This is a genomic window from Mesorhizobium sp., from assembly GCF_005063415.1.
GTDB lineage: Bacteria > Pseudomonadota > Alphaproteobacteria > Rhizobiales > Rhizobiaceae > Mesorhizobium.
The window spans coordinates 57,672-115,342 of the sequence record NZ_SUEG01000003.1 but is presented as its reverse complement, the minus strand read 5'-3'; the positions used below and the strand labels follow the sequence as shown (position 1 = coordinate 115,342).

General features: G+C 61.6%; 48 protein-coding genes (2 of these 48 cut by a window edge). 20 read left to right on the top strand and 28 right to left on the bottom strand.

All coding sequences use genetic code 11. The features are described 5' to 3' along the window. Together E5W70_RS02155 and E5W70_RS02150 are read left to right on the top strand one after the other, a co-directional pair. Nucleotides 1-101, top strand: partial view of an aspartate aminotransferase family protein gene (locus E5W70_RS02155; protein WP_292653813.1) — the 3' portion only. It extends 1,279 nt beyond the left edge of the window; the window shows 101 of its 1,380 coding nt (coding positions 1,280-1,380); the start codon falls outside the window, past its left edge; it ends in the stop codon at nucleotides 99-101. 8 nt (nucleotides 102-109) lie between these two features. Next, nucleotides 110-1,210, top strand: coding sequence for an alcohol dehydrogenase family protein (locus tag E5W70_RS02150; protein ID WP_292653812.1), 1,101 nt, complete (start codon nucleotides 110-112; stop codon nucleotides 1,208-1,210). A 5-nt stretch (nucleotides 1,211-1,215) separates the two neighbouring features. On the opposite strand, the gene E5W70_RS02145 is transcribed toward E5W70_RS02150, so the two are convergent. Then, nucleotides 1,216-2,592, bottom strand: a complete 1,377-nt coding sequence (locus E5W70_RS02145; RefSeq protein ID WP_292653811.1) for an aspartate aminotransferase family protein — start codon at nucleotides 2,590-2,592, stop codon at nucleotides 1,216-1,218. Nucleotides 2,593-2,760: 168 nt separating this feature from the next. Between E5W70_RS02145 and E5W70_RS02140 the strand changes: the two genes are divergently transcribed. Continuing rightward, a complete protein-coding gene (locus tag E5W70_RS02140) occupies nucleotides 2,761-3,879 on the top strand; it encodes an NAD(P)/FAD-dependent oxidoreductase (RefSeq protein ID WP_292653810.1) in 1,119 nt (372 codons plus the stop codon). A 222-nt stretch (nucleotides 3,880-4,101) separates the two neighbouring features. After that, nucleotides 4,102-5,109, top strand: coding sequence for a cell division protein FtsZ (ftsZ, locus tag E5W70_RS02135; protein ID WP_292653809.1), 1,008 nt, complete (start codon nucleotides 4,102-4,104; stop codon nucleotides 5,107-5,109). 44 nt (nucleotides 5,110-5,153) lie between these two features. Here ftsZ and E5W70_RS02130 read toward each other — a convergent pair whose 3' ends face one another. The 7 genes from E5W70_RS02130 to E5W70_RS02100 all read right to left on the bottom strand — a co-directional run bounded on the left by E5W70_RS02130 (nucleotide 5,154) and on the right by E5W70_RS02100 (nucleotide 14,075). Continuing rightward, on the bottom strand, nucleotides 5,154-6,164 hold the full coding sequence (locus E5W70_RS02130) for a phosphotransferase family protein (RefSeq protein ID WP_292653808.1): 1,011 nt from the start codon (nucleotides 6,162-6,164) through the stop codon (nucleotides 5,154-5,156). Nucleotides 6,165-6,177: 13 nt separating this feature from the next. Continuing rightward, a complete protein-coding gene (locus E5W70_RS02125) occupies nucleotides 6,178-7,419 on the bottom strand; it encodes an acyl-CoA dehydrogenase family protein (RefSeq protein ID WP_292653818.1) in 1,242 nt (413 codons plus the stop codon). 222 nt (nucleotides 7,420-7,641) lie between these two features. Next, nucleotides 7,642-9,783 carry a beta-galactosidase gene (locus E5W70_RS02120; protein WP_292653807.1) on the bottom strand — a complete coding sequence of 714 codons (2,142 nt, stop codon included), beginning with the start codon at nucleotides 9,781-9,783 and terminating at the stop codon, nucleotides 7,642-7,644. 18 nt (nucleotides 9,784-9,801) lie between these two features. Further along, entirely contained in the window at nucleotides 9,802-10,941 is a 1,140-nt protein-coding gene (locus E5W70_RS02115) for an ABC transporter ATP-binding protein (protein ID WP_292653806.1), read from the bottom strand. Between the two features lie 61 nt (nucleotides 10,942-11,002). Further along, entirely contained in the window at nucleotides 11,003-11,854 is an 852-nt protein-coding gene (locus E5W70_RS02110; protein ID WP_292653805.1) for a carbohydrate ABC transporter permease, read from the bottom strand. Next, nucleotides 11,854-12,738 (bottom strand): sugar ABC transporter permease, encoded by an 885-nt coding sequence (locus tag E5W70_RS02105; protein WP_023677182.1) that lies wholly within the window; start codon nucleotides 12,736-12,738, stop codon nucleotides 11,854-11,856. The genes E5W70_RS02110 and E5W70_RS02105 overlap by 1 nt, the downstream gene beginning before the upstream one ends. A gap of 65 nt (nucleotides 12,739-12,803) precedes the next feature. After that, a complete protein-coding gene (locus E5W70_RS02100) occupies nucleotides 12,804-14,075 on the bottom strand; it encodes an ABC transporter substrate-binding protein (RefSeq protein ID WP_292653804.1) in 1,272 nt (423 codons plus the stop codon). Between the two features lie 266 nt (nucleotides 14,076-14,341). On the opposite strand from E5W70_RS02100, the gene E5W70_RS02095 reads away from it, so the two are divergent. Then, a complete protein-coding gene (locus E5W70_RS02095; RefSeq protein ID WP_292653803.1) occupies nucleotides 14,342-15,544 on the top strand; it encodes an ROK family transcriptional regulator in 1,203 nt (400 codons plus the stop codon). A gap of 26 nt (nucleotides 15,545-15,570) precedes the next feature. On the opposite strand, the gene E5W70_RS02090 is transcribed toward E5W70_RS02095, so the two are convergent. The 6 genes from E5W70_RS02090 to E5W70_RS02065 all read right to left on the bottom strand — a co-directional run bounded on the left by E5W70_RS02090 (nucleotide 15,571) and on the right by E5W70_RS02065 (nucleotide 24,555). After that, nucleotides 15,571-16,941, bottom strand: a complete 1,371-nt coding sequence (locus E5W70_RS02090; RefSeq protein WP_292653802.1) for an alpha-glucosidase/alpha-galactosidase — start codon at nucleotides 16,939-16,941, stop codon at nucleotides 15,571-15,573. A gap of 21 nt (nucleotides 16,942-16,962) precedes the next feature. After that, a complete protein-coding gene (locus E5W70_RS02085; RefSeq protein ID WP_292653817.1) occupies nucleotides 16,963-18,630 on the bottom strand; it encodes an ABC transporter ATP-binding protein in 1,668 nt (555 codons plus the stop codon). Nucleotides 18,631-18,639: 9 nt separating this feature from the next. Continuing rightward, nucleotides 18,640-19,773 (bottom strand): ABC transporter permease, encoded by a 1,134-nt coding sequence (locus E5W70_RS02080; RefSeq protein ID WP_292653801.1) that lies wholly within the window; start codon nucleotides 19,771-19,773, stop codon nucleotides 18,640-18,642. A gap of 1 nt (nucleotide 19,774) precedes the next feature. After that, nucleotides 19,775-20,782 (bottom strand): ABC transporter permease, encoded by a 1,008-nt coding sequence (locus tag E5W70_RS02075; RefSeq protein WP_292653800.1) that lies wholly within the window; start codon nucleotides 20,780-20,782, stop codon nucleotides 19,775-19,777. A 103-nt stretch (nucleotides 20,783-20,885) separates the two neighbouring features. Continuing rightward, the gene (locus tag E5W70_RS02070; RefSeq protein WP_292653799.1) at nucleotides 20,886-22,970 is read right to left on the bottom strand and encodes an ABC transporter substrate-binding protein; all 2,085 of its coding nucleotides are present in this window, start codon (nucleotides 22,968-22,970) and stop codon (nucleotides 20,886-20,888) included. 118 nt (nucleotides 22,971-23,088) lie between these two features. Next, entirely contained in the window at nucleotides 23,089-24,555 is a 1,467-nt protein-coding gene (locus E5W70_RS02065) for an alpha-glucosidase/alpha-galactosidase (protein WP_292653798.1), read from the bottom strand. Between the two features lie 277 nt (nucleotides 24,556-24,832). On the opposite strand from E5W70_RS02065, the gene E5W70_RS02060 reads away from it, so the two are divergent. From E5W70_RS02060 to E5W70_RS02035, 6 genes are all read left to right on the top strand, one after another. Continuing rightward, a complete protein-coding gene (locus E5W70_RS02060) occupies nucleotides 24,833-25,630 on the top strand; it encodes an AraC family transcriptional regulator (RefSeq protein ID WP_366509647.1) in 798 nt (265 codons plus the stop codon). Between the two features lie 368 nt (nucleotides 25,631-25,998). After that, on the top strand, nucleotides 25,999-26,133 hold the full coding sequence (locus E5W70_RS02055) for a hypothetical protein (RefSeq protein WP_292653796.1): 135 nt from the start codon (nucleotides 25,999-26,001) through the stop codon (nucleotides 26,131-26,133). Continuing rightward, a complete protein-coding gene (locus E5W70_RS02050) occupies nucleotides 26,130-26,567 on the top strand; it encodes a CBS domain-containing protein (RefSeq protein WP_292653795.1) in 438 nt (145 codons plus the stop codon). The genes E5W70_RS02055 and E5W70_RS02050 overlap by 4 nt, the downstream gene beginning before the upstream one ends. 114 nt (nucleotides 26,568-26,681) lie before the next feature. Then, nucleotides 26,682-27,608, top strand: coding sequence for an NADP-dependent oxidoreductase (locus tag E5W70_RS02045; RefSeq protein WP_292653794.1), 927 nt, complete (start codon nucleotides 26,682-26,684; stop codon nucleotides 27,606-27,608). A gap of 361 nt (nucleotides 27,609-27,969) precedes the next feature. Then, nucleotides 27,970-29,661: an FAD-dependent oxidoreductase gene (locus E5W70_RS02040; RefSeq protein ID WP_292653793.1), complete on the top strand. Its 1,692-nt coding sequence runs from the start codon at nucleotides 27,970-27,972 to the stop codon at nucleotides 29,659-29,661. Continuing rightward, entirely contained in the window at nucleotides 29,658-29,969 is a 312-nt protein-coding gene (locus tag E5W70_RS02035) for a UBP-type zinc finger domain-containing protein (protein WP_292653792.1), read from the top strand. Before E5W70_RS02040 ends, E5W70_RS02035 begins: the two co-directional genes overlap by 4 nt. Before the next feature lie 224 nt (nucleotides 29,970-30,193). Here E5W70_RS02035 and E5W70_RS02030 read toward each other — a convergent pair whose 3' ends face one another. From E5W70_RS02030 to E5W70_RS02020, 3 genes are all read right to left on the bottom strand, one after another. Continuing rightward, nucleotides 30,194-31,363, bottom strand: coding sequence for a GNAT family N-acetyltransferase (locus E5W70_RS02030; protein WP_292653791.1), 1,170 nt, complete (start codon nucleotides 31,361-31,363; stop codon nucleotides 30,194-30,196). Further along, entirely contained in the window at nucleotides 31,360-32,355 is a 996-nt protein-coding gene (locus E5W70_RS02025) for a sterol desaturase family protein (protein ID WP_292653790.1), read from the bottom strand. Before E5W70_RS02025 ends, E5W70_RS02030 begins: the two co-directional genes overlap by 4 nt. 261 nt (nucleotides 32,356-32,616) lie before the next feature. Beyond that, nucleotides 32,617-34,521, bottom strand: a complete 1,905-nt coding sequence (locus tag E5W70_RS02020; RefSeq protein WP_292653789.1) for a heparinase II/III-family protein — start codon at nucleotides 34,519-34,521, stop codon at nucleotides 32,617-32,619. Between the two features lie 116 nt (nucleotides 34,522-34,637). Here E5W70_RS02020 and E5W70_RS02015 point away from each other — a divergent pair, with 116 nt between their 5' ends. Then, nucleotides 34,638-35,879, top strand: coding sequence for a cellulase family glycosylhydrolase (locus E5W70_RS02015; RefSeq protein ID WP_292653788.1), 1,242 nt, complete (start codon nucleotides 34,638-34,640; stop codon nucleotides 35,877-35,879). Nucleotides 35,880-36,048: 169 nt separating this feature from the next. After that, on the top strand, nucleotides 36,049-37,974 hold the full coding sequence (gene asnB, locus E5W70_RS02010; protein ID WP_292653787.1) for an asparagine synthase (glutamine-hydrolyzing): 1,926 nt from the start codon (nucleotides 36,049-36,051) through the stop codon (nucleotides 37,972-37,974). Here the strand turns inward: asnB and E5W70_RS02005 are convergent. Then, complete coding sequence (locus tag E5W70_RS02005; RefSeq protein WP_292653786.1) at nucleotides 37,948-39,066, bottom strand: glycosyltransferase family 4 protein; 1,119 nt, start codon at nucleotides 39,064-39,066, stop codon at nucleotides 37,948-37,950. The two genes, asnB and E5W70_RS02005, sit on opposite strands and share 27 nt — an antisense overlap. Before the next feature lie 169 nt (nucleotides 39,067-39,235). On the opposite strand from E5W70_RS02005, the gene E5W70_RS02000 reads away from it, so the two are divergent. Continuing rightward, complete coding sequence (locus E5W70_RS02000; protein ID WP_292653785.1) at nucleotides 39,236-40,675, top strand: oligosaccharide flippase family protein; 1,440 nt, start codon at nucleotides 39,236-39,238, stop codon at nucleotides 40,673-40,675. Nucleotides 40,676-40,719: 44 nt separating this feature from the next. Here the strand turns inward: E5W70_RS02000 and E5W70_RS01995 are convergent, their stop codons facing one another. From E5W70_RS01995 to wecB, 3 genes are read right to left on the bottom strand one after another with little or no spacing between them, the layout of a single operon-like run. Then, complete coding sequence (locus E5W70_RS01995) at nucleotides 40,720-41,523, bottom strand: WecB/TagA/CpsF family glycosyltransferase (RefSeq protein WP_292653784.1); 804 nt, start codon at nucleotides 41,521-41,523, stop codon at nucleotides 40,720-40,722. Then, nucleotides 41,520-42,851, bottom strand: coding sequence for a UDP-N-acetyl-D-mannosamine dehydrogenase (wecC, locus tag E5W70_RS01990; protein WP_292653783.1), 1,332 nt, complete (start codon nucleotides 42,849-42,851; stop codon nucleotides 41,520-41,522). Before wecC ends, E5W70_RS01995 begins: the two co-directional genes overlap by 4 nt. Then, nucleotides 42,844-43,998, bottom strand: coding sequence for a UDP-N-acetylglucosamine 2-epimerase (non-hydrolyzing) (gene wecB, locus E5W70_RS01985; RefSeq protein WP_292653782.1), 1,155 nt, complete (start codon nucleotides 43,996-43,998; stop codon nucleotides 42,844-42,846). The genes wecC and wecB overlap by 8 nt, the downstream gene beginning before the upstream one ends. Before the next feature lie 336 nt (nucleotides 43,999-44,334). On the opposite strand from wecB, the gene E5W70_RS01980 reads away from it, so the two are divergent. Continuing rightward, complete coding sequence (locus tag E5W70_RS01980; protein ID WP_292653781.1) at nucleotides 44,335-45,642, top strand: hypothetical protein; 1,308 nt, start codon at nucleotides 44,335-44,337, stop codon at nucleotides 45,640-45,642. 29 nt (nucleotides 45,643-45,671) lie between these two features. Here E5W70_RS01980 and E5W70_RS01975 read toward each other — a convergent pair whose 3' ends face one another. Continuing rightward, complete coding sequence (locus tag E5W70_RS01975) at nucleotides 45,672-46,973, bottom strand: VpsF family polysaccharide biosynthesis protein (protein WP_292653780.1); 1,302 nt, start codon at nucleotides 46,971-46,973, stop codon at nucleotides 45,672-45,674. A gap of 171 nt (nucleotides 46,974-47,144) precedes the next feature. Between E5W70_RS01975 and E5W70_RS01970 the strand changes: the two genes are divergently transcribed. Beyond that, a complete protein-coding gene (locus E5W70_RS01970) occupies nucleotides 47,145-48,695 on the top strand; it encodes a GumC family protein (protein ID WP_292653779.1) in 1,551 nt (516 codons plus the stop codon). Nucleotides 48,696-48,703: 8 nt separating this feature from the next. Then, nucleotides 48,704-49,810 (top strand): glycosyltransferase, encoded by a 1,107-nt coding sequence (locus tag E5W70_RS01965; protein WP_292653778.1) that lies wholly within the window; start codon nucleotides 48,704-48,706, stop codon nucleotides 49,808-49,810. Between the two features lie 93 nt (nucleotides 49,811-49,903). On the opposite strand, the gene E5W70_RS01960 is transcribed toward E5W70_RS01965, so the two are convergent. After that, nucleotides 49,904-50,764 (bottom strand): alpha/beta hydrolase, encoded by an 861-nt coding sequence (locus E5W70_RS01960; RefSeq protein WP_292653777.1) that lies wholly within the window; start codon nucleotides 50,762-50,764, stop codon nucleotides 49,904-49,906. Between the two features lie 239 nt (nucleotides 50,765-51,003). On the opposite strand from E5W70_RS01960, the gene minC reads away from it, so the two are divergent. From minC to minE, 3 genes are read left to right on the top strand one after another with little or no spacing between them, the layout of a single operon-like run. Then, a complete protein-coding gene (minC, locus tag E5W70_RS01955) occupies nucleotides 51,004-51,723 on the top strand; it encodes a septum site-determining protein MinC (protein WP_292653776.1) in 720 nt (239 codons plus the stop codon). Nucleotides 51,724-51,742: 19 nt separating this feature from the next. Then, the gene (minD, locus tag E5W70_RS01950) at nucleotides 51,743-52,558 is read left to right on the top strand and encodes a septum site-determining protein MinD (protein ID WP_254819515.1); all 816 of its coding nucleotides are present in this window, start codon (nucleotides 51,743-51,745) and stop codon (nucleotides 52,556-52,558) included. Next, the gene (gene minE, locus E5W70_RS01945) at nucleotides 52,555-52,827 is read left to right on the top strand and encodes a cell division topological specificity factor MinE (RefSeq protein WP_023677151.1); all 273 of its coding nucleotides are present in this window, start codon (nucleotides 52,555-52,557) and stop codon (nucleotides 52,825-52,827) included. Before minD ends, minE begins: the two co-directional genes overlap by 4 nt. A gap of 181 nt (nucleotides 52,828-53,008) precedes the next feature. Here minE and E5W70_RS01940 read toward each other — a convergent pair whose 3' ends face one another. The 5 genes from E5W70_RS01940 to E5W70_RS01920 all read right to left on the bottom strand — a co-directional run. Then, the gene (locus tag E5W70_RS01940; protein WP_292653775.1) at nucleotides 53,009-54,328 is read right to left on the bottom strand and encodes an extracellular solute-binding protein; all 1,320 of its coding nucleotides are present in this window, start codon (nucleotides 54,326-54,328) and stop codon (nucleotides 53,009-53,011) included. 95 nt (nucleotides 54,329-54,423) lie between these two features. After that, a complete protein-coding gene (locus E5W70_RS01935; protein WP_292653774.1) occupies nucleotides 54,424-55,272 on the bottom strand; it encodes a carbohydrate ABC transporter permease in 849 nt (282 codons plus the stop codon). Further along, nucleotides 55,269-56,204, bottom strand: coding sequence for a sugar ABC transporter permease (locus E5W70_RS01930; RefSeq protein ID WP_292653773.1), 936 nt, complete (start codon nucleotides 56,202-56,204; stop codon nucleotides 55,269-55,271). The genes E5W70_RS01935 and E5W70_RS01930 overlap by 4 nt, the downstream gene beginning before the upstream one ends. 1 nt (nucleotide 56,205) lies before the next feature. Beyond that, nucleotides 56,206-57,297, bottom strand: coding sequence for a sn-glycerol-3-phosphate ABC transporter ATP-binding protein UgpC (gene ugpC, locus E5W70_RS01925; RefSeq protein ID WP_292653772.1), 1,092 nt, complete (start codon nucleotides 57,295-57,297; stop codon nucleotides 56,206-56,208). A 49-nt stretch (nucleotides 57,298-57,346) separates the two neighbouring features. Further along, a protein-coding gene (locus E5W70_RS01920; RefSeq protein ID WP_292653771.1) for an alpha-N-arabinofuranosidase crosses the window boundary here: on the bottom strand, nucleotides 57,347-57,671 show its 3' end. Its footprint extends 1,187 nt past the window's final position; 325 of the gene's 1,512 nt are visible here — the last part of the coding sequence; its start codon lies off the right edge, out of view; the stop codon is at nucleotides 57,347-57,349.

Genomic DNA, 57,671 nt, shown 5'->3' with positions numbered 1-57,671 from the left:
TTCTCGGTTTCGCGCCGCCGCTCTGCCTGACGCGGGAAGAGGCCGACATCGTCGTCTCCAAGACGGCCGACGCGGTGAAGAGCGTGTTTGCCAACATCTGAAAACCGACATGAATGCCATGACCAAGACCATCCCCGCCACCATGGCCGCCGTGCAGCTGATCGGGCACGGCGGACCGGAAAAGCTCGTCTACCGCACCGACGTCAAAGTACCCTCGCCCGCCCCGGGCGAGGTGCTGGTCAAGGTCACCGCTTGCGGTATGAACAACACCGACGTCTGGGTGCGCCAGGGCGCCTATGGCACTGAGGAAGATGCCGCGGCGGTATCGACATGGCGGCGGCAAGGCAACACACTGACCTTCCCGCGTATCCAGGGAACCGACACGGTCGGCAACATCGTTGCCATCGGCGACGGCGTGTCGCCGGCCCGCATCGGCGAGCGGGTGATGGTCGATTTCTCCATCTACAATCGCGACGACGATTCATTGGCCGACATCGACTATATGGGCCATGGCCGCGACGGCGGCTATGCCGAATACCAGACAGTGCCTGCCGAGAACGCCCATATCGTCGACACCGATCTGAGCGATGTCGAACTCGCCACGTTCTGCTGCGCCTATCTCACCGGCGAGCAGATGCTGGAACGCGCCGCATTGAAAGCCGGCGAGCGTGTGCTGGTCACCGGCGCCTCGGGCGGCGTCGGCTCCGGCATCGTGCAGCTGGCGCGGGCGCGCGGCGCCATTCCCTATGCCATTGCCGGCAAGGGCAAGGAACAGGCGGTGCGCGATATCGGCGCCGAGGCGGTGATTACCCGTGGCGTTGCCGATCTGCCGGCCGCCGTCGCCGCGGCGACCGGCGGGCAGCCGATCGACGTGGTGGCCGATCTGGTCGGCGGCGCGATCTTCAACGACCTCCTGCGCATCTTGAGGCCGGAAGGCCGCTACACCACGGCTGGTGCAATTGCCGGCCCGGTCGTGCAGCTCGATCTGCGCACCATGTATCTGAAACAGCTGCAACTGCATGGCTCGAGCCAGGGCACGCGGGCGGATTTCCGCCGCATCGTGCGCTACATCGAGGAGAAGAAGATCCGGCCGCTGGTCGGCGGCGTCTACAAGCTGTCCGATTTCCATCGCGCCCAGGCCGATTTCATCGCCAAGGACTTCGTCGGCAAGCTGGTGGTCGTTCCGGACGCGGTCGGCGTCGCTAAATAGCGCGATCAGCTTGGCGATCGGACCTGCTTGGCGGCAGCCTCGAGCGACCGTTCAAACGCGTCGATCACCTGGTCGACCTGCGGCTCGGTGATGATCAGCGGCGGGCAGAAAGCCAGCGCATCGCCCATATTGCGCGAGATGACGCCATTCTGCTGCATGAAGCCGTTGACGAGCGCGCCCAAGGCACCGACCGTGCCCCACGGCGCCTTGTTCGCCTTGTCGCCGACCAGTTCGACCGCTGCGATCAGGCCGATGCCGCGCACCTCGCCGACGAGCGGGTGCGAAGCGAGATCGCGCAGCCGCTTCTGCATGTGCGCACCAACGGTGCGCGCATTGCCGACAAGGTCGCGCTCCTCGATCAGCTTCAGGTTCTCGAGCGCAACCGCAGCCGCAACAGGATGGCCGCCGCCGGTGAAGCCGTGGCCGAACGTGCCGATACGATTGCTTTCGTTGGCGATCGGCTCGAAGACCTTCTCGTTGATCAGCAGGGCCGAGATCGGCAAATAGGAGGAAGAAATCTGCTTCGACAGCACCATGATGTCGGGCCTGATGCCGAAGGTCTGCGACCCGAACATCTCACCTGTTCTGCCAAAGCCGCAGATCACCTCGTCGGCGACGAGCAGGATGTCGTATCTCGACAGCACCACCTGTATCTTCTCCCAGTAGCCGGCCGGTGGAACGATGACGCCGCCGGCACCCATGATCGGTTCGCCGAAGAAGGCGGCGATCGTTTCCGGTCCTTCGGCGAGGATCAGCTTTTCCAGCTCGTCGGCAAGCCGCGTCGAAAACTGCTCTTCGTTTTCACCCGGCAGCGCCTCGCGCCAATGGTGCGGCGTCGAGGTATGGAGCACATTGGCGATCGGCAGATCGAACGAAATGTGGTTGTTGGGCAGTCCGGTCAGGCTCGCCGAGGCGATGGTGACGCCGTGATAACCCTTCTTGCGGCTGATGATCTTCTTGCGCGCCGGCTCGCCGAGCGCATTCGACCGGTACCAGATCATCTTCATGGCCGTATCGTTGGCCTCTGAGCCGGAATTGGTGAAATACGCCTTGCTCATCGGCACCGGCGCCATTTGCACCAGTCTCTCGGCGAGATCGATCAGCGGCGAATGCGATTTGGAGCCGAAATCATGATAGTAGGGCAGCTTCGACATTTGCCGTACTGCCGCATCGATCAGCCGCTTCTCCGAAAAACCGACCGCGACGCTCCAAAGCCCGGCCATCGCCTCGATATAACGGTTGCCGGCGAGGTCCTCGACATAGATGCCGTCGCCCTTCTCGATGACGAGCGGTCCCGACTCCTGATGCTTGCGGGCATTCGTATAGCCATGCATGTGAAAGCTTATGTCGCGGGCTTCGGGAGAATTCGGTCGTGCGTCCATGACGGCTCCTGTACTGCACGCGGAAACAGTCCTGCCGCCGGTCCGGCTCGGCAGGGTCCCCGTGCATTATGCCGTTTGATGCATCTTTCTCGAACGGTATAGTGTCAAGCGCTTTCGACAGGGCCAGCGGATGGATGGACGCATGCAGAACTTCGGCTTGACCTGACCGTGGACCATGTCGACTGCATTGTCGCCGGCGCCGGCGTTGTTGGCCTGGCGATCGCGCGAGAGATGGCGCAGCGCGGCATCGACACGCTGGTCCTGGAAGCCGAGAGCGCCATCGGCACCGGGACGAGTTCGCGCAATTCCGAGGTCATCCATGCCGGCCTCCACTATCCGGCTGGATCGCTGAAGGCCCGGTTCTGCGTGGCCGGCCGGGAAAGACTCTATCGCTATTGCGAGGAGCGTGCGATCCCGCATTCGCGCTGCGGCAAGCTCATCGTTGCCACAAATGCCGAACAGGAGCCGGTGCTCGCCTCAATCCGGGCCAATGCACGCGCTTGCGGCGCCGGCGACCTGATGCCGTTGCGCGAAGCCGAGGCGCATGCGCTGGAGCCCAGCCTTAAGTGTACGGCGGCGTTGCTGTCGCCCGCCACCGGGATCATCGACAGCCATGCCCTGATGCTTGCCTTGCTGGCTGATGCCGAGGCGCACGGGGCGGCACTCAGCCTCAACACCCGCATCGCCTCCGGCCGCATCGAAGCGGGCCGCGTCGTGCTCGAGACGGTGGACGCTGCTGGCGGCGAGCGCTTCGATATCGCCACTCCGCGCTTCGTCAATGCCGCCGGGCTTGGCGCCGCAGCACTTGCCGGTTCGCTTGAAGGGCTCGATCAGCAATTCGTGCCAAGGCTCCATTATGCCAAGGGCAATTATTTTTCGGTTGTCGGCCGGGCGCCGTTCTCGCGATTGGTCTATCCGGTGCCCGAACCCGGCGGGCTCGGTGTTCATCTGACGCTCGATCTCGACGGCGTCACCCGCTTCGGGCCGGACGTCGAATGGACCGATCAACTCGACTATCGCGTCGATCCAGCTCGTGGCGAGCGCTTCTACAGCGAGATCCGCAAATATTGGCCGGACCTGGCCGATGGCAGCCTGCAGCCCGCTTACAGCGGCATCCGGCCAAAACTGACCGGTCCCGGTGAGGCCAATGCCGACTTCGTCATCCAGGACGTGGCGGTGCACGGCGTGGACAGCCTGGTCAACCTGTTCGGCATCGAAAGCCCCGGCCTGACCTCCTGCCTGACGATTGCCGACCATGTCGCGCAGTGCCTCGCGCCGAAGTTGTAGCGCGCGGCGCCCCGCGCCACGATCCGCACAGTATCAGGGGCGCATTGCGTGAACTTTCAGACGCAAGTCGCCTATGAGGCACATCGCGCACTTGCAGCCCGCTCCGCGCTCTGATTCCCTGCATTCTGGGCTGTCCTGATTCGCACTGCCCGGTTCAGAGTTTTCGCAGTGCGCCCGGGACAAGCTTCCAGCGACCACTCGGCGTATCCAGGGAGAACGGCAATGAACACCGCGACGAGGCCGGTAATCTCGGAGATGAGGCCCAAGATCACCGTCGTCGGGGTCGGCGGCGGCGGCGGCAACGCCGTCAACAACATGATCGTCGAAGGCCTGCAGGGCGCGGAATTCATCGTCGCCAACACCGATGCCCAGGCCCTTGCCATGTCGAAGGCAACGAGGCTGATCCAGTTGGGCGCTCATATCACCGAAGGTCTCGGCGCCGGGTCCCTGCCCGAGGTCGGCCGTGCCGCGGCCGTGGAATCCATCGACGAGATCATGGATCACCTTGCTGGAACGCATATGTGCTTCGTGACCGCCGGCATGGGAGGCGGAACCGGCACCGGTGCCGCGCCTGTCATAGCGCAGGCAGCGCGGGCAGCCGGAATACTGACCGTCGCCGTCGTTACCAAGCCATTCGTCTTCGAAGGCAGGCGCCGCATGTACGCTGCCGATGAGGGCATCGAGCGTCTGCGCGAAAGCGCCGATACCGTCATCGTCATCCCCAACCAGAACCTGTTCAGGATCGCCGACGCCAGAACCACGTTCGCCGACGCCTTCGCCATGGCCGATCGGGTTCTCTATGCGGGTGTCGGCTGCATTACCGATCTGATCGTTAAGGAAGGCCTGATCAATCTCGACTTCGCCGATGTAAAGTCGGTGATGCGCGACATGGGCCGCGCCATGATGGGTACAGGCGAGGCTGCCGGAGAAGGCCGCGCCAAGAAGGCGGCGGAAGCGGCAATCGCCAACCCGCTGCTCGACGAAGCTTCGATGATGGGCGCCAAGGGTGTCCTTGTCTCGATATCGGGCGGCATGGACATGACGCTGTTCGAGGTCGACGAAGCCGCTACCCGCATCCGCGAGGAGGTCGACAACGATGCCGACATCATCGTCGGCGCCATCTTCGACAAGGCACTCGCCGGAAAATTCAGGGTGTCGGTCGTGGCGACCGGCCTGCGGCGTGGCCTGGAGATTCCGCTGCTGGCCGAACCGGAAGTTCGCATGAACTGAACGCGTATCGCGTGCGGTTCGCTTAGCTGATTGCCAGCCTCGCGTCACCAGGGCCGCGCGCCGTCGATGACCTCCATGGCGCGTGCAGCAAAACGGCCGGCCAGCGGTGCCACATCCGCCGCATCGGCCGCAACCGCGCTGCCGGCAAGCACGCGGTCGGCGATGCCGACGAAGATCACCGCAAAGCGGAACATGGCAAACACCAGATGGAACCGCTGCAGCGGCGCCGTCGGCACGGCGTGGGCGAAGTAATGATCGAGGAATTCGCGTTGTGTCGGAATCCCGAGCGCTGCCTGATCGAGGCCGAGGATGCCGCCATATTCGTCTGATGACGAGTGCCAGGGCATCGAGCAGAAGCCGAGATCGGCAAGCGGATGGCCGAGCGTCGACAATTCCCAGTCGAGTATGCGCATCACTTCGGGCCGCTCGGAATGAAAGATGAGATTGCCGAGACGGAAATCGCCATGCGCGATCGAGACGCGGCCGTCGTCTGGCGGAAGATTTCGCGGCAGCCATTCGGCGACGGCTTCGAGCGCGGCGATGCGATCGCTCGGCGATTCCCGCAACTGTCTGGTCCAGCGCGCAATCTGTCGTTCGAAATAGTTCCCGGGACGGCCGTAGTCGCCGAGCCCGATCTCTTCCGGCCGGACGGCGTGCAGCTTCGCCAGCGCCTCGGCCATGCCAAAATAGACGCCGCGCCGCTCGTCCCGCGCCAGTCCCAGCAACGCGCCATCGTGGAACACCCGGCCGTCGAGCCGCTGCATCAGATAGAACGGCGTGCCGAGCGGCTCGTCGCCGTCGTGAAAGAGCAGCGGCCGCGGCACCGGCACCTTTGTCGACGCTAGCGCCTCGATCACACTGTATTCGCGCTCGACGGCATGAGCGCCGCGCAGGATCGGTCCCGGGGGTTTCTTGCGCAGCACCATGCGGCGGCTGCAATAGTCGACGAAATAGGTCGGATTGGATTGGCCGCCGACGATCCGCTCAAGCGACATCTGGCCATCGCCAAAACGCGCTCTCAGAAAATCCTCCAGGCGTGCTGGATCGAAATCCATCCTCATTGCCGGCTCAGCGGTTCCCGCCGCGACGTGTTTCGTCTTGCATGCCGGTTTCGACATGCCAGTGCCAGAAGCCTGTACCTTCCTCGTTGAGGAAGCGATTGAGCACCATCTTGTGAACCTCGTCGGCGCCGTCGACCAGGCGAGCCTGGCGGGCATAGCGGTAGATCCATTCGAGCACAGTGTCTTTCGAATAGCCGCGGGCGCCGTTGATCTGGATCGCCACGTCGGCGGCGTCATGCAGCACATTGGCGACCTGGATCTTGGCCATGGAAACCTCCTTGCGGGCAAAGCCACCGCGATCGAGCTCCCAGGCCGCCTTCATCACCAGCAGCCGCCCGATCTCGATGCGCATGGCAAGGTCGCCGAGCATCAGCTGGATACTCTCGCGGTCGGCCAAAACCTGCCCGAAACCGCTACGCTCGGCGGCATAGGCGCGTGCGATTTCAATGCAGCGCTTGGCAAGGCCAAGCCAGCGCATGCAATGGGTGAGCCGCGCCGGACCGAGCCGGACCTGGGTAACCATGAGGCCGCTGCCTTCGCCGGCAAGCACATCCTCGACCGGGACTTCAAGCCCGTCGAATTCCAGCTCGCAATGGCCGCCATGTTCTTCCGGTCCCATGATCTCGATGCGCCGCAGGATCCGCCAGCCCGGCTGGTCCTTGTGGAACAGCAAGGCCGAAAGGCCGTGACGCGGATCGTCCGAAGTGCGCGCTATGAGAATGAAGTGGCTCGCCTCTTGCGCGCCGGTGATGAACCATTTGCGGCCTTTGACGACATACCTGTCACCGCGCCGTTCGGCTCTGGTCAGGATCATCGACGGGTCGGAGCCGCCCCCCGGATGCGGTTCCGTCATTGCAAAAGCCGAGCGCACCTTTCCCTCGACGATCGGCTTCAGCCATCTTTGCTTCTGCTCCGGCGTCCCCAGTCGTTCCAGCACCATCATGTTGCCGTCGTCGGGGGCTGCGGAATTGAATACGACCGGACCGAAGATCGAACGGTTCATCTCTTCATAGCAGACGGCCATATCCACCTTCGAGAGGCCGGCCCCGCCGGTCTCGGGTTTCAGCTGCAGGCACCACAGGCCGGCTGCTTTCGCCTTGCCCCGCAACGTTTCGAGCAGCGGCAGCGCGATATTGCCATGGCCATCATAACAAGCCTTGTCTGCCTCGAGCGGCAGGATCTCGCGCTCGACAAATTCGGCGATCCGGCTGCGGAAGGCCTCGGTGCGGACGGAAATGTCGAAGTTCATGGCGCTCACAAGGATGAAACGAGATGCCGCCATCGGCTCCGATGGTCGCGCCGGTAGTGTAACTGCCGTCGTTGACTGGGAGCAACAGCAGTGCGCCGGCCGTTCCTGCGCACGTCAAAGCGCCGGTTCGATATGGATCGATGCCGGCGTGCTGCCGGTGCCGGTCGAATTCCAGGATCAAAGAGTACTCAGGTTTCGTATGGCTGACGTCCGCGACAATGCTCAGATCAATTCGATGACAGCGCAGCCATAGCCGTCCAGCGTCAACACTCCGGAGACAGGCACTTCGCTATCGAGCAGGTTGCTGCCGGAGGGAACGCCGGTTACCGTAACGGGCGTGTCTTTGATGTTTTGCACGAACAGCAGCTGGCGTTCGTCATTCTCGCGCATCGTGACCTCGACGCCGTCCGGCAGATCCGGAACTAGAGGCTCCACATTCGCATCCACGAAAGTGCGCGTAGCGAGTTGAGCTGTCAGCTCCGGGGTTAGATAGGTGCCGACATAGAGCACACGGCCCTTGCCGACGGCGCGGGAGGTAATTGCAGGCGTTCCCGCCGCGTAGCGGTTCGACCAAACCCCTACAATTTCGACTTCCGGTTCGACTGCGAGGTTCTCATAGAAATAACCGGCATCGAACTCGTGGTTTCCGACAATGAAACGACGGATACGGCGGCTGGATTCGGCCGGTCTGTCGGGAGGAATGACGAGCCCGCCGGAGCGCGACATGGTATTGAACAAGCCATTGGCCCCAGGTGCCGCCAACCGCCCGAAATCCTCGACGCGAACGCCGGTCAGCTTCGACAGCGACCGGCCCGGCGCTGTCTCGCGGATGACGTGGTTGTTTTCGTCGCGGGTTCCCGTGCGCGCGCCGATGATGACGGTACCGCCATTTTCGGCAAAGACTTGCAGCCGCTCGGTCCAGCTGTCCTTCCAGATCACCCAATGCGGCACGTAGAACACCTTGAGCTTCGACAGATCATCTTCCGGGTGGATGAAGCCGCAGGCGATGCCGCTGTCATAGCAATACTGGTGCAGCAAGGTTGCATCATCCTGCGGACTTGGCAGGCCGATGGGGAAGGTCTTGTGGGCTTCCTGATTGTCGAAGTCCGAGCCGGCGATGCCGACATCCATCCGCACATAGGTGCCTAGGATCTTGTCTTTAAGCGCCGTCATCTCGGTGGCGAACTGCCTCGCTTCGTCATAGCGGCGGCGAGCGACATCATCGTGATCGATGATGCCCATCCAGTATATCTCGGCGCCGAAATGCGCGGGACGCCAGCGGAAGAACATGATGCCATCGGCGCCACGCGCAACCGACGACATCGCCATGCGCCGCATTTCGCCCGGCTCCGGCGTCAGCGTGCAGAAGCCCGGCTGGGCGCCAAAGCCCGACTGTTGTTCCGGCACTATGTAGTTGCCGGAAAATCCCCTGCAGATGTCGAGATGCAGCGCCTGGATCTTGGCGTGGTTGCCTAGGCGAAAGAACTCGTCATAGAGGAACGGATAGATGTCGTAGCCGACGAAGTCGAGATCGGTGGAGAACTGGCCGCGAAAGTCGATGTCGCGCAATCCGCCAAGATTGTGGAAGATGAACCAACCGGCATTCGCTTCTCTCAGGATCTCGACCTGGTCGCGCTGGAACCGTGCTGTCGAAAAGGCGAGAAAACGGTGGTAGTCCTGGAGGTGACCGGGACCGGGAAAGGACGGTGAGAATTCCAGCGGGAAGACAATTTCGCTGAAATCGCCGTAAGCCGTCGCCCAGAAGTCGCCACCCCAGGCGAAATTCAGCCTATCTATCGTCTGGTAGGCTTCCTGGAGATAAGCCTGGAATTCCTTCAATGCCGACGGCGAATAGGATTCCGGCATGCTGGTGTTGAGTTCGTTGTCGGTCTGCCAGCCTATGACATTTGCGTTGTCGCGGTAGTGGTCGGCCATCGCCTTGGTGATCTTGCGGCTATAGTCGCGAAACACCGGGCTGCTGGTGTCGGCATACTGGCGTGAGCCGTGGCTCATCGACCGGCCATTTCCATCACGCCGCAGGATTTCCGGATGTTTTGCCGTCAGCCAGCGCGGCGGAGTGGCGGTCGGCGTGCACAAGATCGTGCTGACGCCGTGACGCGCCAGCCCCTCGATTGCCCGGTCGAACAGGCTGAAATCGAAGATGCCTTCACGCGGTTCGAAAATGTGCCAGGCGAATTCGCCGAGGCGGGCGACGTTGAAGCCGGCCTCGGCCATGCGCCGGGCGTCGTTGTCCCAGTAACTCTCGTCCACATGTTCGGGGTAGTGCGGCGCGCCGACCAGAAAGCGATCGGTCTGGATCGTGCGCCAGACCGACAGGGTGCGGCCTTTTGAAGTCTTGTTCACGAAGGATACTCCTGCAGATCAGTCGGTGATGGTGGATTTGCGGGCACTGATCGTCCGCTCATCGACAGAGGAAAAGAGATAGACGTCACGCGGCTCAACCTTGAAGCCGACGGTCGCATCGGCAGCGACGGCACTCGCATGGCCGATCTGGACGGTGACGTTGCCGCTGCCGCTTTCGGAACTGACGCATTGCAGCGGGCCGGCGTCGGCATAGAGGATGGTCTCGCGGCCGAGACGCTCGACCAGCCGTACCCGTCCGGCAAAACTCGCCGTCTCTTCCGCGGCCAAGCTGATGCTCTCCGGCCGGATCCCCATCGTCACCCTATCCCCGACCTGTACGGATGCAGCTTCCGTCAATTCGACAGTCAAGGGAGAAAGACCGGCGGCCGACAGCGTGGCGGCGCCGCCGGAGACAGCGGCGACCGTCACTTCGAAAAAATTCATCCGGGGTGCGCCGAGGAAGCCGGCGACGAAGAGATTGGCCGGATTACGATAGAGTTCGAGCGGAGCGCCCACCTGCTCGACCGAGCCGCGATTGAGCACGACGATACGGCTTGCCATTGTCATCGCCTCGGTCTGGTCGTGCGTGACATAGACCATGGTGGCGCCGAGCCTGGCATGCAGATCGGAAAGCTCGACGCGCATCTGCGTGCGCAGAGCTGCGTCGAGGTTGGACAATGGTTCGTCGAACAGGAACACGTCGGGCGAGCGGGTTATCGCACGGCCGATGGCCACACGCTGACGCTGGCCGCCTGAAAGCTGTTTCGGCCGCTTGTCGAGCTGGTCGGCAATGCGAAGGATCTTGGCGGCTCGCAGCACGGCGGCGTCGATCTCGGCCTTGGGGCGATGCGCCATGCGCAGGCCGAAACCCATGTTCTCGGCGACCGTCATATGCGGGTAAAGCGCATAAGACTGAAAAACCATCGCAATGCCGCGCTCACCCGGCTCGGTGGTGGTGACATCACGGCCGTTGATGAGAATCTTACCAGTCGAGACGGTTTCAAGCCCGGCGATGATCTTCAACAGCGTTGACTTGCCACAGCCGGACGGCCCGACGGTGACAATGAACTCGCCCTGTTCGACGCTGAGATCGATGCCGCGCAGCGCGTGGTAGCTGCCATAATTCTTTTGTATCTGCCGGAGTTCAAGACTGGTCATGGAGCCCTGCTTGCGAAATCAGTTTCGGATCGGGTGGGCGACGCCTTGAAGCCATGGTCGTTCATCCCTTGACCGCTCCCATGGTGAGGCCGGTGATGAAGTGCTTCTGCATTAGGAAGAACATGGCAACCGGCGGCAAAGCCACGACGGTGGTGCCAGCCGAGATCAGGTTCCAGGCCGAGACCCATTCGCCGCGCAGATTGGCGAGGCCGGCGGTGACCGGTTTGACGGTATCGCTGATGGTGAGCACGACCGCCCAGAAATAATCGTTCCAGATAAAGGTGAAGAGCAGGATGGCCAGCGCCGCGAGAGCCGGCCGCACCAATGGGACCACGACATGTACCAATGTCTGAAACGGCGTCGCGCCCTCGGCCCTGGCGGCCTGAAACAGTTCTCCCGGCAAGGCGGCGATGAAGTTGCGCATGAACAGTGTCGCAAACCCGGTCTGGAAGGCGATGTGGAAGATGATCAGGGCCGCCATCGTGTCGTAGAGGTTGAGCCGCACCATGAGATCGCGCACCGGGATCATCATGATCTGGTGCGGCAGGAAGTTTCCGCCGACGAACAGGGCGAAGACGAGCATGTTGCCGCGAAACCGATAACGGGCGAGCACGAACCCGGCGAGCGTGCTCAAGATGAGAACGCCCATCACCGAGGGGATGGTGATGGTCAGGCTGTTGAGGAAGTAGCGGGCCATTGGCGTCTGGGTGAAGACCGCCGTGTAGTTGTCGACCAGGCCGAATTGCGTCGGCCAGCCCCACAGATTGCCGCCCATGACATCCTGCGTAGAGCGGAACGAGGTGAGAATGATGGCAAAGAGCGGTGCCAGCCAGACAATCAGGATGCCGGTCACCAGCACGACATAGAGGCGACGCCGCCAAATAGCAGTTTCGGGAAACGGGCGAGGAAACATCAGCCGCCCCTTTCATCGGCGCGGATCATCCGCGTCAGGTACCAGGCGATGAAGACCGCCATGATCACGAACAGCACCGAAGCAATGGCCGCGCCATAGCCGAAGCGGTAGGAAAAGATGGACTGCTCGAACATCTGATAGGCAAGCACCTCGGACGAACCGAAGGGGCCGCCGCTGGTCATCACCGAGACCATGTCGAAGGAACGCAGCGCGCCGACGACGGTGACGGCGATGGCGATAAAGGTGACCTGCGTCAGCTGCGGCAACACGATGTGGCGCAGCATGTTCCAGCCCCTGGCGCCGTCGACCCGCCCGGCGCCGATCAGGTCCTCGCTGAGATTGTTGAGGCCGGCGAGATAGAGCACCATGCAGAAAGCGATCTGCGGCCACAACGCTGCGATCACGACGGCGAAGGTGACGAAGTTTTCATCCGACAGCACTGCCGGGGCCGTCGCGCCGAAGGTGCGAAAGATCAAGGCGAGAAGCCCGAATTCCGGGGTATAGACCCAGGTGAAGACCACGCCGACGGCAACCGAAGCCAGCACCAGCGGAATGAAGAACAGCGATTTGAGGAGGCGCATACCTCGGATTTTCTGGTTGACGAGCAGCGCGATGGCGAGGCCGAGCGGCGGCGCCAGCATGAACATCACCAACCAGATCAGATTGTTCTTCAGCGAAACATAGAACTGCGGGTCGGCGAACAGTTCGCGGTAGTTGCCGAGGCCGATCCAGACCATCGGGCTGAAGCCGTCCCATTCGTGCAGGCTAATCCATAGGCTCTCGACCGCAGATGCCAGAATGACGACGGAAAACAGCACAGCGGCGGGCAGAATCAGAAGTGTCGGCGTCAGCCACCAGCGATGGCGGCGCCAAAGCTTCGTCATTTTGGGAGACCTCATTCACGGAAAGCATTGGGGAGCAGAACTCCGCTCCCCTCCGCTGGGAGGCGCTAGATCTTGAAGATCCGGCGACGAGTTCCCTCGAGACGCTGAAGGATGGCATCCCGGCGCTCCGGCTTGGCCATGAATTCCTGGAAGCCGACCAGGCCGGCCTGGGCCATGTCGGGATCGGTATCGCGGTCGTAATATTGCGACGTGCCGGCCACCGTCTTCAGGCTTTCCACAGCCGCGTTGACCAGCGGGTCCTTGCTGGCCGGAAGGTCGTTGCGCGGCGGAACATTGCCGCCAGGTTCCAGATAGGGGCCGAAATTTTCCGGCTGGTAGAAGAAGGCGAGGAACTCGCGGGCACCCGCCTTGTTCTTGGCGTTGGCCGGGATGTGGACCGAATTGACCGAGAATTCTTCGTAGCGGTCGAGGGCGCCGTCAATCTTCGGGAAAGGGGCGAATGTCAGCTGCTCGAGATCCTGCTCAGGGAAAGTAGCTTTCACGAAGGCGCCGAGGTTCATCATGCCGGCCTTCTTCTGGGCGAGGAAGGCGCCGGCCTCCTGCCAGCCGAACGACGTCTGATCCGGCGTGAAGAAACCCTGCTTGATCAGCTCCTCCCAGTGGTCGAAAACAGGCTTCAGCACCGGGTCGGTATAGGCCATCTTGCCGTTCATCAAGGCAAAGTGCTTGTCGAGACCATTGATCCGCAGGTTCATCTGGTCGAACCATCCGGCCGCCGGCCAGAGTTCCTTGGTGCCCATGCTGACCGGGATAAGGCCAGCAGCCTTGGATTTCTGGCCGTAAGCCAGGAATTCGTCCCAGGTCGCCGGTACCGTCAATCCGTGCTCGGCAAAGACGTCCTTGCGATAGAACATGCCCCACATCGTGCCGCCGGTCGGCAGGCCATACTGCTTGCCGTCGACAGTGACGGCACCGGTCGTGGCACCCAGCACGTCCTTGTACTTTTCCTTCTCGAACAGATCCGAAATGTCGTCGAACAGGCCGCGGGTGACGAAGGCGCGCATGCGGTTTCCGGAGAACCAGAAGCAGACATCCGGCGCGCCGGCGACAAGGTAGTTGCGGATCGCGGTCTTGTGGGCCTCGTGATCCATATTGTTGATCACAACCTTGGTGCCGGACTGCTTCTCGAAGTCGGCCGCGATGCGCCGCAAAATCCGCAGGGCATCGGCATTGTTTTCGTCTGAAATGATGGTGACTTCGCTCGACTGGCTGAGTGCCGGCATCGGGAAGCCCGCGAGGGCTCCAGCGGAAATGCCCCCAGCTCCCTTCAGGAAATTGCGCCGCGTCGACGGCTTTTCAATCCACTTGAACGTCATTGCTACTCCTCCCGTGTTGTCAATTATCTGCCCGGCATCCCGGCAGCCGCGGTCGTTCTCCTCAACGGCGCTTTGCGAACCCGACGACGCATCTCCGGGGCAAGACAACATGCTTGCCCGCTCCGTCAGAGCGCGATGACCTTGGCGGGGTATGAACCGGATTAATTTCGCTGACCCCCGGTTCGGGTGTTGAACAGTCGGGCAAACTTATGCATATGTGTTCTCGAGAGGCAATAATTAATTTACAAAATTAAGAAAGCGGATCCGTGAAGCTCAAAGGTGACCCGAGCACGACCCGGGCGATGAACCGCAGACTGATCCTCAATCTCTTGCGGCAAGAGGGGGCGCGCAGCCGGGCCGACATAGCGTCCGTTACCGGGCTCAGTCCGGCGGCCGTCACCTTCGTCGTGGCGGACCTCATCGAGGAAGGCCTGCTGATCGAAGGCAAGACAGTCGTAGGCTCGGCCGGGCGCCGCCCTATCCCGGTGGATATCAACTATGCCAACGGCCTCGCCATAGGCTTCAAGCTGATGGTCGGGTCGGTCGAATGCGTGGTCACCGATCTTGCGACTAATCCGCTGGGCTCCATGCACGTCAAGCTCTCGGACAGCGATCCCGACCATATCATAGCGACCTTGGCCAAGGCGGTGCCGGAGCTGATTTCGATTGTCGATCGGCCAGGCGCCAAGCTTGCTGGGATCGGCGTTTCAATGCCTGGCGTGATAGACAACCAGAAGGCCGTGTGTATCCGCAGCAATCGCTATAACTGGGACAACGTTCCCCTTGGCCCGATGCTGGCCGAACTGGTAGACGTCCCCGTGTGGCTTGAGGACGACACCAATGCCTATGCCATTGCCCAGCAACTCTTCGGCCTTGGACGCCAGCACCGCAATATGGCTGTGCTGGCGATCGGCGTCGGAATCGGCTGCGCGCTCGTCTTCGATGGCAAACTCTATCGCGGCGCGAACGGTGCCGCCGGCAAGTTCGGCCACAGCTCTTATGAGGAGAACGGCCGCCTTTGCGAGTGCGGAAAACGCGGCTGCTTGATGGCCTATTATGCCGAGCCGGCGATCCTGCGCACCTGGCGCGAAGGCACCGGGCACGACGAAGCGGATAGCAAAGTCAGCCTTATGGCAGCCTTGGCAGACCGCGAACCGCGAGCCGACGCCATTCTCGAAGAGGCCGGACATGGCATCGGCCGGCATCTCGCCAATCTTGTCAACATCACCGACCCGGAGGTCATTGTCGTCGGCGGTGAAGCCGTGTCGTTTGGCGATGCTCTGTTTGGCCCAATGCGGCTGACCCTTGGGAAAAATACCTTTCGCGCGGCACCACCAATGCTGCTGGACTGGGAGGACAATTCCTGGGCAAGGGGAGCGGCTGCTCTCGTAACGCAGAAGCTCTTTGATTTCGAAACATCTGCCGGCAACGCCGCTCCGCTTTCAAAGCCGGCCCTATGGTCCGCATAGGCGAGTGAAATAGACAGCCCAGCGCCTCAGGCCGCCCGAACGCTGCGCGCTCCACGCGCCCAGGCCGGCAGCCAATCGCCATGCGCAACCAGCAAATCATCGACCAGCGACCATACTTGGTCGAGGTCGAGCTCGGCCGCCGTGTGCGGGTCCATCATCGCCGCGTGATAGATGTGCTCGCGGTTCTCGGTCATCAGCGCCTGGACCGTCAGCTCCTGGACGTTGATATTGGTGCGGATCAGCGCGGTGAGTTGCACCGGCAGGTCGCCGATGAACGTGGGTTGAACGCCGGAGGCGTCGACGAGGCATGGCACCTCGGCCGCGCAATTGTAAGGCAATGACGTGATGCAGCCGTTGTTGCGGACATTGCCGTAGATCACCGACGGCTCGCCGGTCCAGACCGAGTTCATAATCGAGGACGCATATTCCTTCGACTGCTCCACTTCGATCTTGTCAGCCGAGCGATAGGCTTCCGCTTGCCCCTTCCAGCGTTCGATCTGCTCGATGCAGCGCTTCGGGTATTCGTCGAGCGGGATACCGAATTTCTCGATCAGATCCTCGCTACCGTCCTTGATGAAATAGGGCGTGTATTCCGCGAAATGTTCGGAGCTCTCGGTGACGAAATAACCGAGGCGCTTCAGCATCTCGTAGCGCACTCTGTTCGGGCAGCGTGGATTCCATCCCGGCTTGGGCACCCGCCCTTCGCTGTAGGCGCGCAGCAGATCCGGATAGAGGTTGCGGTAGGAGCCGTCCGGCTGGCGATGCTCGAACTTCAGGTAGAAGGCCATGTGATTGATGCCGGCCGAGCGGTAGCGAATCTCCTCGTAGGGAATGTCGAGATCATGCGCCAGTTCCATCGCCGTGCCTTGCACCGAATGGCAGAGCCCGACCTGCTTGATGTCGGGGTACTTCTCTGCGATCGCCCAGGTGTTGATCGCCATCGGGTTGACATATTGCAGCATGATCGCCTGCGGGCAGACCGCGAGCATGTCCTCGCAGATCTTCCAGAGATGCGGCACGGTTCTCAAGCCTCGCATGATGCCGCCGACACCGAGCGTATCGGCGATGGTCTGGCGCAGCCCGTATTTCTTCGGAACTTCGAAATCAGTGATCGTGCAGGGCTCGTAGCCGCCGATCTGGAAGGCGACGACGACGAAATCGGCGCCCGCCAGCGCCTTGCGCTGGTCCGAGTAGGTTTCGGCTTTGGCCTTTACGCCAAGCGTCGAGATCAGCTTGCCGACGACGATTGCGCTTTCCTCGAGCCGTTGCGGATTGATGTCCATCAGCGCGATCGTCGCGCCGGATAAAGCCGGACGCTGCAATATGTCGCCGACGATGTTCCTCATGAACACCGTCGAGCCAGCTCCGATGAAAGCGACCTTGGGATTTCTTGCCACAACGACCTCCGGCATAAGCAATCAGGCTACCTCGAAAGCGGCTTTGACCAGCCGTTCGGTGTAAGCGGTTTTGGGATGGGACAGGACTTCGTCGACCGGCCCCTCTTCGACGATCCGGCCGTGCTGCATGACGATGACGCGATGGCACAGCGCCCGCACGACCTTGAGGTCGTGCGAGATGAAGATGTAGCTCAGGCCCCGTTCGCGCTGCAGCTTGCGCAGCAGTTCGATGATCTGCGCCTGGACCGAGAGATCCAGCGCCGATGTCGGCTCGTCGAGCACGATGAATTCGGGTTCGAGCGCGACGGCGCGGGCAATCGCAATACGCTGGCGCTGGCCGCCGGAAAACTCGTGCGGGAAGCGCGACAGGATATCGCCGGGCATGCCGGCGCTGATCAGCGCCTCGCGCACCCGCTCGATCCGATCGTTCCTGGTGGCGCCCATGCGGTTGACGACCAGCCCTTCCTCGATGATCTGGCCGATCGTCATGCGCGGGTTGAGCGACGAGAACGGATCCTGGAAGACGACCTGCATGCGCGACCGCAACGGCCGCATCTGCGCGCGCGAACAGCCATGGATCGGCTGGCCATCGAAATAGATCTCGCCGCTGTCCGTGGTGTTGAGCCTGAGCAACGCCTCGCCGAACGTGGTCTTGCCCGATCCGGATTCGCCGACGAGACCCAGCGTCTCGTGCCGCCGAAGGGTCAGGCTGAGGCTGTCGACGGCGACGAGCTCACGCAGGTCCGGCCTCATGAACGTGCCATGCCGCAGCATGAAGGAGACGCGCACATCCTTGGCTTCAAGAATGACGTCGGCGCCTTCCGGCAACGGATTGGCCTGGCCGCGCGGCTCGGAGGCAAGCAGGTGGCAGGTGTAGGGATGTTGCGGATTGGCGAACAGCGTCTCCGTCACATTGTGCTCGCGCATCTCCCCACGCTGCATGACGTAGACATAGTCGGAGAACTGCCGCACCACGGTCAGGTCGTGCGTGATCAGGATCACCGCCATGCGCAGTTTCTTCTGCAGGTTTCGGATGAGATTGAGGATCTGCGCCTGAACCGTGACGTCGAGCGCCGTCGTCGGCTCGTCGGCGATCAGCACATCGGGATCGTTGGCCAGCGCCATGGCGATCATCACACGCTGGCGTTGGCCTCCGGAAAGCTGGTGCGGGTATTGTTTCAGCCGCGCCTGGGGTTCAGGAATCTGCACCTGCTGCAGCAGCTCAAGCGCTCTTGCTTCGGCCTGCCTGCGGCCCATCTTTCGATGCACCCGTATCGCCTCGACGATCTGGCTGCCGATCGTGTAGATCGGGTTGAGCGAACTCATCGGCTCCTGAAAGATCATCGAGATGCGGTCGCCGCGCAGTTTGCGCCGCGCACGCTCGGAAAATTTCAGGATGTTCGCGCCGTTGTATTCGACGGTCGATTTCGGCGACACGACCGCGCGCTTCGACAACAGTCCCATGACGGTGCGCGCCGTCACCGACTTGCCCGATCCGGACTCGCCGACGATGGCGATCGTCTCGCCGCGATAGAGCTGGAACGAGATGTCCTTGACCGCTTCGACCATGCCGTGCTCGACCTTGAAATCGACGGCGATGTTGCGGGCATCGATGACCGGGTTTTCCGAACGGCCGTCATGGTCGAGCCGGACAGGCGGTGCGAGGGATTTGACGAGTGCGTGTTGCATCATGTCACGTCAATAAGGATCGACTGCATCGCGCAGTCCGTCGCCAAGCGCGTTGAACGCGAAGACGGTGACAAGCACGAAGCCGACCGGCGAGAGGATCCAGGGATAGGTGCCGATGACCGAATAGGTGGCGGTGTCTTGCAGCATCAGCCCCCAGGAGATCAGCGGCGGCTTCACCGCGAAGCCGAGAAAACCGAGGAAGGATTCGAGCAGGACGACACTGGGGATCGCCAATGTGACGGCAACGATCACGTGGCTCATCACGTTTGGGAAAATGTGCTGCATGATGATGCGGCCATCCGTGGCGCCGACCGCCATCGCCGCACGGACGTAGTCGATTCGCGCCAGCGCCAGGGTCTTGCCGCGCACCTCGCGCGACATCTGCGCCCAGCCAAGCGCCGACATGACGACGATCACGAAGGCCAGGAAGACATTGGTCGGCGCCGTCACCGGAACCAGCGACGTCAGCGCCAGATAAAGCGGCAATTGCGGAAATGCGAGCACCAGTTCGACGAAGCGCTGGACCCAGACATCGAACGTGCCGCCGAAATAGCCCGACACCATGCCAACGGTCGTGCCGATCACGGTGACGATGAAGACCACGGTCAATGCGATCATCAACGAGATGCGCGAACCATAAATCGCACGAGCCAGCACGTCGCGACCGAACTTGTCGGTGCCCAGGAAGTGCACCGGCTGGCCGTCGGTCGAGCCGAAGAAGTGCCGGTTCGCGGGAAGCAGGCCGAGCAGTCTGTACTCCGCTCCCTTGACGAAGAAGCCGAGCAGCCGCGGATGGTCATAGTCCGGCCCGACGACGGGTTGGAAGGTGACCGGGTCAAGGTCTTCCGAATCCGCCAGGGCATAGACGCGTGGCTGGAAAACGAAGTTACCGTCCTTGTCATGGAAGCTCATCATCTGCGGCGGGGCGAAGCCGACATCGGTCACCTTGGGATCCATCGGTGCGAAGAAGTCGGCAAACACCGCCAGCAGCACCAGAAACGCGACCAGGATGAGCCCGGCCATGCCGGTCCAGGACCGTTTCAGGCGGCGCCAGACCAGCGCGATGTAGCTCTCATTGCCGCGCGGCTTGATCTTGGCCGATTCCTCGGCAAGTGGCGGCAGCGAGGGCTCGAAAGCAAGCATCTCAGGACCCTGCATATTGGCGCACACGCGGGTCGAGCATGACGAGCAGCATGTCGGCGATGATGTTGCCGACGATCAGCGTCGCCGACAGCACCATCATGAAGGTCGCCGTTACATAGACGTCGCCGACCGCCATCGAGCCAACGATCGCCGGGCCAACGGTCGGCAGGGCAAAGATGATCGCAGTCTCGATCTCGCCGGTCAGCATATAGGGCAGCACCACGCCCTGATACATGACCAGCGGATGCAGCGCATTGGGCACGGCATGACGCATCACGACCGCACCGCCGCTGAGACCCTTGGCGCGAGCGGTTTCGACATATTGCGCGTTCAGCGTGTCGAGCAGATTGCCGCGCATCACCCGCATGTTGTAGGCGAGCCCGCCGAAGGTGGCGATGGCGACAACCGGCCAGACATGCCGGACGAGATCGACGAACTTCGCCCAAGACCACGGCGCCCCGCCAAATTGCGGCGAAAAGAAGCTGCCGATCTCGGAGACGTTGAACTGGAAGACCAGCAGGTAGACGATGATCAGCGCCATCAGGAAGCGCGGCACCGTCATGCCGAGGAAGGAAATCGCTGACAGCGTACTGTCGATCCAGCTGTACTGCCTGGTCGCCGCCCAGATGCCGAAGCCGATGCCCAGCACCGAAGCCAACAGGTGGCAGACAAGCGCAAGCAGCAGCGTGCGCGGCAGCCGCTCGCCCACCACGTCGGCGACGGGCTTGTTGTAATACAGGCTGTAGCCGAAGTCGCCGCGGGTGATGATGCCGGCGATCCAGTTCAGGTATTGGAGCGGAACCGGCTTATCGAGGCCATGCTCCACGCTATAAGCCTTCGCCTGGGCATCGGCCTCGGCAAAGGAGGCTCCACCCTGGTTGATGAGCTGCAAGCGGATGTAGTCGGCATAGTTGCCCGGCGGTGCTTGGATGATCGCGAAGGTAACCACGCTCAAAATGGCGAGAACCGGTAATGCGGATGCTATGCGCATAAGCAGAAATCGCAGCATCGGCCGTTTCTCTCCTCGCTCGGTTTCAGTTATCCCTCGCCGCTGGCTTTGTCCCGGCCGCGCCAGCAGCGCGGCCGGGAAATTTCAAGTCAGGGGAGGAAACTCAGTTCGTCGGACCCTTGTCGCCGGGCTTTCCGGGAAGCTGTTCGGGGAACAGTTCATATTTCTGCTGTTTGTCGACAGCGACCCAGACCCTTTCGCGAATGATCGAATCTTCGGCCCAGTTGAACATGAAGATCGGCGTTCCCTGCGGGATATTGGAGAAGCGGTTGTTGATGATCAGCGCGCCGGGATATTCGGTCAGCCCGACGGAATAGACGTGTTGCGTCGAGATCTTCTGGAACTGCTTCATCAGGCTGGCGCGCTCGTCGTTGTCCTGCGCCGAGACGAACTTGTTGACGATGTCGACGAGGTCCTTCTCGAACGGCATCAGATCGACCTGGCCGTTTTCCGGAGCGCGATGGTTCCAGCTTGTGCGTGGGCCGATCGGCGCCAGTTGCTCGGTGTTCTGTACGACCGAGGTGAGCTCCTCATCATTGCGCCTGACCATCCAATCGAAACGGCCGGAATACATGGACGCGTCGCGCTGGACGCCGTTCAACCCGTTCAGGACAACGCGAAGACCTAGCCTCTCCATCTGGCCGACGACGCCCTCCGCGAGGCTCTTGTCGGTGGTGTAGTCGTTGTTGACGAGCATCACGATCTCGACATTCTTGCCGCCGGCGCTGCCGGCAGGAAAATTGACGAAGCCGTCACCGTCGGTGTCCTTCAGGCCTGCCTTGGCGAGTTCCGCCTTGGCACCTTCGAGATCGAAGGGGTAGTAGACCGTCGACTTCCGGTCGTAGAAGCTCGTACCCGAGGAGAAGCCGCCCGGATAGATGGCGGTGAACGGACCCTTGACCAGCGAGTCGCCGAGCGCCTTGCGGTCGAGCGCCATGGTAACGCCCTTGCGGAAATCCTCGTTGCGGTTCAGCTCGCGAACCGCCTGCCCACGCTCGTCGGGATTGCCCCAGCCGTTGGCGGAGAAGTTCATCCGCAGATTATAGCCGATCAGCCGTGGACCGAAGGCAAGTCGAGCCGGCGCGTCCTTTTGCGCCGCCCGCTTCAGCGAGGCGACGAAATTCTCCGGCTGCTCCAGATTGGAGATGTCGGCCGCCCCCGACACCGCCTGAACGTCGCGGTCGGCCCAGGTCGATAATTTGTAGTGCAGTTCATTGAGATACGGCAGCTGGTTGCCCTTCTCGTCGACCTTCCAATAGTACGGATTACGGCGCATGACGATGATGTCGTCGGGGCGGTATGCCACCGGCACCCAGGCACCCATCACGGGCATGTTCATATATTCCGGCGGGAACGCGTTCTTGAACTGCTCGTAGGTGTTCTTCGAATATTTCGGATGCTGCGGCTTGAGGATATGCGACGGTCCGGGGCAGAACTTGCCGTAAGCCATGGCGTAGAGGTGTTGCTTCGGAAAGGCGTCCTTGAACGTCCACTCGACGGTGTAGTCGTCGATCTTCTTCAGCGTCGTGCCGACCCCGAAGGTCTCCTGTGTGGCGCCATTCAGCGGCGAGACATTGGGGTCGATCACCTCGTCGTCCCAGTAGAACATCACATCGTCGGCGTTGAACGGAACGCCGTCCGACCATTTCGCGCCCTCGACCAGGTGCATCGTCAGCGTGTGGCCGTCCTTCGACCAGTCCCAGCTCCTGGCGAGGTTAGGCAGCGGCTCGGTGTCCTGGGCCTCGACCTGGAAAAGCGGCGCCGTGCGCGTCAGGCATTCGGAAAGGCCGATGTCGATGCCGCCCCAACCTTGCGTCTGGCCCGCGCCGTAGTTCCAGCCCTCCGGCCGGCCGCCTATGACATGACGCATCGTATCGCCGTAGACGCCGACGCCATCTGGCATGTTGCCGGTTTTGAAAACCAGCGGCTCCTTCGGCAGCCGGTCATTGACCGGCGGCAGCTTGCCTGCCTTGACGTATTTGTCGGTAACCCAATCGGGTTCGTGGTATTCCGGAAGTGCCTTGAACTCCAGGATGGAGTCGCGTGCGACGTATTTGATCTTTCCCTCGGCGGGAAATTGCGCGGGCACCGGCGGCACGGTCGGCTCGGATGCATACGCGTTCAGCGCCGAGGCCGAGACGCTAAGCGCCAGCCCGGCGAGAATGCCAATGTTTCGAAAATTCCTCATCGTCTCTCCTCCCTGTTGTTCAGGAGCGCGTTGACGCCGCTCCATCTCTCCTCGAACAATGTACAGACGGGTGCGGAAAATCCTCCCGAAAGCTCGCCGCGATCCGTCCTGGCGAAATTCAGATGGGCTGCTTGAGAGCCGTTTTTTCCGCGCGTAGTTCCTCGATCGAACGGACGTCGCGCCGTGCCGCACCGGCCCATTCGCGGGTCTTGACCCTGGATTTCGAAAGCCGTTCCTTCGCGGCCGGCACCGCATCGGCATATTGCGGCAGCCAGCGGGCCTGGGCGACGACCATTTCGTCCACCATTTGCCAAACCTCTTCCGGCGTCGAAACCGCGCCGACCAGCGGATCGTGCAGGACCGCGAGCTTCAGCAGGTCGATATCGCCGGAGATGGCCGCATGAACCGACATGCGCTGGACGTTGATCGAGGAAATGCAGGTGGCAGCGCAGGCCTCCGGCAGCGTGATGCCTGCCGCCATGTTGATACCGAAGCGGTCGACGAAGCCGGGCGACTCGACAATCGCGTCCTGCGGCAGGTTGGTGATGATGCCGTTGTTCTTGACGTTGAAGTGGCCGCGATAAATGCGGTTCGTCTCCAGCGCTTCGAGAATGTGGCTGGCATGCTCGTTGGAGCGTTTGGCGGGGTCTATCGGCCTGGCGGCGGATTCAAGAAATTGTGGGAATTCGGTTTCGAACCAGTTGCGCGTTTCGGTCGAATAACGAAGGTAGCCGCCGGTCTCGCCGTGGATCCAGTCGGACATGTCGATCCAGCGGGTGATTTCGTCCGGCCGCTTGCGATACCATGGCAGGTATTCGGAAAGATGGCCGTTGCTTTCGGTCGAATAGACGCCGAAGCGCTTCAGGACGTCGATGCGCAGCTTTTCCTGCTGCGAATAGACCGGATGCGCCTCGAAGGCGGCAACCAGCTCGTCCTTGCCGATCTTGCGGCCGTTGAGACGCAGGTCGATGAACCAGGTCTGGTGATTGATGCCGGAGCAGATGTAGTCGAGCTCGGTGCGCGACTTGGCGCCGAGCACTTCGGCGATCTGGTCGGCGCCATGCTGGACGCCGTGGCAGAGCCCGACGGTATCGACCCTGCCATATTCGATCGCCGCCCAGGTGTTCATGGCCATTGGGTTGGCGTAGTTCAGGAATTTCGCCCCAGGCTCGGCGACTTCGAGGATATCCTTGCAGAAATCGAGGATTACCGGAATGTTGCGCTGGCCGTAGAGGATGCCGCCGGCGCAGATCGTGTCGCCGACGCATTGGTCGATGCCATACTTCAGCGGAATGCGGATGTCGTCCGCATAGGCTTCGAGACCGCCGACGCGAACGCAGCTGATGACGTAGCGGGCACCCTCGAGGGCAGCACGGCGGTCGGTCGTTGCCGTAACCTTGGTCGGCAGCCTGTTGAATTCGACGACCCTGTCGAGGATCGACTTGATCATCTGGAGGTTGCGCTCGCTGAGATCGGTCAACGCGAATTCGACATCCCTGAATTCAGGAACGCACAAAATGTCGGTGAAGAGCTTCTTGGTGAACCCGACGCTTCCCGCACCGATGATAGCGATCTTGAAACTCATCAGCCTCACCTCGACCTGATCGAACGCTAGGGCAAAGGCGACGAAAAGAAGCCTGGCCCGCCTGCGGTGGCATGCAGGCTGGAATCCGGCACTTCCTCCCATCCGCTCTTTGACCGCGGTTTCTTTTGCTTTTCTCGAGGGATTATGCGCCTTATTCAGCACGCGACCAGAGAAGGATTATGCTTTTAGGGGTAATTTTGTGCTGCGGAAGTTGATCGACATCGGGCCGGCGGGCAGGACGGTATCGCTGCCGCGCGGCCGCCAGCGCCTGCACACCATGCCGACAAGCACCGGCTATGAAGTGCGCGAGAACGAGGTCTACGACTGGGATGGGCGCAAGCGCGGCCAGACGCCGTTTACCGTGCTCCAGCATACGATCAGCGGCACCGGCCGATTGCGCTACGAGAACCGCAACTACCGTCTGCAAAAGGGCGATACGTTGCTGGTTCTCGTGCCGCACAACCACCGTTACTGGCTGGCCAGGGGCGAACGCTGGGAGTTCTTCTGGATATCGATGAACGGCGAGGAGGCACTGCGCATCCACAAGTCGATCCTTGCCGCCGTCGGTCCGGTGCTACGGCTGCAGCCCTCGACGATCGATCATCTCGCCGATTGCAGCGTGCGCCTGATCACGGGCGCGGTCTCGCCAGGAGCCGCCTCGGCCGTCGCCTATGAAGCAGCCATGGCGCTCTACGACGATGTCTTCGGCTCGCATGCCGTCACCGACGACAAGAGCGCCATGCAGCCCGTCATCGACCACATCAAGGCCAACCTCGACAGGCCGCTCCGCGTTGCCGATCTCGCCGAGATCAGCGGCCTGAGCCGTGCGCATTTCTCGCGCTGTTTCGCCGAGAGCGAGGGACTTCCGCCCGCCGAATTCGTACTGCAGCAGCGACTGCAGCGCGCGGCGAAATTGCTGACGAAGGCCGATTTCCTGCCGGTCAAGGAGGTCGCCATCATGTGCGGCTTCGAGGATGCCAATTATTTTTCGAAGGTCTTCCGCCGCCTCTACGGCATCAACCCGACGCAATTTCGCACCAACGGAATGTATGCCAGCCTGGGAACCGCCCGATAGATTGGAACCACGCATGGCATCGATGCGGGAACGCTTTTGCTTTCCCTCGGTTTAGGACAGGAGAACCTGCTCGCCGCTGCCGCAACCCGCTCTTGGCGGAGATCAGGCCACAGATGTCAGGGGAGTGATCGATGAACAATCCCGATCCGAACAACCCGAATCCACTGCCGGACAATCCCAATCCGGAGCCGGCCCGGCCGCCTGCCCCGCCGGAGACTCCGCCGGGAGAACCTCCAGGCGTACCCCCGCCCTCGCCGGATCCAATTCCAACGCCGGACCAGGAGCCAATCGGAGTTCCTCCTGGCACGCCTTCCGAAATTCCTTCGGAACCGACCTTTCCCGGGCCGACCGCCTGAAGGGCGGTCGGAGTGGAGGATGGCAAGGGTGATTTCGGCGAAGCGCTCGAAACGGGTCCTGCCATGGAACGTTTTGCGCTGGCGCTCATTCACCCTTCCATCATGGAAACCGGCGGCGGGCCCTGCAACCAATGGAGGTTAAAATGAAAGTTGGCAACTGCATGACAAAGGACGTCGAGATCGCCAGTCCGCAGCAAACCCTGCGCGATGCGGCAGAAATGATGGGTCGCCTCGACGCCGGCGCAATGCCGGTGGGCGAGAACGACCGGCTTGTCGGCATGGTAACCGATCGCGACATCGCAATCCGCGGCGTCGCCCAAGGCAAGACACCTGACGCCAAGGTACGGGAAGTGATGAGCACCGAGGTCAGGTATTGCTTCGAAGACGAAGACGCGGAGGATGTTCTGCGTAACATGGCTGACCTGAAAGTGCGCCGGTTGCCGGTGCTAAACCACGACAAGCGCCTGGTCGGCATCGTTTCGCTGGGCGACCTCGCCACCAACAGCGAGACGGCGACAGCCGGTGAAGCGCTAAGCGGCATCTCGCAACCCGGCGGCGAGCATTCGCAAACGATACACTGACGGCGCACCACCGGCCGGCCTTTGCTACGACCGACCCGCCGGCTGGATAGACGCCGGCCTGCCAGCGAAACTGTTCAGCGGCGAACTGGACTGCAACCCGACGAGGAGCAAGCCATGATCACTATGAAGGCCGTCCGTATCCACGATTTTGGTGGACCGGAGGTTCTTTCGCTGGACGCGGTTCCGTTGCCTCAGCCGCATGACGACGAGGTCACGCTCAAGGTCTACGCGGCAAGCGTCAATCCCGTCGACTACAAGGTTCGCGAGGGCTCTTCGGGCGCGGATCTGCCCGTCACGCTCGGCCGCGACGTATCCGGCGTGGTGGAACTGTGCGGCACGCGGGCCCATACCCTAAAGAAGGGCGATCCGCTATATGCCATGCTCGGCAACGACCGCGGCGGCAACGCCGAATATGTCGTCGTCAAGGCAACGGAGGCGGCGGCGAAGCCGCAACGCTTAAGCCACGCCGAAGCCGCCGCCGTGCCACTTGCGGGCCTTACCGCGTGGCAAGGCCTTTTCGATCACGGCGGCCTCAAATCCGGGCAGCGGGTCCTCATCCATGGTGGCGCCGGCGGCGTCGGTCATCTGGCGGTGCAGTTTGCAAAGACTGCGGGCGCCTTCGTCGCGACGACCGTTTCCGCGCAGGATTTCAATTTCGTCCGCGCGCTTGGCGCCGACCAGGCGGTCGATTACAAGAACCAGCGCTTCGAGGAGGTTGTCGAGGACGTCGACCTCGTTTTCGACCTGGTAGCGGGTGAAACACAGGACCGCTCGTGGGACGTGCTCAAGCCCGGCGGGACGCTCGTCTCAACGCTTTCCGAACCGTCGGCGGAAAAGGCCCGCCAGCATCGGGCTCGCGGCGTTTCCTATTTGACCAAGCCGAACGCGGCACAGCTTGCCGAGATCAGCCGCCTCATCGACGCCGGGAAGGTCAGGCCATTCGTGCAGGCAATCTATCCTCTTGAGGAAGTCGCCAAAGCCGAGGAACAGCTCGAGAAGCAGCACACGCGCGGCAAGATTGTGCTTCAGGTAGCTGCCTGAGCACTCGCCGAACGACAGGCCGCAGGCCAGTTTGCGAAGTGCTCGGACACAGGCTGTTTTCTGCTGTCCAGAAGCCCGGCGGCCGAGAGTTTGACACAGGACGGCGCGCCGGGCCTGGCCGGCTTAGACAGGTGCCGGCTGAAGCAGCATGCGCCGGGTTTGCCGGGATGCGCAAATCAAACAAATCAAGGAGATGCAACGGATTGTGAGGCACGTCGCGACGACACCGTCGCACGGGCCGCCGTCAGTTAACTGCGAAGCGAAGGGCACAGCGTTTACCGACAGGCGGACTAGGTTACTACCGGCCGCAAGCCGCAAAAAACCGCTTCAAACTGTCGGACACCGGCGATAGGTTCGAACCATGTCTCAATCCGCGAATCCGACCTCCATTGCCCGTCGCGATCAGATGTTTCCAGCGCTGGCTGAGGCGGACCTGGACCGCATGGGCCGTTTCGGCGAAGCCGTGTCCTATGCCACGGGCGAACAGATCGTCAAAGCCGGCGAGCTGGCACCCGGTCTGATCGTGGTCCTGTCCGGCAAGGTGGATATCATCCAGGGCGGCAGCTTCGGCCGGCGCGAAACAATCGTCACGCACGGTGCGGGCAATTTCGTCGGCGAGTTGGCGCAGCTTTCAGCCCGGCCCTCACTGGTGGATGTGGAGGCGGTCGAGCCGGTCGAGGCGCTCGTCATCCCCTCGCAAAGGCTGCGGGACCTGATGGTGCAGGAAGCAAACCTCGGCGAGCGCATCATGCGGGCGCTGATCCTGCGTCGTGTCGGCCTGCTCGAGAGCGGCACAGCCGGACCGATCATTGTCGGACCGGTCGACAGCGGCGACGTGTTGCGGCTGCAAAGTTTTCTGGCCCGCAGCGGTCAGCCGCATCGGGTTCTCGATTCGGCTACCGATCCTTGCGCCAAGACGCTGATCGAACGCTTCCATGTCGATATCCACCATTTGCCGATCGTGCTCTGTCCGAACGGCAAGCTGCTGCTCAATCCCGGAGAGAACGAGCTTGCCCGCTGCATCGGCCTGGTGAGGCCAATCGACTCCGGCAAGCTGTACGACGTGGCCATTGTCGGCGCCGGACCGGCCGGCCTCGCGGCGGCCGTCTATGCGGCTTCCGAAGGGTTGTCGACGATCGTGCTCGATTGCCGTGCCTTTGGTGGACAGGCGGGCGCCTCCTCGCGCATCGAGAACTATCTCGGTTTCCCGACCGGCATTTCGGGGATGGCGCTGATGGCGCGCGCTTACAATCAGGCGCAGAAATTCGGCGTCGAGATGGTGATACCGGACGAGGCAAAGCTGCTCGGCAGTGCAAGCGACACGTCCGGCGCCCACTACACGCTCGCTGTCGGCAGCGGGGAGACGGTGCGGGCACGGTCGGTGGTGATCGCCAGCGGAGCGCGCTATCGCCGCCTCGACATGGCAAACCTGGCGCAATTCGAGGGAACCTCCGTGCATTACTGGGCTTCGCCGATCGAAGCGCGGCTTTGCGCCGGGCAAGAGGTGGCCCTGGTCGGCGCCGGCAATTCGGCTGGCCAGGCTGCTGTCTATCTGGCAGCGCATGTGAACAAGGTATGGCTGCTGGCGCGCGGCAGCAGCTTGGATGCGAGCATGTCGCGCTATCTGGTGGAGCGCGTCAGGGCACAGCCGAACATCGAAGTGCTGGCTGAGACGCAGATTGCGGCACTGGAAGGCGACGACGGCAATCTTGGCAAAGTGCGCTGGCGCAACCGCGACACCGAGACAGCACGTCCAATCCGCCACCTCTTCCTGTTCATCGGCGCCGACCCGAACACCGACTGGCTGGCGCAATGCGGCGTGGCGTTGGACGCGAAGGGCTTCGTTCGCACCGGGCCTGACATTGGCCAGGAACGTGGTGCACTGGAGACGAACCGCGGCGGCGTGTTCGCCATCGGCGACGTGCGCTCCGGCTCGATCAAGCGCGTCGCCGCTGCCGTCGGCGAAGGCGCCCAGGTGGTTGCAGCGCTGCACGCATATCTCGCGCACGATGGCAGTCTCGCCGTGGCGCCACAACTGGTCAGGAGCGTATGATGGCAGACGAATGCAGGCATGCCGGGGATATTCGCGACGTGACGCCGAGCGCGCTCGGTTGCGAGGAATGCCTGAAGAGCGGTTCGCAGTGGGTGCATCTGCGGCTCTGCCGCACATGCGGCCATGTCGGCTACTGCGACGACTCGCCCAACCGTCATGCCACCAAGCATTTTCGGGCAACCGGCCATCCTGTCATCGAAGGCTACGATCCGCCGGAGGGTTGGGGATGGTGCTACATCGACGAAATCTTCCTCGACCTCGGCGACCGCACCACGCCGCAAAACGGTCCGATACCGCGCTTCATTTGAGCTTTTTTACGAGCGGGCCGCTACAGCAATTCCAGGAAAAGTGTGAACGGTTTCGTCCGAAATTGCGTCAAAACAAAAAAGATGGGGCGGTTCGGCGTTTCCGTGAAACGATGAACCGTTCTGATGCATGTCGCGCAAAAGTGTGCAGCGGTTTAGCGATAACGACATGGATAAAAACAAGAATCTAAAGCGCGTCGCATGAGGCCGATCGAACGCGACACGCTTTAGTCCAAGGCTGCTTCGGCTTGAGTGGGCGTATCGCGTCCCTCTGGTGCTGCCGATGAACGCTCGCGCATATGCCTGACGGTCTGAAGGACACGATCGGCAAGAGATGCAAGCGCACCCTGTGCCGTGCGCGTCCCGATGACGGATTCCAGCGTAACCGACTGCGTTGAGAATTTGTGTTTGAACGACTCTGCGCCACAGAGGAAATCGACCATGCTCAAGCCGTGATCGATCGACCACTGCACGTAATCCATCAACAGGATCACACCCGGCGACGCCCGGCTGAAATCCGGATCGAAGGTGGTCACGAAAGCCATCATCACGCCGCGCTGGACGAAGTTGATGGACACCGCGACCATCGCACCGCGGCATTCGAGGACGAAGATATGCAGCACGCCGGCGCGCGCCAACGCATCGACGAGCGCGGCGAGTACCGGCACGCCCTCGTCGAAGAGATCTGACTCACGCATGCGCTCGGTCAGCCATTTCCGCTTCAAGGCCGCGAGGCGCTCCAGTACCGGTTGCAGCGGCTCGTCGGGCGCAAGCAGGCGAAATCTCACCTCTCCGGCTTCTTCCAGCGCTTTGATGCCGCGCCGATAGTTCTGGCGCGTCTTTTTCGACTGGTCCGCAAACCATGCCGCTCCGCTTTCCCATTGTCCGGCAACGCGATAGCTGACTTCCGTTCGGTGAAAGTGACGAAGCCTGATGCCGCTGGAAGCTCCCGGCGTGAAAATTTTGCGGGCCGCCGCATCCGGCGAGAGACGATTGATCAAGGCAAGATCGAAGCCACCGGCATCGCAGAGTTGGGTCCATAGCTCCTGCAGCGCCGACAACGAGCATTCCGGGGCAACGAGAATATCCCCATAGTCGGTATAGCTGCCGGCCGCCCATTCGAGAAACCGCAGCCCCCTGCGCCTGCCGATCGCCAGCGGAACGACAGCAACGAGTCTCTCGCCCTTCCAGACCAGACCGATCCGCAACGCGCGCTGGTCGCGGCGTTGTACGGTACTCCACCATGCCGAAATCCAGGCATGGCTTTGAAAGATCAGCCCGTCGGTACGATGCCAAAGCTCCATCCAAGCGGCTTCGACCGCAGCCAGGCGATCCGCCGAACGGACGATTTCCAGGCGCTCCGCGCCTAGGACGTCGATGGAAACGGCGGTGTTCATGAAGGAGAACTGTCCTGTGGCTGCGCGACCACATTGGGCCGTCTGTGAAACAGTCGCATGACATGCCTTGCCATCTTCTTGAGCGGCATGATGTAGAGCCCAAAAAGCGACTGGTAATCGCGCACATCGCGATCGACCAGGCCAAATTTCAGGTCTTCATCCGGCTCCGGGACAAATTGCGTTCCGAACAGACGATCCCAGAACGAAAAAAGCAGGCCGAAATTCTTATCGTAGTGACGAGGGTCGATGCTGTGATGCACCTGATGCCAGTGCGGACACAGGATGATGTTGTTCAACGGGCCGAACGAGATCTTGAGATGCGTATGGCGAACAAAGTCCATCATCAGGATGTTGCGGATGACGTAGACGTTGATGCCGAAGATAGCGACCTCTACCGGATCCAGTGCGATCAGGCTCCAGATACCGAAGCAGATGCCCGGGATGACGCCATCCCACATACGGTTCATCAAATCGTCCAGCGGATGAACCCGGTCCTTGGTGATCCCCACCATCACTTCGGCCGAATGATGTACCTTGTGCAATTCCCACAGGAACGGGAAACGGTGCTGGGCGACGTGGTAGAGGTAGTATGAAATATCATAGGCGACCAGCATGGTTGCAGTGAAGATGACGATCGTCACCGGTCCCGCCGGGCCGCCGAGAAGCGGCGCATGGATGTTAAGGAGCCAGCCAATTGCCTCGCGTGTGCCATAGCCCACCGCAACGACGAAGGTGACGCCGGCAGGAATAAGCAGGAAAGGCATCATCGCCCGTTTCGTGATCCAGAACAGGGCGTCGGCTCGCGCCGACGGGTGCAGGATGACTTCCTGTGGGAAGGCGAAGTCGAAAAAGTCCCTGAGGGACTTATGTTCGGCAGTTCGCCAGTAGGCGATCATCGCGCTGCCCAGTGCGGTGAGGAGAAGCAGGCCGAGCGTGGTCAGATTGACGTTCGAAAGTTTTTCCACAATCGCCCTGGCAAATTCGGAAAACATCGTTGCAGCGGCTCCTGGTCGTAAGAAGGCAGTCTGGGGTCGTAAGAAGGCGATCTGGCGAATAGCAAAGCACAAAATTCCCGCCAAACTCGCTACGCCGCCTGCAACCAGTGGCTGTTGCGGACGCAGCGGGCAAAGCAGGCTGGATGGTGCGAGACTAGCAGATCAACGGTAACGAAACCGCTAAATGTCCAAACGTAATTAATGTCGAATACGGCTGGAACTCGCCGCGCAACTCTACATTGGCACCGGTTTTTGCCGTTACGGCGGGTGAATTGGGGCAAGATGGATATCGATCCCGGCTTCGCCCACTTCACCGTGCCAAGCGAGGCGTTCGGCTTGCTGCCTGGTGCCAAAACGCAGTGAAACCCAACCGCCTTGCCCCGGCATGTCACCGCCGGCGCCGATGTCGAGCGCAGCATCGGGAAAGCGGATAGCCAACAGCGCCTCGTCGCCGCGCAACACCGTGACCGTATCTTCGTGGCGGTCGGCATGGAGGCCGGCGGCCAGTTGGAAGACGATCTCGGACTGGCGCGTGCCGCCGAGCAGTTGGTCGGTGATGAGGATGCCATCGGCCTGGCGCGCCAAAGTGCGCTGATGCACGACGCCGAAGCGGCTTCTATAGCCGTCATGCCGGGCGCTCAGCCTCCAGTGCGTTCCCGGCTCGCTCTCCACCAGCGCTGCGACTGCCTTGTGCGACCAGTTGAAATTTCCAGCGATGGTGCTTTGGCTTTTACCCTCGATGTTCAGCGTGTTGTGCGCCGGTGTGGAGCGGAACCAGTCGCGCCACGCGCCTCCCGAACCGTAAAGCCAGGTGCCGGGATCGACCAGCACCGGCTCACCGTCGATGCACAGGGTAAGCGACAGCGCGTCGGCATGGCCGTGCGCCGCTATCGAGAGATAGCCAAGCGGTCCATGATCGAACGTCAGTTCGACATTGCGGCCATTCATTGCTCCGCGCCAGACTGAGAGCCCGCCTTGCGCGAATGTCTGCAAGCCATGCGCCGCGGGCGCCGGGCCCGACGGCGCACCAAAGAAAAGCGAACGAAAATCGTCAGGCTCCGGCGCGTTGCCCGGCGTCCCCAGTAAGCCGTGGATGGCGGCCGCGACGGATAGGACATAGTTCGGCTCGTCGCCCAGCTTCAGCACATGGCCCTCATCGTCGTCGCCGAAGCGGGCGGCTTTCTGTGGCAGCCAGCCGACGAAATTGGCGAAGGCGCCCAGACGCGCTTCGACAGCCGAGGGAAACGGCGTTCCCGCCTGGCGGGCCGCGGCGGCGCACAGCAAGATGAGTTCGGCGCTGAAGGCTGCATAGGTCGGCGTTTGCTCGGCACCGGCGCCGTCGGCAAGAATCTGCTTGTGCGTCTCATTCAGGAGGGCGCTGCGGGCAATTTCGGTTTCGGCTCCGAGCGCCAGGCCGACCAGATATTCGCCAGCCAATTCCGCGACGAGATGGTTGTTGGCGGAGGAATATCGCGATGGAAACCGCGGCAGCCAATAGGCGCTTGCCGCGAGTATTTCACCGGCTTTCCGCAGTGTCGCCGGGTCAAGCCGGTCGCGGACGAGGTCCAGGGTGACGATCAGGCTGATGGCTCGCAGCGCTACTTCGATGCCGGAAGCCCAGCCAATGCCTCGGAACGGCGGATTGGCGGAATGCCAACTGCCGATCGCCAACTCAATGGCACTCCGGGACCGATTATCCTCGCTGAGGAGCAGGTGTGCAGCCAGTGGCGGCAATTGCTGCAGCCGGTTGATCTCCCAGACATATTTAATATCGCCAAGCTCGCCGCCATCGCGAAAATCGATATCGAAAGTATGAGCCTCGGGGCCAGGCCAAAGCCTGCCGGTTACCGGATCAAGACGCCAAAGCTCAGCAGGAAACAAAAGATCGGGCTCACGCTTTGGCCATGTCCGCCCGAGTGCCGAAAACCGGCCCTGAAGCATCTCTTGCGCGGCCGCCGCTAGGGCTTGCCGTTGAGCGTCGGTCGCTGCCAGCGCAGCATGACGAAATCCGGGCAGCACCGGGTGCAACTGCGGCGATGGATAGCGCTCCCACCCATCATCGCGGCGGCGCGACGCGATCCTTCGACGTTGCTCCATCAGCCGGTGCAACACCTCGGCCGGTCCCATGCTGCGCAATCGGTTGATGTACCAGCCGATTCTCATGCAGGCTCCGTCCGGGTTTCGGACCTTGTATACCATGCCGTCGAAAACCTGCGCGCTGGCAATCCTTTTCCCCGTTCGTTGCGGTTAATATCTCCCGCGAGCATGTGGAGACAGCGATGGGAAAAGCGGTGTGTGTTGTTGCCTGGGTGCTCGCCTTGGTCATGGCGGCCGAGGCAGCGCCCATCCCTCTCAAGCGCGGCGTTGGTGTGCATGAGTGGCTCAACTGGTCGCCGGTGGAGAAAGACGGAACCTACGTTTGGCCGCCCTATCGCAGCGAAAAGGAGTGGCTTGCGGGAAGCAGACCACTCACCGATTGGCCCGACGGGGAGGTGTTTGCCCACATCCGATCGATGGGCTTCGACTTCGTCCGGCTGAGCGTCGATCCCGGCCCTCTGCTTGCCAGCGAGGGCGCCAGGCGGCAGCAGGCGCTGGACATACTTGCCACCGCCGTGGAGCGGATCACGTCGACCGGCCTCAAGGTGGTTTTCGACCTGCATGGCGTCACTCAGGTTCCCGACTACAGCATGGAGATGATCTATGGCGGCGCCGACAGCGAGGGCGTTGCCCGCTATCGTCAAATGGTTGTGGCGGTCGCCGCCATGCTGGTCAAGATAGGCACCGACAGAGTCGCCCTCGAACCTTACAACGAACCCGCATACTACCCATGCGATGCGAGCGGCAGCGATGACTGGCAGCGGATCATGGCAGGGACCGTCCACGACATTCGAGCGGTCAGCAGCGAACTTACCATCGTTGCAACCGGCGCCTGCGGCGGCAGCCTTGCCGGATTGGTCAACCTCAGCCCCGGCTTTGATGACCCAAACCTCTATTACAGCTTCCATATGTATGAGCCGCACAGCTTCACCCACCAGCGGCCCGATGACACAATCAGCTTTGCTTCGGGACTTCCCTGGCCGGCCGACAGCAGTACACCCGAAGTGGTGACCGAAACCCTTAGAGCGCGGATGGAAGCTGCCGGCTTAAGCAGGGTCGAGCAGATGATGAACATGGCCACCGCGCGCCAAGCAATCGCGATACATTTCGAGCAGAACTGGGGCCAGAGCCAACTGGAGGCGAGCTTTCGCCAGGCTGTCGACTGGGCTGAAGGCCATGGCATTCCCAGCCGGCGGCTCTTCATGGGCGAATTCGGCGCTATCCTCATGTCAGCGGACGGCCGCATGGGCGCCTTTGAGGCCGACCGTTCGCGCTATCTCAAGGCAGTGCGCCGAGAGGCCGAACGCTTTGCGATCCCATGGTCTGTCTGGGAGTTCTCCAATCCCTATGGGATGAGCCTCATCCGGCCCGATGGCCCCCCGGTACCCGACCCGGAGATGCTGCAGGCATTGGGCCTGCCATAGGTGCCGTCACTCCCCCTCACCAGCGAACAACCGGTGGCAACCCCTGACCGCCAGGCTTGATCGAGGAACGGCCTGTTGCAGCTTTCTCCCGGTTGGGTTGTGTTGGCACGGAGTGTTTAACACATCTGTTGTACTGGAGTGGAGGAATGCGCGCGCCTAGGGGGGAACGATGTGTGGAATTGCCGGATGGATCGGTCGAACGGCCGAAAATCCACAAGAGCAGGCCGCCAGAATGTCAAACGCATTGCGGCATCGCGGTCCCGATGCCGAAGGCACCGAGATATTGGACCTGAATACCGGCGAGGAACAATTGGCATTGGTCCATCGCCGCCTGGCGATTATTGACTTGGCGCCCGAGTCGAATCAGCCGATGCAGATTGAGGACGGTCGTCTCAGAATAATTTTCAACGGCGAGATATATAACTACATCGAGCTGCGCCAGGAACTGATCGGCCTTGGCCATCATTTTCGAACGCGCTCCGATACCGAGGTGCTGCTCCGAGCCTACGATCAGTGGCACTTGTCCATGTTCGACCGGCTGAGCGGCATGTTCGCCTTTGCCCTCTGGGATGCTCAGAGGCAGGAATTGATCCTCGGCCGGGATCCCTTCGGGGAAAAGCCGCTTTACCTCATGCAAAGCGAAAAATCGCTGCTGTTTGCCTCGGAGATCAACGCATTATTGTCGTCGCGGCAAGATGCGCAGCAACTCGATCTGGGTGCCGTGCACGAGTATCTGAACTGGCGTTATGTGCCGGGACCACGCACGCTTTTTAAACAGATCCGCAAGCTCAATCCTGGAAGCTATGCTGTCTGGTCGCGAGGAGTAGTCAAGGAAACGCGCTACTATACGCCTCCGGACCAGGCGGCCCTGACCGAGCGGATCGACGGAAAAGCCGCCAAGCGGCGATTTCTGGAACTGCTCGACCATTCCGTCGAGATCAGAATGCGCAGCGATGCACCTTTTGGGGCCTTTCTCTCCGGAGGACTCGACTCCTCGGCTATCGTCGCGCTGATGGCGAGGCACAGCGCCACGCCCATTCGCACGTTTTCCGTCGGCTTCGACGACGCGGCCTATAGCGAACTTGCATTCGCCCGGCGCGTTGCCGATCATTTCAAGACCGATCATTGCGAACTTGTCATCCAGCCAGGCGATCTGATGGATCACCTGCCGGCGATGGTTCGCCAACGCGGCGCACCTGTTTCGCAAAGCAGCGATATTCCAATTTACCTGATGTCGGAGCGAGCCTCGCAGGACGTCAAGATGGTGCTCACCGGAGAAGGAGCCGACGAGATTCTCGGCGGCTATCCCAAGCATCGCGCGGAATCACTGGCCGGGATCTACCAGTCGCTTGTTCCAGCCGCACTGCACGATAACGTCCTTTCCCTTTTGGTACGCGCCATGCCAGGCGCGTCGGCCAAGGTCGATACGTTTGCCCGCACCGCGGGCGAAAGGGACTTTGCCGCCCGGATGGTCTCCTGGTTTGGAGCCGTTTCCGCGCAGCAGCGCGCTTGCCTGATCGGCGCGTCCGCAAATCGCCGTTATGCGCGCAACGACTTTCCGTTCTCGTCAAGCGCCACGGCTTCCCATCTTCGCCGGGTGCTGTTTTTCGATCAGACGTCGTGGCTGCCTGACAATCTCCTGGAACGAGGCGACCACATGATGATGGCCGGTTCGATCGAAGGAAGAATGCCGTTCCTCGATCGCGACCTGGTTTCGTTCGTCAGCAAATTGCCCGATCGCTACAGGCTAGGTTGGTTGCACAGCAAGCAGATCCTGCGCGACAGCATGGCCAACATTCTTCCGGAGGAAATTCTCAGCCGCCGCAAGGTCGGGTTCAAGGTACCGGTCGCCGAATGGTTTCGCGGATCGATGAGGAACTACGTGCATGACCATCTTTGCTCGCCTCACTCCGTTATTCGCAGCTATCTGAGTCCGAAACAGCTTGATCAAATCGTCTCGGAACACACCACGCGTGCCGCAGACCACGAAAAGCTGATATGGGCGCTGTTGAATTTGGAGATATTCCACCGCGAATTCAGGCTCGAAGCGCCGCCGCGATCGTCGGCCTCAGCGCTTGACCGGTTGACGGCTTGACGCGGCCGACCGCCAGACATCGCAGATTGCGCCGACAAACGGGGCGAGCTCAAGCCGTTCCCGATGCACGGCCATGGCACCGGCACCAAGCCTTGCCCTTAGTGCCGGGTTCTCCACGAGGCGGCTCAACGCGTCGGTCAACGCTGTAACATCGCCTGGCGGCACCAGCAGCCCGGATTGCCCGTCGGTGATTATGTCTTCGACCGCGCCAACCGGGGTCGCCACCACAGCCAGACCGGCTGCCATGCCTTCGATAACCGACATCGGCAGATTTTCGGCGAAGGAGGGAAGAACCAGAATATCGGCCGAAGAGATCAGCGATGCGACATCGTCAGGTCCCACCCAACCCGGAAAGGCGATCCGGTCTGCAATCCCCAGCGCGGCTGACTTTTTCCGTGCCGCCTCGACTTCGCCATCGCCGGCAATCGTCGCGCGCCAATTCTTGACAGGGCTCATGCGGTGCAGTGCCTCCAGCAATTGCGGTACGCCCTTGCGGTCGCCGATGCGACCGAGGAACAAGATGTGCACATAGTCGCCGCCGCCGACATGCGCCAGCAACGGGACTTCGGTCGCATTGGGCACGATCACGATATTGCCGGCAGCGCCCGGCGCCCGGTCGGCGACGAAATCGCGCCAAAGCCTGCCCAAAACGATTACCCGATCGGCATGCTCGAACAGAGCTTTGATACGGCGGCTTATGAAACCGCGGTCGGCCTTCCAGAATGTCTGATACTGCGCCCCGTGCAAATGCAGGACATAGGGTATCGACAGCAGCCGTGCGCAGGCGGCGATCACCATCTTGCGGTAGGTGCTGCCGGAAACTGAGATGTTGATATGAATGACATCGGCGCGTCCAGCCAGACGCGCTTTAAGCATCCGTAAGCAAAAGCCGAGCATATAGAAGATCGAAAGTCCGACATGCCCCGGGCCACGACTGGCAAGGAAGCACACATCGATGTCGGCAATTTCTTGCCGTTCGAACTCTTGTTTCAGCGCCCCCATGATGCGGTCGATGCCGCCCTGCCCCGAAACGCCCGACGGCGTCGCGACCAGGACATGTATTTTTCGATCGGATATGAGGCGCTGCAACATGATGGTACTCTGAATAACACAGACCGGGTAACTGCAAAGCAAACGTTCCCGATAAGGTTTACGGCAAATCTTTTAGTTCAAACTGAATCTGTTCACCCTTCGGCGTCATCGCGCTGGATTTCCCGCCAGTCGGCGGCTAGTCGAAGGTGAGTTTTCCAGGGACACGCCCTTGCTGCTCCGTTCCACGCTCATTTATGCTCCGGCGATCCTGCTGACGCGAATTTCGGCGCTGCTCCTGCTGGTCGTCGTGACGCGTTTGATCGACCAGACCGAGTATGGCCTGCTCACCCTGGTGGTGACCGTCGGTGAAATGACCGACATTGCCGTCACCAACTGGCTGCGCATCGCCTTGCTCAGGCTGGGCGGCAAGGGCGAGGTCAGCCGCGGCAGCCTGATGCTGGCCGGGCAGGTGTTGCTTGCGACCACGGCCCTGGCACTGGTCATATCGGTAGGCGCGTCGGCGGTGGTCGTGCCGGAACGCTGGGTTGAGTTCGCGATCGCGGTCTGCGGCTATCTGGTCGCCGGATCCATCAGCCGCTTCGCGTTGACGGTGCTGCAGATGCAGCAGCGCCATTCGGTCTATTCGATCTTAGAAGCCCTGCGTGCCCTGCTGCAACTCGCGCTGCCGATCGGCGCCATTCTTGTCTTCCAGGATAGCTTTCTGACGGTTTCGCTCGGCTCGAGCCTCGGCGCCTTGATTGCCGGCATCGTGGCGGGGATCATGGCATACCGACGGGTCGTTACCGGTCCGCCGCGCTTCACCCACAGGGACTTCTTTGCGCTCGGTGTGCCGCTGGTCATCATGGCGCTGGTAGGTTTCGGGCTCAACAGCGCGGAGCGTCTGTTCCTCAAGATCTATTACGATGCCAGCGCTGTAGCGATCTTCGCCGCAGCCTATGCCCTGGCCCGCCAGCCGATCGACATGGTCGCCAACGCCATCAACATGGGCGCCTTTCCCGAGGTGGTCAGCCGGTTCGACGAGGATGGGCCCGCGGCGTCGGGCCGGCTGCTGTCGCAACTGATGGCGCTGATGATGCGGCTTTGCCTGCCGATTGCAGCGATGCTGGTCGCGCTCAGCAGCGATATCACCGAGCTCATGCTGCCCTCGCAATATCACGGCCGCTTCGGCCTGCTGTTTCCGATCATTGCATTCAGCGTGCTGTGCGCCAACCTCACCAGCTTCGTCTATGGCGTCGTGGTGCACGCGCACAAGCGGCCGTGGCTGCTGATCATCGCCAATCTCTTCGGCTCGGGGGCAACAATCGCATTGTCCCTGCTGTTGATCCCCCCGATGGCGGAGATCGGCGCCGCTTTGGCGCTGGCGGGCGGCTCGGTGGTGGGCTCCATAACCTGCATTATCATCAGCGAGCGGCTCACGCCGGTGCCGGTGCCGTGGCGCGACATCGGTGTTTCCGTGGTCATCTCGGTCAGCACGGGGGTGGCCGCCAAGCTTGCCAGCATGGTGGTGGGCGACGTGCCGGCGATCTTCTCGCTTGTCGCCGGCGGCACCGCCGGCACTGCGGTTTTCTTCGGGCTGACCTCGTTGTTCCACCCCGTGGCAGCGACGCAATTCGTCGCCCAGCTGCGGGCTCGGCTGCGGATCGCATAAAGCGAAGTCCAGGGCCAACGGCTGTTTTGTGGGGGAGCGCGAACCTATAAACCGGCGTTTCGGCGCCAGCGACGCTCCCAGAACTCCCGGCACAGCAGCCCGGCGTAGGCAGTGTTGGTGTCGTAGTAGCGGCGCCACAAGCGTCGCGGCTCCTGCACAACACGGAACAGCCACTCCAGGCCGGTCGCTTGTATCAGCTTCGGTGCACGGGCAACCTTGCCGCCATAGACGTCGAAACTGCCGCCCACGCCCATCACAAAGCTTGGGGCGAGTTCATCGCGGTAGCGTTTGAGAAAGCGCTCCTTGCGCGGTGTCGGCATGGCCACCAGCAGGCAGTCGGCGTCCGAGGCGTTGATCGCCGCGACGATCCCGGCCTCGTCCTCGGGCTTGAAATAGCCGTTGCGCGTTCCCGCTATGCTGAGGCTCGGGTGGTCCCTGGCAAGTCTCGCTGCAACCGCGTCGAGAACGTGCTGTTCGGCCCCCAGCAGATACGGCCTGAATCCACGCTTCGCGCAGAGGCTCAGTAGATTGATCATGATGTCGACGCCCGCCACCCGCTCGGGCAGCGCGACGCCGCACAGACGTGCACCCCAAAGCACGCCGATGCCGTCGACATTGACCACGTCCGCCCCTGCCACGTCCTCGCGCAGTTCGGCATTCTGGCGCATGGTCACCAGCTTGGCGACGTTCACGACCACATGATGCAGCGGCCGCCGCAGGGTCATCGCCTCGTCGGCGATGGCCAGCGTCTCTGCCATGGTCAGCGCATGGATAGGTGCGCCAAGGAACTCCCGGCGCCGTGACGCCAATAGGGAATGCTGCGCCCATGCCGGGGCGTGCGCGTTCATGCGGCCTGCTCCCTTGCAAGCGTCACTTGTGCGACCTCTGGTTTCTTGCCTTCGATGCGGGCGTCGGGCTTGCGTGCCTTGCGCCACGTCCACAGACCCCTCGTATCGACGAGCTTCTTGTCCTTGAGCGCTTCGGGGTCGACCAGATTGAATTGCCGATGGTCGACCAGGAGGACGACGATGTCGGATTTGTCGATGGCCGAAAGTGCGTCGGTGAACACGATGCCCCTGCCCTCGAGCTCATGCGGCAGCGAATTTGTGTTGGGTTCAGCCGCAATGATCTTCACATTGGGGATATCGGACAGGAGCTTCACCACCTCGACGGCCGGGCTCTCGCGCAAATCGTCGATGTTGGCTTTGAAGCTGAGGCCAAGACAGGCAATCGTCTGTTTGCGGGAGGGGTCGAGCAAGGCCTCGATATCCCTGACCACCGACATGGGCCGCTCGGAATTGATCCGGCGTGCCGAAGCCATCAACCGCGTGCTGTTGGGTGCGGCGTCGATGATAAAATATGGATCGACCGCAATGCAGTGACCGCCAACGCCCGGGCTCGGCTGGAGGATGTTCACGCGAGGGTGCCTATTGGCGAGATCGATCACTTCCCACACATTGAGCGACAGGTCCTGACACACGGCGGCAAGCTCGTTGGCAAAGGCGATGTTGACGTCGCGGAACGCGTTCTCCGTAAGTTTCACCAGCTCAGCACTTTCGGCCGTTGTCATGAACAGGTCGCCGGTGACGAAGGTCGAATAGAGTGCCGCGGTCCGCTCCGACGATTTGCGCGACAATCCGCCGATCGAGCGATCGTTGTTGATCAGCTCGGTCAGCACCTTTCCCGGCAGCACGCGCTCGGGCGAATAGGCAACCAGCACATCGGCGTCTTCGCCGTGCTGGACAGGAAATTTGAGATCGGGCCGCAACTCGGCAAGCAGCCCGGTCATGATACGCGTGGTTCCGACGGGCGATGTCGATTCCAACACCACAAGGTCTCCCCGCTTCAGCACCGGCGCAATGCTTCGTGCCGCCGCCAGCACGTAGGTCACGTCCGGCTTATGGTCGTGGGTCATCGGGGTCGGCACGGCGATGATATAGGCGTCCGCCGGCTGCGGCGTGCTGTAGGCCATGAGCTTGCCGTTAGCCACGACCTTCTGGATCAGGCCGTCGAGGTCCGGCTCGACGATGTGGATTTCGCCGCGGTTGACCTTCTCGACGACCGCTCCGTTGACATCGACGCCAATGACGTTGAGCCCGCGGCTGGCGAAAATGGCGCATGTCGGCAGGCCGATATAGCCCATGCCGATTACGGAAACGGTTTTGATTTCAGCCATGATGCAGCAGTTCCTCAACAATCCGGTTACTGGCCCGGCCATCGCCATATGGGTTGTGTCGTTCCGCCATGCCGCGATAGGCAGCCTGATCGTCGAGCAGGCGATTGGCGTTGAACAGGATTTTCTCGACATCGGTCCCGACAAGACGGGCGGTGCCGGCCACGATCCCCTCGGGTCGTTCGGTATTTTCGCGCATCACCAGCACCGGCTTGCCGAGCGAAGGCGCTTCTTCCTGCACGCCGCCGCTATCGGTAAGCACCAGATAGCTCTGCTTCTGCAGGTACAGAAACGGCAGATAGTCCTGCGGCTCGACCAGATGGATGTTCGGCACGCCTTCTAGCTCTGCGTTGACCACCGAGCTCACATTGGGGTTTGGATGGACAGGGTAGACGATCTGCACGTCTCCGCGCGCCGCCAATCCCGTCAACGCCGTACAGATGCGCTGGATGCCGCCATCGAAATTCTCGCGGCGATGGCCGGTGACGAGGATCATTTTCTTGGAAGGGTCGAGGAAGGGGAAGCGGGCAGCGAGCTTCGCGTTCATCAGCCTGTCGGCATCGATCGCGCTTGAAAAATGCAACAGCGTGTCGATCACCGTGTTGCCGGTCACGAAGATGGTGCTTTCGGCCTTTCCTTCGGCGATGAGGTTGTCGCGCGCCTGAACGGTCGGCGCAAAATGCCAGGTGGCGATGTCGCCGGCAATCTTGCGGTTCAGTTCTTCAGGAAACGGCGAGTTGATGTTGTGGCTGCGCAATCCTGCTTCGACATGAGCGACCGGGATACGCTTGTAGAAGGCAGCCAGAGCCGCGGCCATCGCCGTGGTGGTGTCGCCCTGTACCATGACGATATCGGGCTTCGCCTTGTCCAGCACCTCGGCCATGCCCAGGAGCACGCGCGAGGTCACGTCGAACAGCGACTGGCCGGGTTGCATAATGTTGAGATCGTGATGCACAGGCAGGCCGGTCAGCTCGACAACCTGGTCGACCATTTCACGATGCTGGGCGGTTATGCATATTTCGGTGATGAAGCCTGGATGAGCAAGGGCGGCACGCGCCACTGGAAAGCATTTGAGTGCCTCCGGCCTCGTGCCGAACACGATCAGCAGTTTCTGCCTGGACGGCAGTTTTGGACGTGAAAGGACGTTCATCGCTGATCCTGGTCGCCTGCAGCCCTCGGGACATGCCGACTATTGCCCGCAAGAGCCATAATAGCGCCGGACAGCGCCTTCGTGATCTCAATTCTTAATATATGATTAACAACCAAGGCCGCGTTCTCCCGGCTTAACTCTTGTGAAAGGTTGGGCTGACAAGTAGTCTATGGTGATAGTCTTGAAAAAGAATATATTGGATTGACTAATATTTTAATCATCGGCCACGCCAACGCATCCCGGCGCTGGGAAAATGAGCTTCTGGCGCGGTTGAGTGCGGCTGGACACGCGGTTTCGAGTAGCCGCGCGCCGACGCCTGAACCCAATGCGCGCGGGATGGATAATGTGCTGGCGCTCGAGGACCGGCGCTTCGGCCCCTCACTGGCAAGCCGTTCCGGGCCGTTGCCGTCCGGCGATACCAGCCCAGTCGATCTTATAGTCGATCTCACCGCTACCGCCGCACGACGGCGTATGCCTGTCCTGACGCTCGAATTTTGCGGCCACAGCAGCTTTGCCGCAGGCATGACCGAGATGCTGGCGAGCGGGCGGTTGCCCGAACTCACCGCGCGCCTCGACGGCGTTGCCGTCGCCAGGGCGCGGCCGATGATCAGTGATCGGCTCTGGCTCTCCCGAACCAGCAACGACCTGCTCGCCGGCACCATCTCCCTGATTGCCCAATGTGTAGCCCGCTTCTCCACGGGCAAACTTGCGCCGATTGCCGAGAGCCCGGCGCCGCCCCTGCAGAAAGGCGGATTTATCAGGCACTATCTGCCCTTTTTCGGCAGGGGATTGGTTGACCGCGCCGTGCAAAAACTGCGACGTGGTCGGCGCCCCTTCTATTGGCAGGTTGCTTACCGGCTGATCGACGGTCCAGGCGTCGCCGAAACCGGACAGCTGGATGGCAAGCCGTTCACCGTGCTTGCCGATGACGGGCAGCGATTCTACGCCGATCCGTTCGTTCTCGAGCGCGACGGCCGCCACTTTCTTTTTGTCGAGGAGTTCCCCTACGCCATCGGCCGCGGCGTAATTTCTGTCGCCGAACTTGGCACCGACGGCACTTTCGGCGTGCCGAAAATGGTGCTGGAGGAAGCGCATCACCTGTCATATCCGCAGGTGTTCGCTCACTCCGGCGAGATTTTCATGATCCCTGAAAGCGCTACGGCGCGAGAACTGGTGCTCTACCGTGCCGTGCAGTTTCCCGATCGCTGGATACGCGATACGGTGCTGATGACGGACAGGGATTTCAACGACGCCACACTGCTCGAATCCGACGGCCGCTTCTGGCTGTTGGGGACTGAGCGGTTCGGTCACGGCAGCGCGTCCGACACGATGGCCGTCTATTCCGCCCCGGCGCTGCGTGGGCCCTGGGCTGCGCACGCGCTCAATCCGGTCGCGGTCGACCACTCCGCCACTCGGCCGGGCGGCGCCTTTATCCGCCAGGGCGACGCTTTGCTGCTGCCGGTGCAAAACGGCTCGAGAGCCTATGGCGGCGGCCTGGGCTTGATGCGACTGGATCGGCTTGATGATTTCGACGTCCGTTTCGAACTGCCCCAGCCAATCGATCCCGGGACGGCATGGGCTCGGTCCGGCATTCACACGCTCAACCGCGCGGGACGTGTCGAGGTCGTGGACAGCGCCGGCTGACCGGATTTGAGGCCCGTGCTTAACGGATCTCAGCCGGCTTCAGGTTGGAATGCAGCGACCGAAGACGTGCTCTCCGGCTGGTTTCTGTAGGGCTGGTTCCTGTAGGCAAGCAGCAACACCACGATGATCGTCATGTCCGGCGTTTTTGACGAAAGCGCGTTGTTTGACAGCGCGGCAAGCAAGAACGTTATGGTGCCGATCCATGCCGGCAGCGGCGCCCCGCGCAGCAGCCGGAAGACGAACCAGAATATCAGCGCTGTGAACAGCAGAGCTATGGGCAGGCCGAAGAGCAAGATAATTACCACCGGCGCGCTTTCGATGTAGGGCAGATGCAGCTTCTGCCGGACGATCGCCAGCAGGTCGTCAACGTTCATGCCGAACAGGATGTCGTTCCAGCTGACCAGTCCGAACACCTGATAAATGGTCACCCGGGCCATGAAGTTTTCGTCGAAGATGGTGTTGCTGAACCGATTCAGCAGACCGCCCGCAAACAGTACTGCCACGAGCACCGCGCCACCCGTGACGGTGAACATCAGTACGACAAATTTGGCCTGCCGCTCGTATTTGAGCGACAGGCCCGGCCAAGGCACGAACAGCAGCAGAATGAGGATTTCTGCGGTGGCGAGCATCAGCGCGGCGCGAGCGCCCGATGCAGCGCAACCGATGAACAACAGGAAGATCGCCATCACCCGCGCCCATATGCGCCAGTGCGTCAGCGGCACGAATCCGATGGCTGTGGCGCAGAGCGCGCCCAGTGCCAGCGGATGGGCCGACAGGCCAGTTGGCCTGAATTGCAGTTCGTTCAACCCATAGGGCAACAGCCGATGTTGAGTCACCGCCTCGATGGTGCCGATGACAGCGCTCAGGATCGCCATTCCAAGCACGACGTCTCCCAGCGCCCGCCGCACCTCTGCATTCAATGCCAGCATCAACAGGCCTGTGGCGCCGGCCACCAGATAGGTATCTATGATGAACCCGGAGGAGCCCGCACGGCCGGTAACGAACAGATAGGGCACCAGCACGAACATCAGCACCGAATAGCGGATCAGCGCCTTGAATATTCCAATTTCGTCGCCGTGCAGCAGAAACGGCCGGCTGAAAAGAACGATAGGAAGCAGCAGGATGATCGCATAGGTGCCGAAATGCAGCTTTTCGTAGAACGAGCCTCCCTGGGCCGTATAGTCGACGACCATGTTCATCACCTGCGGCGACACCGTAAAGCGAAGCAGGAGCGCGAACGCCGCGCATAGGAAAAACAGCAGCGACAGCGCGTTCTGACGGCGCGCTCGGCTGGATGATAATCGTTCCGAAGCGGCAGCGGGATAGCTCATGGCCCATCCAAATGGCGATATTCGAACGGCATTCTGGGCAACGAAATCCCTTCAACGTCCGCCGGACGGACGGGGTGTATGAACAGTAAAATGGGCCAACTTGGAAAATAAGATGTTAACGATGTTTCTATAGAGCAGGCCAAGCGTAATGATTTAACAAGGGTTGTCACCATGTCTGCCGGTTCCGGCACACCCCCTATCTCCGCGACGGCTTCCAATAACAGTGCATTCGAGCGTATCGCCAATGCACGGCGCAGGGCATTGCTGCAACAGCATGGCCCATTCGCGGCGCTAAGCTCCGCGCCGGTGACGCCGCAACCTCCAGAGCCTGTCGCGACGGTGACCCTGGACAAGATCGGCGATTTTCTCGAGCTCGATTTTCGACGCCTGTTCGTATGGCTGCGGGCCGGCCTCGCCCTGGCCTTCATGCTGGCGGTAATCGGCGGCATTGTCGGCGGCGCCTATGCATTGCTGAGCAAGCAGCGTTACACCGTCACGACGGAGGTCCTCATCAATCCATCCAATTTGCAGGTTGTGGAAAACGACCTCTACTCGCAACCGGGCCAGGTCGATAGCCAGCTGCTCAGCACGCGCAGCAAGCAGCGCATCCTGACCTCGGGCAACGTGCTTTCCCGTGTGGTGGACGAACTGAATCTGACTCACGATCCAGAATTTTTCGATCCGGACCGGGGCACATCCTCGTCTGGCGCTGTGGCGAAGCCCGACCCGAGGCTCATCGCCTTGAAGAACCTGGCGGACCGGGTAGACGCCATCGCGGACCCGACCTCGTTTGTCACAACCCTCTCGGTATCTGCGGAAACCACCACCAAGGCGATCCTGGTCTCGCAGGCCATAGTCAAAAACTTCCAGGAAGAACTGGCCAAGGCCGAAGCTGCCGGCGCCAGCCGTGCCGCGGCTGCCCTTGACAGCCGGCTTGGCCAACTCAAGAGCGACGTGCAGGCTGCCGAAGAGAAGGTCGAGAGCTACAGGCGCAGCCACAACCTGTCGTCCAGCAATGGCCAGCTCGTCAGCTCGCAGACGCTGACGCAGCTCAATGGGGAAATCGTCGATGCGCAATCGCGTGTCATCGCCGCGCAGGCAAGCTACGACGCCCTGGTTGCCTCCGGTATCAATGGGGCCAATCCCGACCCCACGGTTTCGGAAGCGCTCGCAGCGCTGCGCGACAGGTCAAACAGCCTGCGGCAGCAGATCGATTCACAGTCTATGACCTTCGGTCCGCGCCACCCGACGATTGTCAGGCTCAGGACGGAGCTCGAGACCGTCAACTCGCAACTCCGGGCCGAGTTCTCCCGCACCGTCGGCACGGCAAAGGCCAGCCTGGACAAGGCCAGGGCCTCGTTGGCTTCTCTCAGCTCCAGGATGAACGATCTGAAGAGCAATGTTTTCACCGACAGCGAGTCCGAAGTCGCCCTGCGTGAGCTTGAACGCGATGCCGCGTCCAAGAGAGCGGTCTATGAGAGCTTCCTGTCACGTGCGCGCCAAATCAGCGAGCGCGAGCAGATCGACACCACAAACGTACAGGTGATTTCGACCGCGGTGCCGCCACCAGGGCGCTCCTGGCCACCGCGCCCTGCCTTGGTGGCAGGCGCCGGAGCGTTCGCCGGCTTTGCCCTGGGCATCCTGCTGGCCATCGGCATGGGCATCATCCGCGACATGCGCCGGCCGCCGAACCGATCAGTCCTTGCCGCCAGCCGAGCCTGAAGCAGGGCATGGCGAAGCGCATCGTTTTCCACATCGCCAGCCTGAGGGGCGGCGGCGCCGAACGTGTCTTCGTCCTGATGGCAAATGAACTGGCATCGCGTGGCCACGAGGTCACGCTGTTTACCTGGAACGCGCAAGGCCCTAACGCCGAGCTGCGCTCCGCTGCCGTGCATCTGGTCGACTTCAGCCTTCTCTTGCGAGGCGAGGGTTACGCCAAGTCGGCGACGCTGAAAGGCATCGTGCGAAGCGCAAATTTGTTCCGCCGCCTTGATCCTGATGCGGTCTATAGCGCTCCGGAATTCGCCAATCTGGTGGTGGCGCTGTCACTCATGTTGGCCAGAAGCCGGGCAAAATTCTTTCCAAGCTTCCACGCCGCCGCCTCGCTGCCTGCCAGCGGCCTCGGCGCGAAGCTGGCGATCTGGCTTTCCGCGCTGGTTGCCGCGCGCGCAACCAAAGCCATCGCCGTTTCGGCGGGTGTTGGCCGAGACATCATCGCCCGCGGCTTCCCGCAATCGAAGGTCGTCGTCATCAACAACCCGCTGCCGCCGGCTGAAGCACCGCAGAGGAATTCCTATGCCTGGCAGGCAGCGTTGGCGGCGATGGGCGATGGCCCGGTCATCGCCACCGCCGGACGCCTCGTGCCGGTCAAGGACCACCGGACTTTGCTGCGGGCCTTCGCTGCCCTGCGCGCCGGCCGCCCTGCCCGGCTCGTCATCTTCGGCGAAGGTCCGCTGGCTGCCGAATTGCACGCCTATGCCGAGCAGATCGGCATTGGCCAGGACGTACTCTTTGCCGGCTACGTCAACGATCCCGCAGCCTGTTATGCCGCAGCCGATCTGTTCGTCCTTACATCCACCAGCGAAGGCTTTGGCAACGTCTTGGTCGAGGCCATGGCTGCTAGTGTCCCCGTAATCTCCACCGATGCTCCGCATGGCCCGCGCGAGATACTCGGTGACGGCCGTTTCGGCACCTTGGTGCCAGTCGGTGACGCCGCAGCCCTGACGGAGGCGATGGCCGAGATGCTGGACCACCCCACCCCTGCTGCCGTGCTGAAAAGCAGGGCGGCGGATTTCACAGTCGACAAGATTGGCGATCAGTACGAAACCTTGCTCTAGTTGTCGCGCACGGCAGCAGGGTCACGGTTGGATGCGATCGACGTGGTCGGGCTTTGATTGCCGTAATCTCTTCACGGGCTGGGGCCCAACGATTCATCGTGAGGCGTTCCGTCGTTCCTTGAGTTGTTGGGCGAGGAAATCCTTGACCGAATCGAGAACCGCGTCCCGTTCATGAGATACGCCTGGCAGCAAATCGAAGCGCACGCGCGCACCCGCTGCCTCGAACGATCGACACAATGCCATGAGGCGTTCCGGCCGTGTTCGCCCGGCATCGTTGGCGCCCGGCATCCAATGGGCGCTGCCTTGGACATGAGTGATTTCCCAAGTTTCCAGGTCGGCGTCGCCGACGATCATCTGGAAAGGCACTTTTGCCAGCGCTGTGGCATCGAAGGTGATGCCGAACTTCTCCGGCAGATCACGAATGCCCACCCACCAGTCACGCGTCGGATCGAGCAAGGTCACCGAGCCTGGCGCGCCGATTGAGGCCGCCCAGAGCCTGTCGGGATGCAGGATAGCAAAACGATGCGTGAAATGCCCGCCACCGGAAAATCCGAACATGGCAATGCGGCTCCAATCCTGACTGTATTTGGCGCTGACCTCCTCAACCATGGCGAGCAGCACCCGATCGTAGCGTATGTTGCCCTCGAGGATATACTTGTATCCGCTGCGGGCATCATCCCCGAGAACGCCGATTGGAAACAGCGGACACAAAACGGCGCAGCCGTTCCAGCGTCCGAACTCGGAAAACGCGTCGCGGAATCCAAGAAAAGAGGTGCGGCCGGTGCCATGGATGGCGACCATCAGATCGACTTTGGCCCCTTCCCCAACCGCGGGAGGCACATACAGGCAATAGTGAAAGCGCGGGTCTGATTTGGAAGCAAAGATGGCCGTCGCGCCAAGATCATAGGTAGCACGACTGCGATCCGCGACCGACTTCTTGGCAATGGTAGTCAAGTCGACGACTCCTTAGTAGGCTCGGCGTTCATGGCAATCGTATACCGGTCGGCCGACCTAGTGAACTGGAGACGCCTCCAGGCAGCCACGAGGAGAGCCTCGTCGTGCATCGGAAGCAAGGCGCCGGCGGGGCGATCGGAGGCAAAAAGAATGCCTCCCCCAACGCCTCGGGAAGCCGCCATTAACTTTTCGTTAACCATGCCGGGCTAGCTTTAACCAATCAGTAAGGACTCGCCTCTGTGACCTGCGTCGCTCCCATCCAAAACAAGTCCATACGCTTTCGAGCGCGCTCGTTTGTAGCCTTCACCCTCACCCCTGAGGCCCCGTTAGGGGAATGGCTGCAAAGCCTCGATCACTGGACCGAAAACTCTCCCGGCTTCTTTGCCGGCCGTCCGGTCGTGCTCGATCTGACTATGCTCAAGCCCGAGGTGGGCGAGATGCGGGATCTGGTCTCACAGCTCGCGGAGCGCGGGATTCGCATCTACGCGATCGAGGCCGATGGCAACGTTGCTCTCGACGCCGATCTGCCGCCGCTCCTCGTTGGCGCCAAGGAGGCCACCGCTGACGCGCTTTACGTGCAGCCGGACCCGAAGGCCGCCGCTGAGGCCAAGACGGAAGAGCCGGAGGCGCCGAACTCATTGATGATCAAGGCACCGATCCGCTCCGGCCAGTCGATCTTTCATCCCGATGGCGATGTGGTCATTGTCGGCTCCGTCAGTTCCGGATCCGAGATCATCGCCGGAGGATCGATTCACGTCTACGGCACGCTGCGTGGACGTGCGTTCGCCGGCGCCACGGGAAATTCCGCGGCTCGCATCTTTTGCCGGAAAAACGAAGCCGAACTGCTGGCGGTGGACGGCTGGTACCGCACCGCCGAGGAGATGGACGCCTCCTCGCGAGGAAGGCCGGTACAGGCCTTTCTCGAGGACGGCGCACTTTGCGTCGCACCGCTCAACTAACAACATTGGAGGCACAAATATGGGCAAGGTAGTGGTTGTCACATCCGGCAAAGGGGGTGTCGGCAAGACGACCTCGACGGCCGCTCTCGGCGCCGCGGTCGCGAAAACCGGCAAGCGGGTGGCCCTCGTCGATTTCGACGTCGGCCTGCGCAACCTCGATCTGATCATGGGCGCCGAGCGGCGCGTTGTTTTCGATATCGTCAACGTCATTCAGGGAACCGCCAAGCTCTCGCAGGCGCTGATCCGTGACAAGCGACTCGAAACGCTGTTCCTGCTGCCGGCCTCGCAAACGCGCGACAAGGATGCTCTCACCGAGGAAGGCGTCGCCGATGTCATCGACAAGCTGCGATCGGTTTTCGACTACGTCTTCTGCGACAGCCCCGCCGGCATAGAGCGGGGCGCGCAACTTGCCATGCGCTTTGCCGACGAGGCGGTAATCGTCACCAATCCGGAAGTGAGCTCGGTCCGCGATTCCGATCGCATCATCGGCCTGCTCGACTCCAGGACGATGAAAGCCGAGCAAGGTGAATCGATTGCCAAACACGTGCTCGTCACGCGCTACGATGCTGCGCGCGCTGCCCGCGGCGAGATGCTCAGCATCGATGACGTGCTCGAGATCCTGTCGACGCCCTTGCTGGGAATAATTCCCGAGAGCCAGGACGTGCTGCGCGCATCCAATGTGGGCGCGCCGGTTACGCTCAGCGAAAACACCAACCCCGCCGCACGCGCCTATATCGACGCGGCAAGAAGACTCGAGGGCGAGGACCTGCCGGTCATTCTGCCTTTCGAGCGGAGGGGTCTCCTCGACCGGCTGTTGGGAAGGAGGGCAGCATGAACCTGCTCGATATCTTCAAGCGCCGCGGCAGCGCGCCCGTGGCGCGCGAGCGCTTGCAACTGCTGTTGGCTTACGAGCGTCGAAGCCGCAACCAGCCCGATCTCGTCTCCGTGTTGCGCGAGGAGATCATGGCGGTGATCGCCCGGCATGTTCAGGTCGACCAGGATTTCCTGCAGGTGAGCATGGATCACGGCGAAACGACGTCGAGATTGGAGATCGACATCCAGATCCCCAACAAGGTCGCAATGCCCATGGCCGCGGCGTTCTAGCGGAATCCTTCAGTCAGGGCTTGCGTCGGCTACTGCCGAGGTTGCGGCATGGTGGTTTGCGTGTTTGACCGGTCGCCACCGCCAAGTCGCGCAACTCGAGCATAATAACCATTGCCTCACCAAAACCCCGCGGCCGTTTCCAGCCGCGGGGCGCCTTGGGAGGGCCTTTCGAAACCCGTGGTCAGATGTTGGCGAGCAATTCGTTGACGCGGCTTTCCATGTCGGCAAGGGCGGTGTCGACGTCCTTCTGGCCACTGATTGCTGCACTCATCTCTTCGCCGATGATGTCCTGGATCGCAAACTGACGCTGTACGGCGGACGGCAGCGGCTTGCCGAGGTCGGCGACCGCAGAGATCGTGTTGCGATGCGGCAGGGCCTTGAAGGCGTCCGAGGTGATGACGGCCTTATAGGCCGGCAGGTGACCGGTGCGCGACCACTCAAAGTCGTTGTCGGCGAAGAACTTCAGGAATTTGCCGATCGCCGCGATCTGTTCAGGCGTGCGGTCTTTCTGCGACACGGCCCAGGTGTGGCCGTCGGCATATTGCGCGTGGGTGCCGCCAAACAGCTGCGGATACGGATAGACCGCATAGCCGCCCTTGTTGAGCGCCGTACCCTTGGTTTCGGACTGGGCGTTGTAATCGCCGACCACCCAGGTGCCGTTAAGGTGGACGCCACCCTCGCCGGCAAGGAAGGCGTTGATCGAGCCGCCATAATCGAGATCCGTGGTGGTGTAGCCCTTCTCGAAGATCGCCTTGTACATCTCGACGACCTTCTTGGCTTCCGGCGTATTCAACTTCACATGCTTCGGATCCGCAAAGAAATCGGAATCCTGCTGGAAAAGATAAGTGTAGAGGTTGCGTGTGTAGAGTGCAGTCTCATTGGCCAGGTTCTGGACGAAATAAGGCTTGCCCGTCTTCTGCTTGAACTGTTCGGCCTGGGCGAGCAGTTCCTCGGGCGACTTTGGAAAAATCGGCGTGCCGTCGGCATTGACGAGGCCGGCTTGTTTGAAAAGATCCAGGTTGACGTGATAGAGCATCGTCCAGCTGTCGATCGGCAGGCCGTAGATCTTGCCGTCTTTGGTGGCGCCATTGCGCGCCGCGTCGGTGAAGGCGTCGGGTGTCACGCTGACCGACTTCAAGAGGTCGTCGAGCGGCATCAACAGGCCCTTCGACTGATAATCCGACAGTACGGATTCATGGATCGTGACAATGTCCGGAGCGTCGCCTGAAGCGAACTGCGCGGTCAGCTGATCATAGCCGGGCCATTCCACGGTGGTGACGTTGACATGGACATCGGGATTGTCGGCGTTGAACTTGTTGATCAGCGAGGTGATGATGCCGCATTCGCCAACGGCCTTGGTGGGATCGGTGTTGGTGCCGAAATCGGCATCGCAGGCGCCAAAAAAGCGCTGCACGCTCAGTTCCGTGGCGGCGAAGCTTGGAGCTGCGAGCATCATTGCGCCCGCAGAGACTGCGGCAAACAGTATTTTCTTCAGTTTCATATCAGTTCCTCCTACTGAGTTTCCGCCGCTCCACCCTGGATTGGCTTTCGTGCTTCAATTGCTGCGCATTCCCCCCGGCCGTCAGGCAATCTTCGTTATCTCACCGCAGCGCCGGAGACCGCCGTGACGATGTATTTCTGGAAGAACAGGTAGACGATCAGGATCGGTGCCCCGGCAAACACCGCCTGTGCCATCAGGAAGCCGATGCCTTCGGACTGGGCGAAATTGGTCTGGGTCGATGCCATGCCGACCGTCAGCGTGAACATGTCCTTCCTCGTCGCCGAAATCAGCGGCCAGAAGTAATCGTTCCACGCGCCGAGAAAGGTGAAGATGCCGAGCGTCGCCTGCGCAGGCAGCGTGAGCGGCAGAAGCACCTTCCAGAAAATCCTGAGCCGGCTGGCGTTATCGAGCATGGCGGCTTCGTCCAGCTCCTTCGGGATGGCCTTGAAATACTGGGTCATCAGGAAGACGCCGAACGGAGCTGAAAGGCCCGGCAGAATAAGCCCCTGATAGGTGTTGTGGAACTTCAGCATGCTGAAGATCTGGTGACGGGCGACAAGCACGGCCTGCTCCGGGACCGCCAGGCCGAACAGCACGATCACGAACAGCACGTCTCGGCCGGGGAAATTCAGCCGTGCAAAGCCGTAGCCGGCGAGCGACGACAGGATCAACGTGCCGAGCGTCAATCCGCCCGAGACGATGATGCTGTTGCGCACCCAGATGAAGACCGACGAGGTGCCGACGGTGTTGATATAATTCTTCAGCGTATAAGGCGCGTGAAACACCGAATTCGGATCGGCCATCAGCTCGGCATTGTCCTTGAGCGACAGGCCGATCACCCACAGAACCGGCGCGATCATGACGATCGAAAGCAGGATGACGAGGGCTAATAGCACATGGTCGCCAAATGCCCGTCCCTTGATGGAAGTGGCTGGAGCGCTCATGCTTGGTCTCCCCTGCTGCGTGTCACCAGGTACTGGGCCATGGCCGCGACCAGGATGAGGATGAACAGGATTTCCGATGCAGCGGCGCCCAGGCCGAGATCCCAGCGACGGAATGCGGTATCGTAGATATAGAGCACGATCGGCTTGGTCAGGTTGTTCGGACCGCCGCGCGTCATCAGCCAGGCCTGGCCGAACAGCTGGAATTGAAGCACGATCTGGATGATGATCACCAAGATGAAGGTGCGCTTGATCGACGGCAGCGTGATCGAGCGTAGCGTCTGCCAGCGATTGGCATTGTCCAGGGCTGCCGCCTCGTAAATATCCTGCGGAATCTGCTGGAGCGCCGAAAGAAAGAGCATCATCGGCAGGCCGATGCACCACCAGATGGTGGCAATGGCGATGCCGACCATGGCCAGGCTGGGATCGGAAATGAAGGCCGGGGCCGTTGCGCCGAACCATCCGTAGATCGTCGACAACAGGCCGACATTCGGAATGAAGACGATGCGCCAGATCAGCGTGACGATGGTGACCGACAGCACCGAGGAGGAAAAGAACAGCGTCCGCAAAACCGCGGCAGTGCGCGTGCGGCGGTTGAGGCAAAGCGCCAGGAAAAGGCCGATCAGCGCCAGCGTCGGCACCGTCAGAAGCACGAAGTAGAAGGTGTTCCAGATCGATTGCAGGAAGACCTTGTCGTGATACAGCCTGGCGTAATTGCCGAGACCGACAAAATTTCCGGACGAGAACGTGTCGGCCTTGTGGAAACTCAGCCACATCCCCCAGAGCAGCGGGAAGAGCAGCAGCGTGGTGAAGAAGAACAAGAATGGCGCAACGAAAATGAAATTTCGCCATTGCGGCGCATAGATGTCGGCGGTAGGGGCTCTGACGCCGACAGCAAGCGTCGCGGTCGGGGACATCGCCAGCCGGTCAGCCATCTCAGGCCTCCCTCGCATGCCAGGCGCGGCCGGTCTCGTTGAACAGATGCGATTTCTGGCCGTCGAAGGCGAGCCCGATTCTGTCGCCGACGGCGACGCGGCTGTTGCCGGAATCCGAGCCGACGATCTGCTGGCCATCGCCCAGCCGCGCGTAGATCAGCGTGCGTTCGCCGAGCCGCTCGAGCACATCGACGACGCCGTCGGCATTGCCCTGTCCGGCCGCAACGATGCGCACGTCTTCTGAACGGATGCCGAAAGTGTAGTTGCCATCGGTCAATTGGCTGGAGGCGATCTCGGTCTGCACCGAGACGCCGTCCGCAAACCTGGCCGTGGCGTTCTCGCCGGATCTGTCAAGCGTCGCATCGACGAAGTTCATCGCCGGCGCACCGACGAACCCTGCGACGAATTTGGTCGCCGGACGCTCGTAGATCTCCATCGGAGTGCCGATCTGATCGATCTTGCGATTGTTCATGACGACAATGCGGTCGGCGAGCGTCATTGCCTCGACTTGGTCGTGGGTGACGAAGATCATCGTCGACTGCAGCCGCTGGTGAAGCTGGGCAAGTTCGATGCGGGTACGGGTGCGCAACGCCGCATCGAGATTGGAGAGCGGCTCGTCGAACAGAAAGGCCTTCGGCTCCTTGACGATCGCACGGCCGATGGCGACGCGCTGGCGCTGACCGCCGGAGAGCTGGCCCGGCTTGCGATCGAGCAGATGCGGCATTTCCAGGATGCGGGCGGCTTCGTTGATGCGCGCCTCGATGACCTTGCCTGGTACGCCGATATTCGCAAGCCCGAAGGCCATGTTGTCGCGCACCGTCATATGCGGATAAAGCGCATAGGACTGGAACACCATGGCAATGCCGCGCTTGCCCGGCGGCAAATGATCGATGCGCTCGTTATTGATGGCAATCTCGCCGCTATCGACAGCTTCGAGCCCGGCGATCATTCGAAGAAGCGTCGATTTTCCGCAACCGGACGGGCCCAGGAACACGATGAATTCGCGTGCCCTTATGGAGAGCGACAGATGATCCAGCACCATCATGGCACCGAACTGCTTGCTCACGTTCCTGATCTCGATATCGGCCGTCACGTCGACGCTCCTCCTCAGCGTTTGCGCTTTCTCGATGATCCGCCCGAACTCAGAGCCTCAGGCGTATGACCTGGTAGGAATACGCCGGCAGCGACAGGCTCAGCTTGCCGCCGGCGAGCGAGGCGCCCTCACCCTTCCTGGGGCTGACATTGCCAGGGTTTTCGGCCGAATTGACGGCTTTCAGATCGGCGTGTGCCATCACCCGGTGATCGACGATCTCCGCCGCGCCAAAGCCGGTGAGGTCGACCACTGTTTCGATTGCCTCGCTCGAATGGCGGTTGACGGCGAAGAAGGTGACGTGGCCGGTTTGCCTGTCGTGCACGCCGGCAACATCGACATAGGAGACGTCGCCCGCAACGCTGGATTTGTAGGTC

Coding starts and splice junctions, on each gene's coding strand:
- minE (WP_023677151.1), top strand. CDS start 52,555: ATGAACCTGCTCGATATCTTCAAGCGCCGCGGCAGCGCGCCCGTGGCG.
- E5W70_RS02080 (WP_292653801.1), bottom strand. CDS start 19,773: ATGCTTGCTTTCGAGCCCTCGCTGCCGCCACTTGCCGAGGAATCGGCC.
- E5W70_RS02125 (WP_292653818.1), bottom strand. CDS start 7,419: ATGAACTTCGACATTTCCGTCCGCACCGAGGCCTTCCGCAGCCGGATC.
- minD (WP_254819515.1), top strand. CDS start 51,743: ATGGGCAAGGTAGTGGTTGTCACATCCGGCAAAGGGGGTGTCGGCAAG.
- E5W70_RS02045 (WP_292653794.1), top strand. CDS start 26,682: ATGATCACTATGAAGGCCGTCCGTATCCACGATTTTGGTGGACCGGAG.
- E5W70_RS02085 (WP_292653817.1), bottom strand. CDS start 18,630: ATGCAACACGCACTCGTCAAATCCCTCGCACCGCCTGTCCGGCTCGAC.
- E5W70_RS02110 (WP_292653805.1), bottom strand. CDS start 11,854: ATGTTTCCTCGCCCGTTTCCCGAAACTGCTATTTGGCGGCGTCGCCTC.
- E5W70_RS02015 (WP_292653788.1), top strand. CDS start 34,638: ATGGGAAAAGCGGTGTGTGTTGTTGCCTGGGTGCTCGCCTTGGTCATG.
- asnB (WP_292653787.1), top strand. CDS start 36,049: ATGTGTGGAATTGCCGGATGGATCGGTCGAACGGCCGAAAATCCACAA.
- E5W70_RS01975 (WP_292653780.1), bottom strand. CDS start 46,973: ATGAGCTATCCCGCTGCCGCTTCGGAACGATTATCATCCAGCCGAGCG.
- E5W70_RS02150 (WP_292653812.1), top strand. CDS start 110: ATGAATGCCATGACCAAGACCATCCCCGCCACCATGGCCGCCGTGCAG.
- wecC (WP_292653783.1), bottom strand. CDS start 42,851: ATGGCTGAAATCAAAACCGTTTCCGTAATCGGCATGGGCTATATCGGC.
- E5W70_RS01995 (WP_292653784.1), bottom strand. CDS start 41,523: ATGAACGCGCACGCCCCGGCATGGGCGCAGCATTCCCTATTGGCGTCA.
- E5W70_RS01965 (WP_292653778.1), top strand. CDS start 48,704: ATGGCGAAGCGCATCGTTTTCCACATCGCCAGCCTGAGGGGCGGCGGC.
- E5W70_RS02020 (WP_292653789.1), bottom strand. CDS start 34,521: ATGAGAATCGGCTGGTACATCAACCGATTGCGCAGCATGGGACCGGCC.
- E5W70_RS02130 (WP_292653808.1), bottom strand. CDS start 6,164: ATGGATTTCGATCCAGCACGCCTGGAGGATTTTCTGAGAGCGCGTTTT.
- ftsZ (WP_292653809.1), top strand. CDS start 4,102: ATGAACACCGCGACGAGGCCGGTAATCTCGGAGATGAGGCCCAAGATC.
- E5W70_RS02065 (WP_292653798.1), bottom strand. CDS start 24,555: ATGAGTTTCAAGATCGCTATCATCGGTGCGGGAAGCGTCGGGTTCACC.
- E5W70_RS01970 (WP_292653779.1), top strand. CDS start 47,145: ATGTCTGCCGGTTCCGGCACACCCCCTATCTCCGCGACGGCTTCCAAT.
- E5W70_RS01940 (WP_292653775.1), bottom strand. CDS start 54,328: ATGAAACTGAAGAAAATACTGTTTGCCGCAGTCTCTGCGGGCGCAATG.
- E5W70_RS02075 (WP_292653800.1), bottom strand. CDS start 20,782: ATGCTGCGATTTCTGCTTATGCGCATAGCATCCGCATTACCGGTTCTC.
- E5W70_RS02040 (WP_292653793.1), top strand. CDS start 27,970: ATGTCTCAATCCGCGAATCCGACCTCCATTGCCCGTCGCGATCAGATG.
- E5W70_RS02100 (WP_292653804.1), bottom strand. CDS start 14,075: ATGACGTTCAAGTGGATTGAAAAGCCGTCGACGCGGCGCAATTTCCTG.
- E5W70_RS01935 (WP_292653774.1), bottom strand. CDS start 55,272: ATGAGCGCTCCAGCCACTTCCATCAAGGGACGGGCATTTGGCGACCAT.
- E5W70_RS02050 (WP_292653795.1), top strand. CDS start 26,130: ATGAAAGTTGGCAACTGCATGACAAAGGACGTCGAGATCGCCAGTCCG.
- E5W70_RS02115 (WP_292653806.1), bottom strand. CDS start 10,941: ATGACCAGTCTTGAACTCCGGCAGATACAAAAGAATTATGGCAGCTAC.
- E5W70_RS02105 (WP_023677182.1), bottom strand. CDS start 12,738: ATGACGAAGCTTTGGCGCCGCCATCGCTGGTGGCTGACGCCGACACTT.
- E5W70_RS02035 (WP_292653792.1), top strand. CDS start 29,658: ATGATGGCAGACGAATGCAGGCATGCCGGGGATATTCGCGACGTGACG.
- E5W70_RS01930 (WP_292653773.1), bottom strand. CDS start 56,204: ATGGCTGACCGGCTGGCGATGTCCCCGACCGCGACGCTTGCTGTCGGC.
- E5W70_RS02060 (WP_366509647.1), top strand. CDS start 24,833: ATGCCGACAAGCACCGGCTATGAAGTGCGCGAGAACGAGGTCTACGAC.
- wecB (WP_292653782.1), bottom strand. CDS start 43,998: ATGAACGTCCTTTCACGTCCAAAACTGCCGTCCAGGCAGAAACTGCTG.
- E5W70_RS02145 (WP_292653811.1), bottom strand. CDS start 2,592: ATGGACGCACGACCGAATTCTCCCGAAGCCCGCGACATAAGCTTTCAC.
- E5W70_RS02005 (WP_292653786.1), bottom strand. CDS start 39,066: ATGTTGCAGCGCCTCATATCCGATCGAAAAATACATGTCCTGGTCGCG.
- E5W70_RS02030 (WP_292653791.1), bottom strand. CDS start 31,363: ATGAACACCGCCGTTTCCATCGACGTCCTAGGCGCGGAGCGCCTGGAA.
- E5W70_RS01980 (WP_292653781.1), top strand. CDS start 44,335: ATGGATAATGTGCTGGCGCTCGAGGACCGGCGCTTCGGCCCCTCACTG.
- E5W70_RS02070 (WP_292653799.1), bottom strand. CDS start 22,970: ATGAGGAATTTTCGAAACATTGGCATTCTCGCCGGGCTGGCGCTTAGC.
- E5W70_RS02025 (WP_292653790.1), bottom strand. CDS start 32,355: ATGTTTTCCGAATTTGCCAGGGCGATTGTGGAAAAACTTTCGAACGTC.